Annotated in this window: 53 protein-coding genes (1 of these 53 running past the window's edge); 2 read left to right on the plus strand and 51 right to left on the minus strand. The window is 56.8% G+C overall.

Going from position 1 to position 57671, the window contains the following annotated elements; all coding sequences use genetic code 11:
• Window positions 1-125 precede the first annotated feature (125 nt).
• The 44 genes from flhB to RX972_RS13715 form a co-directional block, all read right to left on the minus strand.
• Window positions 126-1262 (minus strand): flagellar biosynthesis protein FlhB, encoded by a 1137-nt coding sequence (gene flhB, locus RX972_RS13500; protein WP_099267350.1) that lies wholly within the window; start codon window positions 1260-1262, stop codon window positions 126-128.
• A gap of 1 nt (window position 1263) precedes the next feature.
• On the minus strand, window positions 1264-2049 hold the full coding sequence (gene fliR / locus RX972_RS13505) for a flagellar biosynthetic protein FliR (RefSeq protein WP_080237874.1): 786 nt from the start codon (window positions 2047-2049) through the stop codon (window positions 1264-1266).
• A 4-nt stretch (window positions 2050-2053) separates the two neighbouring features.
• On the minus strand, window positions 2054-2323 hold the full coding sequence (locus RX972_RS13510; RefSeq protein WP_027897996.1) for a flagellar biosynthetic protein FliQ: 270 nt from the start codon (window positions 2321-2323) through the stop codon (window positions 2054-2056).
• Between the two features lie 25 nt (window positions 2324-2348).
• Window positions 2349-3095, minus strand: a complete 747-nt coding sequence (gene fliP, locus RX972_RS13515) for a flagellar type III secretion system pore protein FliP (RefSeq protein ID WP_231673511.1) — start codon at window positions 3093-3095, stop codon at window positions 2349-2351.
• A complete protein-coding gene (fliO, locus tag RX972_RS13520) occupies window positions 3095-3541 on the minus strand; it encodes a flagellar biosynthetic protein FliO (RefSeq protein ID WP_099267513.1) in 447 nt (148 codons plus the stop codon). The genes fliP and fliO overlap by 1 nt, the downstream gene beginning before the upstream one ends.
• Before the next feature lie 5 nt (window positions 3542-3546).
• Window positions 3547-4014 (minus strand): flagellar motor switch protein FliN, encoded by a 468-nt coding sequence (gene fliN / locus RX972_RS13525; RefSeq protein WP_027897999.1) that lies wholly within the window; start codon window positions 4012-4014, stop codon window positions 3547-3549.
• Between the two features lie 56 nt (window positions 4015-4070).
• Window positions 4071-5039, minus strand: a complete 969-nt coding sequence (gene fliM, locus RX972_RS13530; protein WP_027898000.1) for a flagellar motor switch protein FliM — start codon at window positions 5037-5039, stop codon at window positions 4071-4073.
• Between the two features lie 9 nt (window positions 5040-5048).
• Entirely contained in the window at window positions 5049-5552 is a 504-nt protein-coding gene (gene fliL, locus RX972_RS13535; protein ID WP_027898001.1) for a flagellar basal body-associated protein FliL, read from the minus strand.
• Between the two features lie 266 nt (window positions 5553-5818).
• The gene (locus tag RX972_RS13540) at window positions 5819-7204 is read right to left on the minus strand and encodes a flagellar hook-length control protein FliK (protein ID WP_316876000.1); all 1386 of its coding nucleotides are present in this window, start codon (window positions 7202-7204) and stop codon (window positions 5819-5821) included.
• A gap of 274 nt (window positions 7205-7478) precedes the next feature.
• On the minus strand, window positions 7479-7793 hold the full coding sequence (locus RX972_RS13545) for an Hpt domain-containing protein (protein ID WP_049826699.1): 315 nt from the start codon (window positions 7791-7793) through the stop codon (window positions 7479-7481).
• Between the two features lie 82 nt (window positions 7794-7875).
• Entirely contained in the window at window positions 7876-9582 is a 1707-nt protein-coding gene (locus RX972_RS13550; protein ID WP_316876002.1) for a fused response regulator/phosphatase, read from the minus strand.
• Between the two features lie 4 nt (window positions 9583-9586).
• Window positions 9587-9889 carry an STAS domain-containing protein gene (locus RX972_RS13555; RefSeq protein ID WP_095094512.1) on the minus strand — a complete coding sequence of 101 codons (303 nt, stop codon included), beginning with the start codon at window positions 9887-9889 and terminating at the stop codon, window positions 9587-9589.
• Window positions 9890-10094: 205 nt separating this feature from the next.
• Window positions 10095-10544 (minus strand): flagellar export protein FliJ, encoded by a 450-nt coding sequence (gene fliJ, locus RX972_RS13560; protein ID WP_027900997.1) that lies wholly within the window; start codon window positions 10542-10544, stop codon window positions 10095-10097.
• Window positions 10545-10550: 6 nt separating this feature from the next.
• The gene (fliI, locus tag RX972_RS13565; RefSeq protein WP_027900998.1) at window positions 10551-11909 is read right to left on the minus strand and encodes a flagellar protein export ATPase FliI; all 1359 of its coding nucleotides are present in this window, start codon (window positions 11907-11909) and stop codon (window positions 10551-10553) included.
• Window positions 11899-12714, minus strand: coding sequence for a flagellar assembly protein FliH (fliH, locus tag RX972_RS13570; RefSeq protein WP_122704534.1), 816 nt, complete (start codon window positions 12712-12714; stop codon window positions 11899-11901). The genes fliI and fliH overlap by 11 nt, the downstream gene beginning before the upstream one ends.
• Window positions 12715-12839: 125 nt before the next feature.
• Entirely contained in the window at window positions 12840-13856 is a 1017-nt protein-coding gene (gene fliG, locus RX972_RS13575) for a flagellar motor switch protein FliG (RefSeq protein WP_027901000.1), read from the minus strand.
• Complete coding sequence (gene fliF / locus RX972_RS13580; RefSeq protein ID WP_122397718.1) at window positions 13849-15639, minus strand: flagellar basal-body MS-ring/collar protein FliF; 1791 nt, start codon at window positions 15637-15639, stop codon at window positions 13849-13851. Before fliF ends, fliG begins: the two co-directional genes overlap by 8 nt.
• Before the next feature lie 14 nt (window positions 15640-15653).
• Window positions 15654-15980 carry a flagellar hook-basal body complex protein FliE gene (fliE, locus tag RX972_RS13585; RefSeq protein WP_027901002.1) on the minus strand — a complete coding sequence of 109 codons (327 nt, stop codon included), beginning with the start codon at window positions 15978-15980 and terminating at the stop codon, window positions 15654-15656.
• Between the two features lie 252 nt (window positions 15981-16232).
• Complete coding sequence (locus RX972_RS13590) at window positions 16233-17657, minus strand: sigma-54 dependent transcriptional regulator (protein ID WP_316876012.1); 1425 nt, start codon at window positions 17655-17657, stop codon at window positions 16233-16235.
• Window positions 17657-18874: a sensor histidine kinase gene (locus RX972_RS13595; protein ID WP_316876014.1), complete on the minus strand. Its 1218-nt coding sequence runs from the start codon at window positions 18872-18874 to the stop codon at window positions 17657-17659. The genes RX972_RS13590 and RX972_RS13595 overlap by 1 nt, the downstream gene beginning before the upstream one ends.
• A gap of 125 nt (window positions 18875-18999) precedes the next feature.
• Window positions 19000-20478 (minus strand): transcriptional regulator FleQ, encoded by a 1479-nt coding sequence (fleQ, locus tag RX972_RS13600; protein ID WP_027901005.1) that lies wholly within the window; start codon window positions 20476-20478, stop codon window positions 19000-19002.
• Window positions 20479-20640: 162 nt separating this feature from the next.
• Window positions 20641-20940 (minus strand): flagellar protein FliT, encoded by a 300-nt coding sequence (fliT, locus tag RX972_RS13605; RefSeq protein ID WP_027901006.1) that lies wholly within the window; start codon window positions 20938-20940, stop codon window positions 20641-20643.
• Between the two features lie 34 nt (window positions 20941-20974).
• Window positions 20975-21358 carry a flagellar export chaperone FliS gene (gene fliS, locus RX972_RS13610; protein ID WP_027901007.1) on the minus strand — a complete coding sequence of 128 codons (384 nt, stop codon included), beginning with the start codon at window positions 21356-21358 and terminating at the stop codon, window positions 20975-20977.
• A 130-nt stretch (window positions 21359-21488) separates the two neighbouring features.
• Complete coding sequence (fliD, locus tag RX972_RS13615; RefSeq protein ID WP_316876019.1) at window positions 21489-22907, minus strand: flagellar filament capping protein FliD; 1419 nt, start codon at window positions 22905-22907, stop codon at window positions 21489-21491.
• 78 nt (window positions 22908-22985) lie between these two features.
• Window positions 22986-23375 carry a flagellar protein FlaG gene (locus RX972_RS13620; RefSeq protein WP_316876084.1) on the minus strand — a complete coding sequence of 130 codons (390 nt, stop codon included), beginning with the start codon at window positions 23373-23375 and terminating at the stop codon, window positions 22986-22988.
• A 74-nt stretch (window positions 23376-23449) separates the two neighbouring features.
• Window positions 23450-24301: a flagellin domain-containing protein gene (locus tag RX972_RS13625; protein WP_095094529.1), complete on the minus strand. Its 852-nt coding sequence runs from the start codon at window positions 24299-24301 to the stop codon at window positions 23450-23452.
• 245 nt (window positions 24302-24546) lie between these two features.
• Window positions 24547-24804 (minus strand): hypothetical protein, encoded by a 258-nt coding sequence (locus RX972_RS13630; protein ID WP_122397713.1) that lies wholly within the window; start codon window positions 24802-24804, stop codon window positions 24547-24549.
• Complete coding sequence (locus RX972_RS13635; RefSeq protein ID WP_316876021.1) at window positions 24801-26093, minus strand: motility associated factor glycosyltransferase family protein; 1293 nt, start codon at window positions 26091-26093, stop codon at window positions 24801-24803. The genes RX972_RS13630 and RX972_RS13635 overlap by 4 nt, the downstream gene beginning before the upstream one ends.
• A gap of 81 nt (window positions 26094-26174) precedes the next feature.
• Window positions 26175-27101 carry a ketoacyl-ACP synthase III gene (locus RX972_RS13640; RefSeq protein ID WP_027901013.1) on the minus strand — a complete coding sequence of 309 codons (927 nt, stop codon included), beginning with the start codon at window positions 27099-27101 and terminating at the stop codon, window positions 26175-26177.
• Window positions 27102-28238: 1137 nt separating this feature from the next.
• The gene (locus RX972_RS13645) at window positions 28239-31172 is read right to left on the minus strand and encodes a TIGR00180 family glycosyltransferase (protein WP_316876024.1); all 2934 of its coding nucleotides are present in this window, start codon (window positions 31170-31172) and stop codon (window positions 28239-28241) included.
• 54 nt (window positions 31173-31226) lie between these two features.
• Window positions 31227-31961 carry a cephalosporin hydroxylase family protein gene (locus RX972_RS13650; protein ID WP_099267366.1) on the minus strand — a complete coding sequence of 245 codons (735 nt, stop codon included), beginning with the start codon at window positions 31959-31961 and terminating at the stop codon, window positions 31227-31229.
• 109 nt (window positions 31962-32070) lie between these two features.
• Entirely contained in the window at window positions 32071-32934 is an 864-nt protein-coding gene (locus RX972_RS13655) for an NAD(P)-dependent oxidoreductase (protein ID WP_316876086.1), read from the minus strand.
• 5 nt (window positions 32935-32939) lie between these two features.
• Complete coding sequence (locus tag RX972_RS13660; protein WP_316876028.1) at window positions 32940-34166, minus strand: class I SAM-dependent methyltransferase; 1227 nt, start codon at window positions 34164-34166, stop codon at window positions 32940-32942.
• The gene (locus RX972_RS13665) at window positions 34163-34723 is read right to left on the minus strand and encodes a dTDP-4-dehydrorhamnose 3,5-epimerase (protein ID WP_316876030.1); all 561 of its coding nucleotides are present in this window, start codon (window positions 34721-34723) and stop codon (window positions 34163-34165) included. The genes RX972_RS13660 and RX972_RS13665 overlap by 4 nt, the downstream gene beginning before the upstream one ends.
• Entirely contained in the window at window positions 34720-35802 is a 1083-nt protein-coding gene (gene rfbG, locus RX972_RS13670; RefSeq protein ID WP_316876032.1) for a CDP-glucose 4,6-dehydratase, read from the minus strand. The genes RX972_RS13665 and rfbG overlap by 4 nt, the downstream gene beginning before the upstream one ends.
• The gene (rfbF, locus tag RX972_RS13675) at window positions 35784-36557 is read right to left on the minus strand and encodes a glucose-1-phosphate cytidylyltransferase (protein ID WP_027898288.1); all 774 of its coding nucleotides are present in this window, start codon (window positions 36555-36557) and stop codon (window positions 35784-35786) included. The genes rfbG and rfbF overlap by 19 nt, the downstream gene beginning before the upstream one ends.
• Window positions 36558-36761: 204 nt before the next feature.
• Window positions 36762-40355 (minus strand): glycosyltransferase, encoded by a 3594-nt coding sequence (locus RX972_RS13680; protein WP_316876035.1) that lies wholly within the window; start codon window positions 40353-40355, stop codon window positions 36762-36764.
• A gap of 104 nt (window positions 40356-40459) precedes the next feature.
• Window positions 40460-42076 carry a flagellar hook-associated protein 3 gene (locus RX972_RS13685; RefSeq protein WP_255878554.1) on the minus strand — a complete coding sequence of 539 codons (1617 nt, stop codon included), beginning with the start codon at window positions 42074-42076 and terminating at the stop codon, window positions 40460-40462.
• Between the two features lie 13 nt (window positions 42077-42089).
• Window positions 42090-44135: a flagellar hook-associated protein FlgK gene (gene flgK, locus RX972_RS13690; protein WP_316876040.1), complete on the minus strand. Its 2046-nt coding sequence runs from the start codon at window positions 44133-44135 to the stop codon at window positions 42090-42092.
• Window positions 44136-44145: 10 nt separating this feature from the next.
• Window positions 44146-45366, minus strand: coding sequence for a flagellar assembly peptidoglycan hydrolase FlgJ (flgJ, locus tag RX972_RS13695; RefSeq protein WP_122396596.1), 1221 nt, complete (start codon window positions 45364-45366; stop codon window positions 44146-44148).
• Window positions 45367-45377: 11 nt separating this feature from the next.
• Window positions 45378-46487 carry a flagellar basal body P-ring protein FlgI gene (locus tag RX972_RS13700; protein WP_122396597.1) on the minus strand — a complete coding sequence of 370 codons (1110 nt, stop codon included), beginning with the start codon at window positions 46485-46487 and terminating at the stop codon, window positions 45378-45380.
• Window positions 46488-46500: 13 nt separating this feature from the next.
• Window positions 46501-47214 (minus strand): flagellar basal body L-ring protein FlgH, encoded by a 714-nt coding sequence (gene flgH / locus RX972_RS13705; RefSeq protein ID WP_027898282.1) that lies wholly within the window; start codon window positions 47212-47214, stop codon window positions 46501-46503.
• Between the two features lie 93 nt (window positions 47215-47307).
• The gene (gene flgG / locus RX972_RS13710) at window positions 47308-48096 is read right to left on the minus strand and encodes a flagellar basal-body rod protein FlgG (protein ID WP_027898281.1); all 789 of its coding nucleotides are present in this window, start codon (window positions 48094-48096) and stop codon (window positions 47308-47310) included.
• 46 nt (window positions 48097-48142) lie between these two features.
• The gene (locus RX972_RS13715) at window positions 48143-48880 is read right to left on the minus strand and encodes a flagellar basal body rod protein FlgF (RefSeq protein ID WP_027898280.1); all 738 of its coding nucleotides are present in this window, start codon (window positions 48878-48880) and stop codon (window positions 48143-48145) included.
• Window positions 48881-49932: 1052 nt separating this feature from the next.
• On the opposite strand from RX972_RS13715, the gene RX972_RS13720 reads away from it, so the two are divergent.
• Window positions 49933-50124, plus strand: coding sequence for a hypothetical protein (locus RX972_RS13720; RefSeq protein ID WP_263267899.1), 192 nt, complete (start codon window positions 49933-49935; stop codon window positions 50122-50124).
• On the opposite strand, the gene RX972_RS13725 is transcribed toward RX972_RS13720, so the two are convergent.
• From RX972_RS13725 to RX972_RS13755, 7 genes are all read right to left on the minus strand, one after another.
• Complete coding sequence (locus tag RX972_RS13725; RefSeq protein WP_316876050.1) at window positions 50125-51879, minus strand: flagellar hook-basal body complex protein; 1755 nt, start codon at window positions 51877-51879, stop codon at window positions 50125-50127.
• Between the two features lie 197 nt (window positions 51880-52076).
• Window positions 52077-53417 carry a flagellar hook protein FlgE gene (gene flgE / locus RX972_RS13730; protein WP_027898661.1) on the minus strand — a complete coding sequence of 447 codons (1341 nt, stop codon included), beginning with the start codon at window positions 53415-53417 and terminating at the stop codon, window positions 52077-52079.
• 28 nt (window positions 53418-53445) lie between these two features.
• Window positions 53446-54126 carry a flagellar hook assembly protein FlgD gene (locus tag RX972_RS13735; RefSeq protein WP_027898660.1) on the minus strand — a complete coding sequence of 227 codons (681 nt, stop codon included), beginning with the start codon at window positions 54124-54126 and terminating at the stop codon, window positions 53446-53448.
• A 14-nt stretch (window positions 54127-54140) separates the two neighbouring features.
• Complete coding sequence (gene flgC / locus RX972_RS13740) at window positions 54141-54581, minus strand: flagellar basal body rod protein FlgC (RefSeq protein ID WP_027898659.1); 441 nt, start codon at window positions 54579-54581, stop codon at window positions 54141-54143.
• 3 nt (window positions 54582-54584) lie between these two features.
• Window positions 54585-54992, minus strand: a complete 408-nt coding sequence (flgB, locus tag RX972_RS13745) for a flagellar basal body rod protein FlgB (RefSeq protein WP_099267377.1) — start codon at window positions 54990-54992, stop codon at window positions 54585-54587.
• Between the two features lie 386 nt (window positions 54993-55378).
• The gene (gene cheR, locus RX972_RS13750; protein ID WP_027902538.1) at window positions 55379-56206 is read right to left on the minus strand and encodes a protein-glutamate O-methyltransferase CheR; all 828 of its coding nucleotides are present in this window, start codon (window positions 56204-56206) and stop codon (window positions 55379-55381) included.
• A gap of 44 nt (window positions 56207-56250) precedes the next feature.
• Entirely contained in the window at window positions 56251-57183 is a 933-nt protein-coding gene (locus RX972_RS13755; RefSeq protein ID WP_027902539.1) for a chemotaxis protein CheV, read from the minus strand.
• Window positions 57184-57262: 79 nt separating this feature from the next.
• Here RX972_RS13755 and flgA point away from each other — a divergent pair, with 79 nt between their 5' ends.
• Window positions 57263-57671 carry the 5' portion of a flagellar basal body P-ring formation chaperone FlgA gene (gene flgA / locus RX972_RS13760; protein WP_316876088.1) on the plus strand. The gene runs 350 nt beyond the window's last position, so 409 of the gene's 759 nt are visible here — the first part of the coding sequence; it begins with the start codon at window positions 57263-57265; its stop codon lies off the right edge, out of view.

A 57671-nucleotide genomic window follows, 5' to 3' on the forward strand; every position in this document is an offset into this window, starting at 1 on the left:
GAGCGTTTTGCTTACTTTTGTCTGGGCCGGCTTCCGGATGTTCAAAAGTGAGGCGCTGTAAAAGCGCAACCAATATCAGCCCTTAACGCGGTAACGGATATGTACCCAAGAATCACTGCCTCAACTCAAGAATCCCGCTGCAAATCCGGCGGAATGGTGATATCACCCAGCGGATCCGGACGCTTGCCCTGCCCTGCATGGTACTGACGAATCTGATACACATACGCCAGAACCTGAGCCACCGCCAGGTACAGACCGGCCGGGATTTCCTGATCAAGATCCGTGCTGTAGTAAATCGAACGCGCAAGACCCGGCGATTCAAGAATCAGAATCTGGTTATGCGCAGCAACCTCCCGAATCTTCAACGCCACAAAATCCACACCCTTGGCCACCAGCATCGGCGCCCCACCCTGATCAGGGTCATATTTAAGAGCCACGGCAAAGTGCGTCGGGTTAGTGATGATCACATCCGCCTGAGGGACCGACTCCATCATGCGGCGCTGCGATGCGTCTCGCTGCAACTGACGAATGCGCTGCTTGACCTCCGGACTGCCTTCGGAGTTCTTATACTCGTCGCGCACTTCCTGCTTGGTCATCAACAGCTTCTTGTGCGCTTCCCATAGCTGGAATGGCACATCCACCGCTGCGATGAAAATCAGCCCACACGCCATCCACAACGTACTCCAGCCCACCACTTGCAGACTGTGAATAATCGCCTGCTCCAAGGGCTCGTGAGCAATCGAAACCAGTGCGGCCTTTTCCATGTTCAGCACCACCAATGCCACGATCAGCACAATGACGAACTTGGCGAAGGACTTGAGTAGCTCAATCAGCGCGGTGGGAGAGAACATGCGCTTGAGGCCCGCAAACGGGTTCATGCGGCTGAACTTGGGAGCCATTGATTTGGCGGCGAACAACCACCCACCCAGGGAGATCGGGCCAATGATCGCGGCAGCGAGCATGACCAGGAAAAAAGGCATCATGACGACCAGCGCGAGTTTGCCGGTCGACAAGAGCATCTTTGCCATGGACCCCTGATCCATGAGCACTTCACGGGTGATGGTGAAATTCGAAGTCATCATGTAGGACATTGCCTGAGCAATGTCCGACCCTTCGACCAGAAGCCCGATAGCGCCTGCCATCATGATTGCCAGGGTATTCAGCTCCTTGGAGCGGGCAATCTGGCCTTCCTTACGGGAATCACTTCGCTTTTTATCCGTGGGTTCTTCTGTTTTGTCCTGACCATTCTCGTTCTCAGCCATGTCAGCGAGCCCTCACCATATCGCGGAAGCCCTGCAGCGCTTCAGTTGCCAGCGGTTGGTACTGATTGAGAATGTCGGCCAGGCTGATCCACAGGATGACAAAGCCCATTACCAGCGTCAGCGGAAAACCAATGGAGAAAATGTTCAGCTGCGGTGCTGCACGGGTCATGACGCCGAAAGCGATGTTGACGACCAGCAAGGCGGTAATCGTCGGCAGCACCAGCTTCAGACCGGCAGCCATGACCCAGCCCAGGCCATTGGCGAGCGCCCAGAAGTTGGATACCAGCAAACCACTCCCTACCGGCATGGTCGTAAAGCTCTCGATCAGGGTTTCTATCACAACCAGGTGGCCGTTCATGCCGAGAAACACCAGCGTGACCAACATGGTAAAGAATTGGCCAATCACTGCCGATGACACGCCGTTGGTAGGGTCAACCATCGAGGCGAAGCCCATGCCCATTTGCGTGGAAATGATCTGACCGGCAATCACGAAAGAATGAAAGAACAGCTGAAGAAACAGCCCTAGACCCGCGCCGATAATGATCTGCTCACCGATCAGTAACAAGGCGGTCAGGTCCAGCGCGTTGACCTCGGGCATGGGCGGCAGGACTGGCGCCACAACCACGGTGATGGCCAGCGCGAGATAAAGACGCACACGACGAGGGACCAGTGTTGTACCGATGATCGGCATGGTCATCAACAGCGCAACAATCCGGAACATCGGCAGCATGAAGCTCGCTACCCAAGTGCCGATCTGCCCGTTGGTCAGGGCTAGAATCGGTTCCACGAGGTCAGCCGATCACAGTCGGGATGCTGGTATACAACGCGAGGATGTATTCCATGAACACCTTGAGCAGCCAGGGACCGGCGACGATCAACGTGATGAGCATCACGATGAGACGCGGCAAAAAGCTCAGCGTCTGTTCGTTGATCTGAGTGGCCGCCTGAAACATGGCGACCAACAGACCACAGAGCAGACTGGGCACTACCAGAATCGCCACCAGCAATGTGGTAAACCACAGCGCCTCGCGGAACAGATCGACAGCTACTTCTGGCGTCATTGCGCAGACTCCTGATCAGGACGGGTCATACACCACCGAAACTGCTGGCCAGCGTGCCGACGATCAACGCCCAGCCATCCACCAGCACAAAAAGCATGATTTTAAACGGCAGGGAAATAATCAACGGCGAGAGCATCATCATACCCATGGCCATCAGCACGCTGGCGACCACCAGGTCGATGACCAGAAACGGAATGAAGATCATGAAGCCGATCTGAAACGCTGTCTTGAGCTCGGAAATGACAAACGCCGGAACCAGAATCGTCAGCGGAGCCTGATCCGGAGAAGCGATGTCAGTGCGCTTGGAAAGCCGCATGAATAACTCAAGGTCGCTGGTGCGGGTTTGCGCCAGCATGAAATCCTTGATCGGTACTTGCGCCTTGGCCACTGCATCCTGAGCCGTCATGGTTTCCGCCAGATAGGGCTGCAAGGCATCCTGATTCACCCGGTCAAACACCGGGGCCATGATGAACATGGTCAGGAACAGCGCCATGCCGGTCAGGATCTGGTTCGACGGAGTCTGCTGCAGACCCAGGGCCTGACGCAGAATCGAGAAAACAATGATGATCCGCGTAAAACTGGTCATCAGCATGACGAACGCCGGGATAAAGCTCAGCGCCGTCATGATCAGCAGGATTTGCAGGCTGACCGAGTATTCCTGCTGACCGTTTGCACCGTTGGCCAAGGTAATTGCCGGGATCGACAACGGATCGGCACCGAACGCCACAGGCGCTGCCAGCACCAGCAAAAGTGTCAACAGAATACGCAGCATTACTTCTTATCCTTCTGAACCTTGTTGCCCATCAAGTCCATCAAACGCTGCGCAAACTCGGAGTTCACCGGCTGGGTCTCCGGCACCCGCACTGGCTCGTTGAGCACATGCAACGGCGTGATTCGTCCCGGCGTGACGCCAAGCAGAATCTGTTCGTTGCCGACCTGAACCAGTACCAGGCGATCACGCGGGCCGATAGCCCGCGAGCCGACCAGCTCGATCACCTGAGCATTGCCCGGTACGCCGCGCTGAACCCGACGCATCAGCCAGGCCAGCAGAAAGATGAGACCGACGACCAGCAGAAGGCCGAACAGCAACTGCACTATCTGCCCGCCCATGCCTGATGACGCCGCGGCAGTCGCCTGAGGCGCCACCGCCTGAACGGCGGGCTCAGCCGCCAAAGCGCTCAGCGGCATGACGAGGAACACGGCTACGGCTTTGATCATCTTCACTAGCGCAGCTTCTTGATACGTTCGCTTGGGCTGATCACGTCAGTCAGGCGGATGCCGAACTTCTCATTGACCACAACCACTTCGCCATGGGCGATCAGCGTACCGTTGACCAGAACATCGAGCGGCTCACCCGCCAGACGATCCAGCTCGATAACCGAACCCTGGTTGAGCTGCAGCAGGTTACGAATACTGATATCGGTACTGCCCACTTCCATGGAGATGGACACTGGAATATCCAGAATCACATCAAGGTTGGGACCATCAAGCGTTACCTGAGCATTGCTCTTGGGCACGCTGCCAAATTCTTCCATTGCCATACGGCTGGACGCCGCCGAATTACCGGCATCTGCAGCAAGCAGCGCATCGATATCGCTCTGCCCGTCATCACCGGTTTCTTCCAGTGCTGCCGCCCACTCATCGGCCAACGCCTGATCTTCAGCAGACGTCATATCGTTTTCATCAGCCATCGGTTGTCCTCGGTGAACATTGATTCAGTGACACAAAAATTTTCGGCGAGAAAAACTCAACGCCGCTCTATCGGTTCGATGACTTGCAGGGCCAGATTGCCTTGATGCGATCCCAGCTTGACCTTGAAGGAAGGCACGCCGTTGGCGCGCATCACCATCTCATCAGGCATATCAACCGGAATAATGTCGCCCGGCTGCATGTGCAGAATGTCGCGCAGCAACAACTGACGACGAACAACCGTCGCGCTCATGGGCACTGCTACATCCAGAACATCCTGCTTGAGTGCATTGATCCAGCGCTCATCCTGGTCATCCAGATCGGACTGAAAGCCCGCATCCAGCATTTCCCGAATAGGCTCGATCATCGAGTAAGGCAAGGTGACATGCAGGTCGCCGCCACCTCCGTCCAGCTCGATATGGAAAGTCGATACGACAACCGCTTCGCTCGGACCCACAATGTTGGCCATCGCCGGGTTCACTTCAGAGTTGATGTACTCGAAGTTCACTTCCATGATCGCCTGCCAGGCTTCTTTCATGTCGATGAAAGCCTGGTCCAGCACCATGCGTACCACGCGCAGCTCGGTCGGCGTAAATTCACGCCCTTCAATTTTGGCGTGACGACCGTCACCGCCAAAGAAGTTATCCACCAGCTTGAACACCAGTTTGGCGTCAAGGATAAACAGCCCGGTGCCACGCAGCGGTTTGAGCTTGACCAGGTTGAGACTGGTCGGCACATACAGCGAGTGAACGTACTCGCCGAACTTCATCACCTGCACGCCGCCTACCGCCACGTCGGCTGAGCGACGCAGCAGGTTGAACATGCTGATGCGGGTATAACGGGCGAATCGCTCGTTGATCATTTCCAGAGTCGGCATCCGACCCCGTACGATCCGATCCTGGCTGGTCAGGTCATAACTTTTGATACTGCCGGGTTCAGCAGCGTTTTCAGTTGCAACCATTCCATCGTCCACGCCGTGCAACAGCGCGTCGATCTCATCCTGGGACAGCAGGTCTTGCACGGCCATGTCGTGTTCCTACTGCAATACGAAGTTAGTGAAAAGCAGTTGCTCGATCACGGTTTTGCCCAGTTCTTTCTGGGCGACTTCCTGAACGCTGGCGGTCGCTTTCTGACGCAGCATTTCCTGACCGATAGGCGACGCCAGGGACTCGAAAGGGATGCCGGCAAACAGCATCACCAGATTGTTGCGGATGACCGGCATGTGCACTTTCAATGCCTCAAGATCAGCCTGATTGCGTGCCAGCATGGTGATGCTGACCTGCATGTAGCGCTGACGACCGTTGGAGTTGAAATTGACCACGAATGCAGGCGTGAGCGCTTCGAAAATGGCCGGGTGTTTGGCATTGGGATCCGCCGCTGCGACAGCCGCCGGGTCTACCTTCGGCTCGGAGCTGTGCATGAAAAACCAGGTCGCGCCGACTGAAAGGCCGACGGCCAGCAATAAAGCCACTACCACAATGATAATGAGCTTGAGTTTGCCTTTTGAGCCGGGTTCTTTAACTTCGTCGCTCTTCGCCATGCCAATAATCCGTCACTATTCGGGGGGTTCGCTAATGCGTGACAGAGGAAGAGCAAGTGTTATGCCAGAGTTGGAAGCGGATGGTCAGGACGGGGGTTTTAGTGAGGCGATGGTTCGAGAGCTTATATAGCACCGCGCGCAGCAAACTCAGAACCTGCAGCAGCGCGAGGCAGCGATAGCGACGTATCAGGACGGTCGCCATCGCTGCCTCGCGGTGCTCTTGAGCTCCTGCAAGGCATTCGTATCCCTGCAAGAATGCCCAATCATCAGGCGTAGAAATCGATCTCGCTGGTACCGACAACCCGCTGAACCGGCTGACTGATCGCAATGCCAGTATCTGCGTCGATACCGTCAACCGAGCCGTCCACGCCACTGACGCCCGAACCACCGTTGCCAGTGCCACGGGCATTGTTAGCCTGCTCTTGCTGCTGGGCCTGGTTCTGCTGGTTGCGGGACTGGTCGGAAACGTTCACGTCCACCTGCCCCATACCCTGCTGGGTAAAAGAATCGCGCAGGCGGGACATCTGGCTTTCCAGCGCTTCACGAACCCCCACATGAGCACTCATGAAGGTCACTTGAGTCTGCTGGTCAGGCGCCATGTTGATACGAATATCAAGGCGACCCAATTCAGCAGGCTCCAGCTGGATGTCAGCCGATTTCAGGTTTTGACTCGACAGATACATGACGCGCTCTACCACGCCTTCACTCCAGCCACTCTGATGCATCGCCAAAGGCTGGTTCATCAGAGGTACCGCAGGCGCTGCAGCACGAGGCTGCTGCGCGGCCTGACTCAGGGCTGCCAGACGATCAGCGAAGTTATCCACCCGCGTATCGCCAGCAGCTGATTTGACATCTTTGAGACCACTATCGAGCAAGCCGTCGAATGATTTATCGCTGCTCTCGGTGCTGGGCTCGTCCGAAACAGATGAACGCTCATCCAGTGCTGCCAGGTTATTGGCGAGCTGGGATGGATCTGTTGCGGCGTTATCCAGCTTGGCGTTCTTGCCTGCCTGATTCGTTGCGTGAACATTTTGCGCTTGCTGAGCCTGCTGCGCCTTGGCTGCTGCATTCTCCAGAGCAAACTGCAGCGCGGGCATGTCTTCGAGCGGATCAGCGCTCGGGTCGAAAGATGCTTCAGCCGGATCAGCGGCCTGCACGGTCGGCAAGGCGGTTGAGGCAGAAGCGACATCAACTTTCGGCTTGTCGATGTCTAGCTGGGTCGTGGCCTGACTGGCAATGGCTTGCAATGCAGGATCAAGCGCGGGATCAAGGGCCGGGTCTGGCGTTACTACCTGGGCCAGTGCCGGATCAACTTCTTCCTCGGCCTTGCTGTCGCTTGCGCTGGCAACGGGTTCGGCAGGCAAGGTATTGCCGCTATCGGCAACCGTCGTCGAATCCGAAGCGGCAGTATCGTCCTTGTCGGACGCTGCCTTGTCTGCAACCTGTTTGTCTTTATCGGTGGCAGATCTGGCCTTGACCGGAACGTCGTTGCCCGCAGCCGATTTAGCCTGAGCCTGCTTGGCATAGACGTCAGAGAAGCTGGAGTTGTCGTCTTTGCTGCTGTCAGCCTGCCTGGCTGAGTTGCTGGCAGAACTGGCCTTCTGCGCCGCCACTGGAGTGGCTTGAAGAAGAGCATTGGGGGCGAGTGGCATGTCGATCTCCGCGAAAAACAGCTGAATACGCAGAACATAGCAAGATACGGGCCAAAGACGATCAAGAGCAGCCCCGGTGTCCATGGTGCAGCTCTCTCGCAGCCAACACTGACCTGTAGGAGCGCGCTTGGTCTGGGCCACATCCGGACGATGGCGTCAGCAAAGCCGATAGATTTATCGAATGACAGACCGAGTCGCGGGCAAGCGCGCTCCTACAGGTAAAAAACATTCCAAATCTGGTAGGCGCATTTGTTTGATAGATGCGCGATTCGACTCAGGGGTGTGCGATAAAAAACTGGCGTTCCGCGTCGAATAACCGACGCACAGTCGAGTATTCGTGATCAAGGGCGGCCAGTAGATCGCCAAGACCGACGCTTTCCTCCCGACGGCTGCGCTCTTCAAGTTCACGGCACAGGTCGGCAAGGCGCAGCGCGCCCATATTGCTGCTGCTGCCTTTGAAGCTATGGGCCACCAGGCTCAGCTCCTGCAGATCAAACGCAGCCACTCCCATAAGCTGACGCAAACGGGAAATACGGTATTCAGAGTCTTTGAGGAACACATCGAGAAGGGTTGGATACTCGTCTTCCATGACTTCCTGCAACGTCGTCAATACGCTGTAATCCAGATGAATGACCGACACCTTGTTCACTCCTTTGATCAAGAACCCGGGGTTATGCCTTTGCCCCCCAGCAGAATTCCACGCGTGCGATCCGTCCGTCCTCAGACCACGAAGCCTCGTCACTCAGCTCTCGCACCAGCGCAAGACCGCGACCGTACAGCTCATTGAGTGTCGGCGGCAACGCAAGAATTGTATCAATGTTGAAACCATTACCGCTGTCCTCCACCTGCACACTCAAACGGCCGCCCCCATCCAGAGGGGTGACCTGAAAATGTATGCGAATGAAGCCACTCTCCAGCGCGGCAAGCCGCTCTGCCCGCTGCTGATAATAGCGGGTAAATCCTGACGCGTTACTTTTCAGCGAAGAATCAAGCCCCAGAACGCCGTGCTCCAGCGCATTGCTATAAAGCTCGGTCATTACGCTGTAAAGCGCACCGCTCTGATGACGAAGACCATGAACCTCCAGCAACAACTGCAACAGATAAGGCAGTGGGTTGAAACGCCTGAGAGTCGACGCCCTGAACTCGAATGTCGAAGACCAATCCAGCGGCGTGGAAGTACCGCTGTCCGAGTAAGTCACGGTTTGCGGACCCAGCTCTGCCTGCTCGACAGCGGTGATTTCCACCATGCTGACGTCATCCCGGGGCTGCCCACCGAAATCATTCAACGCTTGCTGAATCTCCGTGATCAACAGCTGCGGATCGCGATTGGCTTCCAGCACTTCGTGTAGCCGTGCCACACCAAACAACTGCTCGTTGTTGTCCGCAGTGTCGATCACCCCGTCAGAAAGCAGGAAAACCCTGTCGCCCAAGGCGAATGGATGAACCTCGGTCCGGTCATCGAACGAGCCCGAGTCCAGCACGCCAAGCGGCAGATGCCGGGAAACCAGTGCAGTGCGCTCCCCTGTCGCGGCACTCAGCAGATAGCCGTCAGGCAGGCCACCATTCCAGACCTGAAACTGGCGCTGACTAAAGTTGATACAAACCATGGTCGCGCAGCAGAACATGTCCACAGGCAGGATGCGCTTGAGCTTGGCGTTCATCTCGCGAAGGGTTTCGGCCAGACCGAAACCCTTCGCAGTCATGCCGTAAAACACTTCCGCCAGAGGCATCGCACCGACCGCCGCCGGCAAACCGTGCCCGGTGAAGTCGCCCAACAACAGGTGCATGTGGCCAGCGGGTGTGTAGGCAGCGAGCAACAAGTCGCCGTTGAATAGCGCGTAAGGCGATTGCAGGTAGCGAATATTGGCTGCGTCCAGGCAACCGGAATGCGCTACCTGATCAAATACTTCCTTGGCCACTCGTTGCTCGTTGAGCAGGTAGTCATGGTGGCGGGCAATCAGGTCGCGCTGCCTGAGGACGGTCTCCTGCAGCAGCCGCAAGCGGTTCATGGCGTTGATTTTTGCTGTCAGAACCGTCTGGTTGTAGGGCTTCGCAATGAAGTCGTCTCCCCCGGCATCCAGGCAGCGCGCCAATGCAGCACCTTCCGTCAGCGAGGTCAGGAAAATAATCGGAACCAGCGCCTCACCGGCCAGCTCCTTGATTCGCCGGGCAGCCTCGAAGCCGTCCATCACCGGCATCATGGCGTCCATCAATATCAGTTGCGGCCGATCTGTCTCGAACAACGCAATCGCATCGGCGCCATTGTCAGCGCACAACACACGATGCCCTTGTCGAGCCACGATAGTAGACAGCAACAGGCGGTCACTGGCGTTGTCGTCAGCGATCAGGATGCACAAGGATTCGCTGGACGGCTGCAAGGGTTCAACCTATCTGGAAAAGCTTCGAGAAATTGGAGATGGTCAGGATCGTGATGACATCAGGGCAACAATTGATCAGACGAATCCGCGAACGCTCGCCCCCGGCATGATCACGCAGCAACAGGAGCATGCCAAGCGCCGAACTGTCCAGGTAAGTGGTGCCACTCAGGTCAACGACATAACGCAACTCGCTGCCCGACCTTTCATAAGCTTCACGAAAGTCCTGATGGGAAGCGAAGTCAAAGCGCCCAGAGATTGAGATGGTCAGTTGCTGACCGTCGGGGGAAAGCTCAGAAGTGACCGGCATGTAGAATTCCTGAGAGACGTACGTCACGTTATCAAGGTTTAGCACTGGCTAGTGATACCTGCAAATTCCTGTGTGGGAGCCGGGCTTGCCCGCGATGAGACTGGACGCGATATAAAGTGCATTGCGTTCAGCCTCATCGCGGGCAAGCCCGGCTCCCACAGGAAAAATCATTAAAGTTCAATAAGTTGCGATGTAAATCTGTTTGTTAAAACGGCGCATGCCTGGGCAGGCGTTGCGATAACTCATCCAGCAGCTTCTGTTCGCGCTTGTCTTCCAGTTGACGGGCTTCGTCGATATAGCGCTGGACCAATTTACGCAAGCCTTCAACCCGTGCATAAGCCTGCTGCCAACTGACGCGGGCTTTTTCGACGTTGTCCTGATGCCAGGCCAGACTCCTGCGCTGCTGATCGACAGCAGTATCCAGCTGGGTAAGGAAGCGCTGATACCCCAGCAGCCACTGCCCGGAAACGCCATGGGCGCCCTTGTCGATCCATTGTTGCTGGTAGTCCAGACGAAACTGCTCAAGATCATTAAGCTTGCCTTCGGCGATGCGCACCTGCCCCTGGAAATGCCCCAATCGCTGGACGGCCGCGCGCTCGGCGCTTTCGGCCATATCCACCACGGGCGCCAGACGCGCTGCGCGACTTACGGCCATGACTTATCAGCCACCCGCAGCAGGGCTGAAGACGGCAGCCAACTGGGCACTGCTGTTCTCCATGCTCTCGTTTTCATTGAGCCCCTGACGCAGAAAGCGCACCAGGGTTGGCTGCAGATGAATCGCCAGGTCGGTTTCCCGATCCCCACCGGGCACGTAGGCACCGACGCTGATCAGATCGCGGCTCTGTTGATAACGCGACCACAACTGCTTGAAGTGCTGCGCCTGATTCATGTGGTCGGGGGTGACCACCGCGGGCATGACCCGGCTGATGGACGCCTCGATATCGATGGCCGGGTAATGCCCTTCCTCAGCCAGACGACGGGACAACACGATGTGGCCGTCGAGCACGCCTCGCGCCGAGTCCGCGATCGGATCCTGCTGGTCGTCGCCTTCGGACAGCACTGTGTAAAACGCCGTGATCGAGCCGCCGCCCGCTTCGGCGTTACCGGCGCGCTCTACCAGCTTGGGCAACTTGGCGAACACCGAAGGCGGATAGCCCTTGGTTGCAGGAGGCTCACCGATAGCCAGGGCAATTTCCCGTTGCGCCTGAGCGAAACGGGTCAGGGAATCCATGAGCAAAAGGACGTTCTTGCCCTTGTCGCGAAAATATTCGGCGATTCGCGTGCAATACATGGCCGCCCGTAGACGCATCAGCGGCGCATCATCCGCAGGGGATGCGACCACCACCGAGCGCTTGAGCCCCTCTTCCCCCAGGCTGTGCTCGATGAATTCTTTAACCTCACGACCCCGCTCACCGATCAGGCCCACGATAATAATGTCGGCCTCGGTGAAGCGGGTCATCATGCCGAGCAGGACGCTCTTGCCGACGCCCGTACCGGCGAACAGCCCTAGACGCTGGCCGCGGCCGACCGTCAATAATCCGTTTATGCTGCGAATGCCCACATCGAGGGGCTGACTGATCGGGTTGCGCTTGAGCGGATTAATCGTCGGGCCGTCCATCGGCACCCAATCCTCGGCCCTAACGGCGCCTTTGCCGTCCAGCGCGCGACCTGCGCCATCCAGTACGCGGCCCAGCATTGCCATCCCCATGGGCAAACGGCCGGTATCCGCCAAGGGCACGACACGCGCACCGGGCGCGAGACCGGACACGCTGCCGACGGGCATCAGGAAGATTTTGCTGCCGGAAAAGCCCATGACTTCGGCTTCGACTTCTACCGGATGATGACTGTCATCATTGATCACCATGCAGCGACTGCCCATGGCAGCCCGCAGGCCCTCGGCTTCAAGGGTCAGACCGACCATGCGCAGCAAGCGCCCTTCCACCACCGGCTGCACAGGCATTTCGATGGTTTCGGCATACGAACCCAAGCGCTTGCCGAAGCTGGTGCGATCAAGGCGCATCGGATTTCTCGACATCAGAACTGGCAGACGCTGGCGCGACTGGAGGGTTGTTCAGTTCCAGACTCAGGTCTGGAGCTGCCGGATGCAGTGACTGCTCGTGCATCTGGTCATACATTTTGCCAATGGCCAGCGCCAGGCGTGTCTCGATGCTGGCATCGATCCGGCTGTGCTCGGTTTCAATCCGGCAACCGCCAGCCTGCAATGTGTCATCTTCAACGATGCGCCAGGTTTCCTCATGACGCTCGCGCATGGCTTTGACCAGATCAAAATCCTGCGGATTGATGAAGATCCGCACATTATTGGCGCCCATAGGCAACAGCTTCAGCGCATCGCGCAGGACATTGCCAATCTGCCGTGAATCGGTGGTCAGCTCCCGCTGAATAACCTTGCGAGCGATGTGCTCCACCAGATAAATCACCGATTGCTCGATTTGCTTGTCCTGGCTGCCGATCGGATCAAACAGCTGGGTCATGAGCAGGTCGAGGCTGGCAAGCTTTTCCTTGAGGGCAACCTCGGCTTCCTGACGAACCTTCAGTTGCGTGCTGTGAAAGCCTTCCTTCTCGCCCGTGGCGAAGCCTTCGTTGTAGGCCTCCTGACGGATGCTCTCCAACTCTTCGAGCGTTATCGGCTGGACTTCTTCCAGAGGGACTTCTTCGATGGTGTCGACCGATTCCTCGATGACCGGTTCCGGCTCGGGTTCAGGCTCTTTGTACGGGTCGAAACTGGGCAGCGACCACACGTCAAAACCGCCGACGTCCTTGGCGCGGATGAGCTCGCTGACCGGTTCTTTGTTGGAGCTGGACATTGATAGTGCCTTAGAGTCTGTGATGTTTCAGCGCAGGCCGCCTTGCCGGACGACTGTCGTCAGGCAAGGCGGTGGACACCGGAGACTATATCCCCGGTCAGCTTTTCCGACAAAACGTCAACAGACTAGATCATTTCCTCGCCACCTTTGCCGCCAAGAACGATTTCCCCGGCCTCGGCCATGCGGCGAGCAATTGTGAGGATTTCTTTCTGTGCGGTTTCCACGTCGCTGACGCGGACCGGGCCTTTCGCTTCCAGGTCGTCGCGCAGCAGTTCGGCGGCACGCTTGGACATGTTCTTGAAGATTTTTTCCTTGATCGCCTCGTCGGAACCCTTGAGAGCGAGTACCAGCACGTCCGAAGACACCTCGCGCAACAGCGCCTGGATACCGCGGTCGTCCACGTCCGACAGGTTGTTGAAGACAAACATGAGGTCTTCGATCTGCGTCGACAGATCTTCGTCGACTTCGCGGATCGAATCCATGAGCGCGCCTTCGATGGAGCTGTCGAGGAAGTTCATGATATCCGCAGCACGCTTGATACCACCCAGGGTAGTACGCGACGTGTTGGCGTTACCCGAGAACTGCTTCTCGAGAATCTGGTTCAGTTCTTTAAGGGCCGCTGGCTGCACGGTGTTCAGTGACGACACCCGCAGAATAATGTCCAGCCGCACCTTGTGATCGAAATGGCCGAGCACTTCACCTGCCTGATCGGCATCCAGATACGCCACAACGATGGCCTGAATCTGCGGGTGCTCGAAACGAATCACGTCAGCCACAGCGCGCGGCTCCATCCATTTCAGGCTGTCCAGACCGCTGGTGTTGCCACCCAGCAGAATGCGGTCGATCAGACCGTTGGCCTTGTCTTCGCCCAATGCCTGGGTGAGCATTTTACGGATGTAACCGTCAGAGCCGACGCCCAGGCTGGTCTGATCGCCAACGATCTCGACGAACTCGGTCATCACCTCTTCGACCTGTTCGCGATGCACGTTACGCATCTGCGCCATGGCCACGCCGACCCGCTGGACTTCCTTGGGCCCCATGTGGCGCAAGACTTGCGCGGCATCGGTTTCACCCAGGGAAAGCAGCAGTACGGCAGCTTTCTCGACTTTACTCAGTTTGGCTACAGCGGCTCGATCATTCATCAGTGTTAATCCACTCTTTCACGACCTGGGCCACACGACCCGGATCTTCAGCCACCAAACTCTTGATTGCGTTCAGCTGTGCGTCATAACCCTCGGTCGGGCTAGGCAGCAGAATACTTTGCGGGCCACCCAGGCTGACGCGGTCGTTGGACAGCTCATCGGAGCCACCACCGCCCATGCCACCCATACCGCCCATGCCGTCGTCAAAACCGGCGAGTTGCTTGCTCTTGCCGTTGGTGATGTTGTTCAACACCGGACGCAAGACACCGAACACCAGAACCAGGATGAAGATGACACCCATCGCCTGTTTGACGATGTCCCAGAACCACTGCTGCGAGTAAAACGGAATATCCGGGATGACTTCGCCCTGCTCGGCCGAGAATGGCACGTTGACGACGCTGACGCTGTCACCACGGCTGGCATCGAACCCGACGGCGTTCTGCACCAGACGGGTAAAGCGGTTCAAGTCTTCTGCGCTCCACGGTGTGCGTGTCGCTTCACCATTGGCCGGGTTGATCTTGAGCTGGTCATCCACCACCACGGCAACCGACAGACGATTCAAACGGCCCTGCTGTTGCTTGGTGTGACTGATGGAACGGTCCAGCTCAAAGTTCTTGGTCGACTGCACGCGCTTGTCAGCCGGGTATGGCGCCAAGGCTGGCTGACCCGTGGCCGGGTCCATGATTTGTTGGCCGTTTGCATCCAGCAACGGCTGGCCTGGAGCAATGGCGGCAGCAGCACCGGCTGCACCGGCGCCCGGCGTTTGCGGTGCGGTTGCAGGACCTGGCGGCTGGTTGCTCAATGCGCCCGGAACACCTGATGCGCCTGAACTGCTGGAACGCTGCTCGTTGACCGACTGTTCGCTGCGCAACGCAGGCTGATCAGGGTTGAAGCTTTCTGCCGTTGACTCGACAGCACTGAAGTCCACATCGGCGGACACTTCCGCCTTGTAGCGATCAGTGCCCAGCACCGGACGCAGGATGTTCTGCACGCGCTGAGTCAACATGCCTTCCATGCGACGGGCATAGTCAAACTGCTTGCCCGCCATGGTCAGCTCGGAGTTCTCCGCCTGATCAGAAAGAAGATTGCCTTTCTGATCGACGACAGTGACCTGGGACTTGGTCAGCTCTGGAACGCTGGTCGCCACCAGATTGACGATGGCCATGACCTGGCTTGGCTCAAGGCTGCGGCCAGGGTAAAGCTCAACCAAAATCGAAGCACTTGGCTTGCGATCATCACGGACGAACACCGAGCTTTTCGGGATTGCCAAGTGCACACGGGCACCCTTGATGTTATTCAAGGACGAAATGGTCCGCGCCAGCTCACCTTCAAGGCCACGACGATAGCGCGTCGCTTCCATGAACTGGCTGGTCCCCAGGCCTTGATCCTTGTCCAGGATTTCAAAACCGACGTTAGCGTCAGTCTGGGCAATGCCAGCAGATGCCAGCTGAATGCGCGCACGTTGCACGTCATCAGCTTTCACCAGCAGCGCGCCGGAATTAGGCTCGACGGTGTAGGCAATATTGGCCGTGGTCAGCGTGTCCATGACCTGCTTGGCGTCCATGCCGGCCATGCTGCCGTACAACGGACGATAATCAGGTTGCTGTGACCAGAGCACTACGGCAAAGCCGATGGCCACACTGGCAGCCAGGCCGACCATAAGGCCAACCTGACGCAACATGGTCATCTCGGAGAGGTTTTCCAGGAAGGCCAGACCGAACAACGGTTTGCCTGCAGGAGCGCCTGTCTTGGCCGGAACGCTATCGGCGAGTGTTTCTGCCATGACTCAATACGTCCTTAAACCGGCATCTGCATGATGTCTTGGTAAGCCTGAACCAGCTTGTTTCGCACCTGGGTCAAGGCTTGAAAAGACACACTGGCCTTTTGGGACGAGATCATCACGTCAGTGAGGTCCACGCCGCTCTTGCCGATCTCGAAGGCGCTGGACAGCTGGCTGGAAGCCTGCTGAACGTCGTTGACCTTGTTGACGGCCTGGCCAAGCATGTCGGCAAAGCTGCTGGAGCCGATTTGCGGCGTAGCTGCAGCCTTGGGCGCAGCCATGGCATCCATCTGCATGGAGCGCATGTCCAACATCAAGCGATTAAATTCAACACCTTGGCTCATGGACGTTTCTCTCATAAGGGCCGCAAATTTTTGACACCGAGTCAGCGGTCAATAATGTCAAAGCAACAAGAGTGCCAGCTACATAGCAGCATATGGCCATCATAGTGCATCCAATCTATCGGCGAATTCCGCCAAACCCTGCTCTGGATAAGCATTTGGCTGATCCAGAGAGGTTAAAAATTTTAAATTTCAGGTCGATCTGCGACAAATAAGCGCAGGCAGAAAACTGTATCGGCTCTAAACGACAAACCATCAGGTCGCGAACAGATAACCTTCCACGTCCATCCCCGCGTCGCGCATCTGTGCCAGCTTGTAGCGCAACGTACGAGGACTTATACCGAGGCGCTCTGCCGCTTCTTTGCGGCGACCACGCTCAGCGCGCAGCGTATCGATGATCATCTGAAATTCGCGCCGCCGCAGGTCATCCCCCAGCGCGCCAGCCGAATCGCTGCCCGCCAGGTCCATCGGTGCAGAAACACCCACTGGCGCGGCTGGTGCCAATGAACCGCCAGCGGTTCCACTCAACGATGGCGCTGGCGCGTAAGACACAGGGCCGGTCAAGCAGAAGTCTTCAGCCTGAATCACACCGCCCTGCTGCAAAATCAACGCCCGTTGCACAGCGTTATCAAGCTCCCGGACATTCCCCGGCCAGGCATAACTCACCAGACAGGCTTGCGCCTGCGCCGACAGCCTGACGGCGGCGTGCTTCATTTTATTGGCATGCTTGGCAAGAAGACGCTCGGCGAGCGGCAGAATATCGGCAGTCCTTTGACGCAGCGGTTGCCAGGCCAACGGAAAAACCGAAAGCCGGTAGTACAAGTCTTCCCGGAAGCGACCTGCCGCTACTTCACCGGCCAGATCGCGGTTGGTGGTCGCAACCACCCGAATATCCAGGGTGATCGTCTTCTTGCCGCCGACCCGCTCAACTTCACGCTCCTGAAGAACCCGAAGCAGCTTGGCCTGCAAACCCAAGGGCATTTCCGAGATTTCATCCAGCAAGATCGTGCCGCCGTCGGCCTGCTCGAATTTGCCAGCCTGGGCGGCGATAGCGCCGGTGAAAGAGCCCTTCTCGTGACCAAATAACGTGGCTTCCAGCATGTTGTCGGGAATGGCTGCGCAGTTAATGGCAATGAACGGCTTTTCCGCGCGGGGCGAATGCTGATGGATAAAACGCGCCAGCACTTCCTTACCCGTCCCGGACTCCCCTGAAATCAACACGGTCGAATCGCTTTTCGCCACGCGACTGGCCAGGTTGAGCAACTGCGCGCTGGCAGGTTCGACGGCGATAGGACCCTCGTTGCCTGCCGGCCCCAGACGCCCCAAGGCATGTCGCTCTACCAGACCCAACAAAGCCTTGGGTTCGAATGGCTTGACCAGATAGTCGGCCGCGCCATGACGCATGGCATCCACCGCGCGATCCACTGCGCCATGAGCTGTCATCAACAGCACCGGCAACTGCGGGTGACGCTCACGCAGCAAACCAAGCAACTGGTGCCCGTCCATGCCCGGCATGTTGACGTCACTGATGACCAGCCCGAACGACTCATCAGCCGCCGCCAGCAAGGCGTCTTCCGCGCAGGCGACGGCGTGATAATCATGCCCCGCCAGTTCAAGAGTATCGCCCAGCGCTTCCCGCAATGAACGGTCGTCCTCGACCAGCAACACCTTGATCGCCATCAGCAGATTTCCTTTGCAGCGGAAACCGGAACCAGTGGCAACGAAACGATCGCACAGGTGCCGCGCCCGACACGGGATCGGTACTGCACGCTGCCCTGGTGCGCACGGGTAACCGCTGTCACCACCGCAAGCCCAAGACCGGTTCCCGTGGTCTTGGTGGTAAAGAATGGCTCGCCGATTCGGGCAAGTGCAGCGGCATCGATGCCACTGCCGTTATCACTGACACAAACCCGCAAAACATCACCACGGGCATAAGCGTGGATTTTCAGACGCGTACGCCCGGCACTGGCCTGCACGGCATTCTCAACCAGATTGAGCAAAGCACCGACCAGCGTGTCGCGATTGCACAGCAGCTGCCCAGGGACATCGTCACACTGCCACCGCACGGACAGATCGTCGGTTTGGGTATGCGCCGCAGCCTGCAGTGCCGCGAACAGCTGGTGCGGTGTAATGCGATCCGTCAACGGCAATTCGCCACGGGCAAAGACCAGCATGTCGCGGACCTGATGCTCCAGCTCATGCAAACGCTCCTTGAGGCGTCCGGCGAAACGCTGCTGGGTTTCCACCGGCAACTGCTGCTCTGTCAAATGACTGGCATAGATCAGCGCAGCAGAGAGCGGCGTACGAATCTGGTGGGCCAGCGAGGCGACCATTCGCCCCAGAGATGACAGGCGCTCATGGCGCGCCAGCTGCCCTTGCAGGCGACGGGTTTCAGTCAGGTCGTTAAGCAAGACCAGTTGCCCAGGCTCGGCATCCAGTGAACGCGTGGAGATGGACAGACGACGTCCATCCTTGAGAGAGATTTCATGGCCGTCGTCTTCGCGAGGCGCAAAGCAACGGCTGATGACGTGTCGCCAGAGCTCACCCACCAGAGGTTGCCCGAGCAGATCCACCGCAGCCGGGTTTGCTTCGCGCACAACGCCCATGGCGTCGATCACGATCACGCCGCCGGGCAACAGATCCAGAAGGTTCTGCAAGCGGAATGCAAGCCGTTCTTTTTCTGCCAGCTCCTGCATACGCTGAGCACTGACCACCGCCAGTTCGCCCTTGAGCTCAGTAACCCGTGCTTCCAGCAAGCTGTAGGAGTCCGTCAGTTGCGACGACATCTGATTGAACAGCTGAAAGGCATGCTCAAGCCCCTGACGACTTTCCAGTTCGAGGGACAGCGGAACTTGAAGTGCAGAATCAGACGACAGCTGCTGAACGGCCTGGGACATAGGTAATCTCTCGCGTGGCGAACCGTCAGTAAAAACGGTATGTTCCAGGAGACTTAGCAATCCTCGTGCCGAAAAAAAAGCCCCTGATAATTCAGGGGCTTGGCTTTATTTCAATGCAGCAAGCGTCAATCATCTGCCTGTTCATCACCGTCACGTCGCGTCATGCCGTACTTGCGCATCTTCTCGACGAGCGTTGTACGACGAATCCGCAGACGCTCGGCGGCTCGAGCCACAATACCGTTGGCATCGTCCAGCGCCTGCTGAATCAGCCCCTGCTCAAGACCACCCAGGTAATCCTTCAGATCCAGACCTTCCGGAGGCAGAACCGCGCTGTTGGCGAAGTTTGGCGTATGACCATTGATCGCAACGCGCTCTTCGAGATCGCTGCGGATACCTTCAACCATCTGCTCGTCTTCATCATCGACGTAGCGGAATTTCTTCGGCAACTCCGCGACGCCAATCACGCCGTACGGATGCATGATCGCCATGCGCTCAACCAGATTGGCGAGCTCTCGCACATTGCCCGGCCAGGCATGGCGACACAGCGACATGATGGCTGCCGAGTTGAAACGAATAGAGCCACGCTTCTCGTGCTCCATGCGCGAGATCAGTTCGTTCATCAACAGCGGAATATCTTCAACCCGCTCACGTAACGGCGCCATTTCGATCGGGAACACGTTCAGACGGTAGTAAAGGTCCTCACGGAAACTGCCGATCTCGATCATGGTTTCGAGGTTTTTGTGCGTCGCGGCAATAATGCGAACGTCGACACTTTGCGTCTTGTTGCTGCCCACCCGCTCAAACGTGCGCTCCTGAAGAACCCGCAACAGTTTGACCTGCATGGGCAGCGGCATGTCGCCGATTTCGTCAAGGAACAACGTACCGCCGTTGGCCAACTCGAAACGACCGGCACGGCTGGTAATGGCGCCAGTGAAAGCGCCCTTCTCGTGGCCGAACAGTTCGCTTTCCAGCAACTCGGCAGGGATCGCCCCGCAGTTGACCGGCACAAATGGCGCTTCACGACGCTTGGAATGGTAATGCAGGTTGCGGGCGACCACTTCCTTGCCCGTACCGGATTCGCCAAGGATCAGTACGGTCGCGTCAGTGTCGGCGACCTGCTGCATCATCTGGCGTACGTGCTGAATGGCGCGACTGGTGCCCACCAGACTACGGAACAGGTTGGGTTCGCGATGACGACCGCGCTCACGCGCCTGATCGTACATCTCCCGGTAAACCTGGGCCCGGTGCAGCGAATCGAGCAACTTGCTGTAGCTCGGCGGCATCTCGAGACTCGAGAGCACGCGGCGACGCAAATCTTCGGGAAGTTCAGCAGGAGAAGAATTTTCTCCCAAAAGCAAAACGGGAAGGAACTCATCCCATGCTGCGACTGTCTTAAGCAGTCCTTGAAGACTGCCCGGGGCATTGACACTGCCGACAAGCACGCAAAGCACTTCGCGAGTGGACGTCAGAGAGCCGACAACCTGCTGCCAGTCCTGGCTTGAGCAGGACAGATTTTCTTCGCCAAGAAAATTCAGAATAACCGCCAAATCACGGCGGCGCTGGCTGTCGTCATCGATCAGGAGAATCTTGATTTCACGCCACATGCAATAGCAACTTCCCTAGTCAACTCAATGCCCATACATGGGGCAGCTTGGTATCCCGGCCACTGCTTATACCGAGAACCAGAAAATAGTAAACATCGCTAGTTAAGTCAAAATACCGTAAACAGTCAAATTTATGGCGTAAAGCTTTTTTTGACCAACCGGTCACGAATCAAATAGATGGTAAACCTTTGCTGCATTTTTGGCTTGGTTGATTTGCGTCATTTCATCGACGATAGCCTGACGCTCACCGGTAGCAGTGTCGATGAGTTGCCGATAGACCGTCAATAACTCTTCAAGATTGCTGCGCAACTCAGGACCATCAGGCGCATCTTCGCGGATAACGTCTTCGACACAGGCACGACAGGCCAGGTCCAGCTTGACGATCGTTTCCCAGTCACGCTCGGCCAACGCGCCAACCAGCGCTTCGCGAGTTTCTTCGATACGCTTGAGTGCAGCACTCATGTCAATATCCTCAGTACAATCTTGTTATTTGATCTTAGTGGCCCGCGATTGCGTCCCAGCCTTCTTTGACCGTGCCCAGCAAACCGCCAACTTCGTCGAGAATTTTCGGGTCGCTTTTTATATTAGCTTCAGCCAGGCGTTTCATCATATAGACGTACAGGTTATCAACGCGAGTCAGCGTGTCGGCAGAATTTTCCATATCCAGGCCTTCACGCAAACCGCCGACGATCTCGATGGCCTTGCCGATCAACACACCTTTGGAGGCGATATCCTTGCGCCCGATAGCGCCCTTGGCCTGAGCAATACGATCCAGCCCGGCCTCCATCAGCATTTGCACCAGACGGTGAGGGGTAGCCTCCGAAGCCTGTGCATGGGAGTTCACTTTCTGATACTGCCGAAGGGCTAACATCGGGTTCATGATGTACCTCGTCAAAGATTTAAAACTTCGTATGAACAGCTTATCGACGTATCGGCGACAAACTTTAGGCCAGAAGCCAAAAACCCGGCATGCGTATGGACGCAGCCGGGCCTTTGTGAACCAACCAGCCTCAGGAAGCAGAGGTACGGGCGTTCAGTGCATCGAAGAACGATGTGATACTGGACAACGTTGATTTCATTTGCCCAACAGCCAGGTCCATGGCGTTGTATTTGGCAGTCAACGTCGCGGTCAGGGTCTCAACCCGTAGATCCAGCGCGGCCTTCTGAGCGAGCAGGTCAGCCTTGGTCTTGTTCAACTGAGTGGTACGGACGTCCATGACGCCGCCCGTCGAAGTGTACGGATCCAGCGCCTTGCTCATCCGCTTCAACAAGCCGTCGCTGCCATCCTCCTTGGTACCCGCGAACAGCTGCTGCACATCGCCGCCAAGCCCCTTGGCCATGGCCGCAGTGTACTTGCCAGTATCAAACGCCAGCTTGCCGCCCACTTGATCGGTTTGAATACCCAACTGCGAAAGGGTCGACAGCTTGCCACCCGAAGACGTGTCGTTCAGCACCGAACGCATGGTAGCCAACAAATCACGTGCAAGTGAATCGCCGCCCAAAGCCGCAACGCCTGTCAAATCACCATTGGAGTCAGTCGTAGCTTTGGTCAGCGTGTTGATGGTACTGACCACGGTGTTATAGGCATCAACGAAGGCCTGTAAAGAGGTCTTCAAACCGTCGGAGTTGGCACCCACAGTTACTACTGTCGGCGTCTTGGTTTCAGCAACCGCCGTGAAGCTCAAGCCCGAGACAGCGGTGTCGTAAGTGTTGGTGGAGCTTTTGATCGACAGACCACCAACCTTGATCTCGCCATCAATTGGCGCGTCGCCGATTCGACCAGCACTGGTCGCATCGGAAGCATCCAGCGCACCCGAACCGATGGTCAGGCCGCTAACGCTGCTACTCGTAGTGATATCCGAACCGGCACCGGTTTTTGTCGAACCGAACACCAGGCGCGAGCCTGTAGCGTCAGTGATGATGTTGGCACTGACCCCACTGGTGGAGGTTTTGGAGTTAATCAGGTCTCGAACCGATTGCAGTGTCGAGCCTTCTGGAATGTTGAACTGCGTATCAACGCTATTTTGAGTGATGGTCAGGGAACCACTCGGAATAGCACTGGCAGCCGCCGTGTCAAAGGATGCCGAAGCCACGCTTGAACTGGTGGCCAGTTTCACGACCTCGACTGCGTAAGTACCCGCAACCGCAGTGTTTTTAGCAGTTACAGTCAATACGGTAGGCGCCGACGACGTTGCAGAAAAGCCGTTGAAAGCGGGCGTGTCTGTCTTGCCGAGATTAGTCAGCGCAGTCTGGAAGGCATCAAGCGCAGAGTTCAGCGTGCTGATCCCTGACAACTTGGTGGTGTTCAGCGTGGTCTGCTTGGCTATCTGGTTTGTTTTGGCGGACTTGTCCGAGTCAACCAAAGATTTAACAAGGTCGCCGATTGCCAGACCCGAGCCCAAGCCAGAGGATGTAATTGTACCTGCCATGAATTTCTCCTTCAGATTTCAGCGGTCTTTTGCCTTTGCAACAAAACAAAAGAACCCATCACATCGCTCACACCAGTATCAAACCCTGGCGTCGAACAATAAGCTGTGTGCGTTATGCAGGCTGTCGGCGATTTTCAGTGCCTCCGCTGACGGCAACTGTCGCACGACTTCCCCGGTGTCGCCCGCAATCACTTTTACAACGATTTCGCCCGACGACTCGTCGATCGAAAACTCGAGATTGCGCTTTACCGATTGCACAAACTTTTCAATTTCCTGCACTGCCGACTCAAGCCTCTGAGACCTTTCAGCTTCCGAAACCTTGAGTGCCTCTTTACTTTCGGAGGACTCCGAAACTACGGCAGGTGTCAGCACAACCGCAGCCTGAGGGACCTCAGCCGGTTTTTCAGCAACAACAGGCGTCGGTTTAACGGCCTGGTAAGACAAGCTCAATTTAACGCTCATGTCCATATCCATCACCTCCTCAAAGTAAAAAAGCGGAGGAGTACGAACCGCATACTCCCCCGCCAAGTCTTACACCGATATTACTGAAGCAGTTTCAGTACAGCGGATGGCAGCTGGTTGGCCTGAGCCAGAACAGCTTGCGAAGCTTGCTGCAGAGTTTGTTGCTTGGTCAGGTTAGCAGTCTCTTCTGCGAAGTCGGTATCCTGAACGCGACCCAGTGCAGCGGTGGCGTTTTCGTTTACGTTCTGCAGGTTGGAGATGGTGCTGGTCAGACGGTTTTGCGAAGCACCGAGGTTCGAACGGGTTTCGTTGATTTTCGACAGTGCATCGTCGATCGAGCTGATCGCTTTGTCGATATTGGTCGCAGCGGTAGCCGAGTCAGCGCCGGTCAGAGCCAGAGTGCCACTGTCTACAGACAGAGCGACTGCGCCGAAGCCAGTGCTCAGAACCAGGTCGATGTGGTTAGCGTCGCCAGTGTTGGAACCAACTTGCAGAGTCATGGTGCCAGCAGTACCGTCGAGCAGGTTTTTGCCGTTCAGGTTGGTGCTGGTAGCGATACGAGTCAATTCGTCAGACAACTGAGCGAATTCAGCGTTGGTCGCTTTCTGCTCGGAAGTACCGTTGGTACCGTTACGTGCCTGGATAGACAGTTCACGCATACGCTGCAGAAGGTTGGTGGATTCTTGCAGAGCGCCTTCAGCGGTCTGAGCCATCGAGATGCCGTCGTTGGCGTTCTTGATTGCTACGGTCTGGCCGCGAACCTGGCTGGTGATACGGGTTGCGATCTGCAGGCCGGCTGCGTCGTCTTTGGCGCTGTTGATTTTCAGGCCAGAAGACAAGCGAGTCATGGAAGTGGACAGAGCGTCGGAGGCGCGACCCAGGTTCTTCTGAACAGCAAGGGAAGCAACGTTAGTGTTTACGCTTAAAGCCATGATGAAATCCTCATTGGTTGGGTGCTGCGGCTTCCGGCCCTGGCGACAGCCGGGTTGGCACAGAGAACCTTCGTAATAGTTATCGTCGTCTACCCTGTTTGCTTTAGGTGTATTTGAAAAAAAATTCCAGTGCTTGAGAGATTTTTTTCAAAAACAACGACTTAACGAAAAAACACATTAACCAAGAGGTCTTGCAACTTTCGACAAAACCAGAACGCCGTCAAAAAACCGCCTTGATCTGGCCTTTAGCCTCTAAGCAAATCTGCCAGTTCGTACTGCATATAGTCGGCCAGTCCAAGCCAATCCTGAGCCTGTTGACACGCCAGCATGATCGTCAGCAACTGCACCCATTGCTGCTGCACGTCGGGTGAGCGCTTATCGAGATGGCCGCCAGCACTTTCGAAGACATCAATCATATCCAGCCCCGCCTCGACGCTACGCCCCAAACGAAACAGACCGGCGCATGCGGTGCAGTGCGCGATACATTGCTCGACCGTCGTCATTGCACGAACTCCTTATTAAAAGCTGTGCCGGCGATCATCGCCCCTGCCCGGCTGCTATTAAGGAACTGCACGTGAGGGTGCAGGTAGATATAGCGCTCCAGCTCGCCGAGATAGCGGCGGAAATTCAGTTGCGTCCTGACTCGCTGGCCATAACCGTCAAGCACCCATTGCCGGGCATGATCGATAGAAGGACCAAGCGTTCCGTCGGCCCACCCGGCATGGGTCTTGTTCATCGGATAAGCGAAATCGGTACCGAACAGTGTCACCCGCGACGCCCCCATCTGCACGGCCAGATCCACCGCAGGATGAATCACGCTGCCGCCGCCGAACAACTCGCCACGGCTAACGTGCTTGCGCAACTCATCATGTATCGAGCCTGGCGAATAACTGGCGTATCGCGGCCCTTCCCAGGCCTGGATCACCAGAGGGTCGCTCAAGGGCTTATAGACCAGCACGATTTCTGCCGAGTCAGCCGGTGGCAGGTGTGCAGTCGTGATCTTCTGATCAATGCTCACCACAAAGTCCGGCCTTATGCCGTGGGCAAGCAGCGGTTTGTAGGCGGTGTCGACACAGATAAACAGTGGACGTTGCTCGCCCGCACGAATGCTCAGCAGCCTTTCAAAGTGCTGCTCAAGACTCGGCCCGGTGCCTATCACATACATTTCCCGGCTCACGTGCTGGCCGAACAGCTCGGTCACGTCCCGGTCGGAGCTGACCAGCTCAAGGTTCGCCAGCAAACGCTCAACGATGTGCGGCGCTTGCGGATCGAACTCACGATTATTGAAATGCAGATGGACTTCACTGACCAGTCGGTCCCGAATCCGCGCATTGACCTCATCCGCCAGCTCCAGCTCGGCAGGCAAGGCGAAGAACGGCAACTGAATCTCGCGGTTATCAGCGGCATAACCCAGCTCGACCCGAGGATCGCTGAGCCAGGACGTCTGATCAGCAAGCCTGAGCACCAGCGAGAACAAAGCCCCGTTGAGGATATGCACCTGCAAGCGCCGCAAGTCGGGACGCTCCAGCAATACCTGCTGCAGGTCGCCAAGCCCGGTGCCATATAAATGCAGCAGTGATGCGCCAGCCGGAAGGCTGGCGGCCTGCAACCGCGCCTCGGCGTTTCGGTCGTGGCGACTGGTCAGCTGTATACCCGAGACACTCAGGGTCGCTTCAAGTCCATTAACCAGTTCGACCTGAAGCGCCTCGTAATCTTCATCCAGCAACCTGGCAAACACCTGCGGCCAGCGATCCTGAAGCACCGCGGCATTTAACTGGAAGCTGTCATCCATAAGACCTCACCCAAACTCCGGACAAAAAAATAGCGCTCAAGAGTAACCGTCCTGAGCGCTATTTTTTACTGCAATATTCGATCAGGGCCGATAAATGATCGCCGAGCCCCAGGACAAGCCAACGCCAAAACCGCTGAGCGCAACGCGTTTCCAGCTGGCATCCAGCACATGCTTCTCAAGCAGCAATGGGATGCTGGAAGAAATGGTATTACCCGTTTCCAGCATGTCTTTGATGAATTTTTCCGGCTCGCCTTCAAAGCGTCGCGCCACGGCATCGACAATCGCCGCACTGCCCTGGTGAATGCAGAACGCGTCAATATCGCTTTGATCCAGATCCGACTCCTGCAACAACTCATGCAGGTGTGCAGGTACCTTGAGCAGTGCGAAGTTGAAAACCTGGCGGCCATTCATGAAGAAGACGCCATTGCTGACTTTCAAGTGAGCAGCGCCGGAGCCGTCGGTACCGAACTTGGCCTTGCCCAGTTGCCAAGGCGCGTCCTCGCCCATCCAGGTTGCAGTGGCGGCATCGCCAAACAGCATCGTGGTGTTGCGATCTTCCGGATCGACGATCTTCGAATAAGGATCGGCAGTGACCAGCAGACCGTTTTTCAGGCCTGCTGCTTCCATGAAACCTTTAAGTGCATAAATGCCGTAAACATAACCGGAGCAGCCAAGGGAGATGTCGAACGCGGCCACATTCGTTGGCAGGCCCAGTTTGTCCTGAACGATAGCGGCAGTGTGTGGCAAGCCTTCCTCGTCACCGTTCTGCGTGACAACAATCAGCGCATCGATGGACTCGCGTTTGAGGTCCGGATTATTGGCGAACAGGGCGTTGACTGCCTCGACGCACAGATCGGAGGTTTCCTGTGCATCATCCTTGCGCGGTAGAAAAGCGGAGCCGATCTTGCCAAGGATGAATTCGTCATCCTTGCCGAATTTCGCACCCTGGGCGTAGTTGTCGACGCCAGCCAGAGGTACGTAACTCGCTATGCTTTTTATGCCAATCATCATGGCTTCCCAATATAAATAGCTGAATATCACCGTTTGCCCGATGACTCGGCATCGAAAACAAATGGCTTTTGACCCATGAAAAAAGAGCAGCGAAGGAGTTTGACCGGTCCCGGATTACCGTGAAATCAGCCTGACGCCATCATCGCCCGCGAGCACGATACAGTGAAGATGCGCGTTATGACTCATAGGTCACTAAGTTTTATACCCTTTTAGCGCATGGCATGACACTGTTGAGGGCTGTCATCGTGCAGGGATTCACTAAAAAACTTCAAGATGTCATGGAGATATGAGTGGGGTTTCTTCATATCTGTCGTGTAGCTACTCTTGTGTACATATCCGTTACCGTGTTCATGGCTGATATTGGTTGCGCTTTTACAGCGCCTCACTTTTGAAAGGAGCCCAAAAGTAAGCAAAAGGCTCTTGCCCCACCACTTGGCACCTCGCTGTCGCTCGGTGTACCCGCCCGCAGATCCTGAACCGTGGGGCGCCGCAACGGGCCATCCATGGCCCAATGCGGCTAACCCGGCGTCCTTGCCGGGTTGCCCACGGTTCAGGATCGGCGGGCGGCCATCGTGGTTAACGGGGCGCCTCAGATCAAAATCAAAAGCGCGGCGGCCTGACAGCCGACCTGTTGTGTGGATTGCCGGGCATCTGTAGGAGCTGCCGAAGGCTGCGAGGCGGTGTGTCAGACAAGACCTTTGTTGGCTTTGCTGACATCTCGCGAACAAGTTCGCTCCTGCCGCTCCGCGGTGAAACCGCTGCTTTTGATCTGCTTTTGATTTTAGGCGCCCCGTTAAACCACGCCGGCCGGAATTCGATATTGCTGTGTGGGGCAAACCGGCAGGGATGCCGGTTTAGCCGCCTCAGGCCATGGATGGCCGGTGGCGGCGGCCCCACGCAGCAATGTCGGATTACGGGTATGCCGAGCGACAGCGAGGCACCCAGTGGTGGGGCAAGAGCGTTTTGCTTACTTTTGTCTGGGCCGGCTTCCGGATGTTCAAAAGTGAGGCGCTGTAAAAGCGCAACCAATAGAAGCCATGACTACGGTAACGGATATGTACACCGAAGTGCGAGCAAACCAAGAAACATAAACGCCCCCGCAAACATCGCAAGGGCGTCAGGACTCACGCAGAACTAGACGAACAACTGCGACCAGTTCACACCGCTCGGCTCACCCAGCTTGAAACCCTTCCCCGTCAACGACAGGTTCTTGTTGTAAGCCTGATCATGCTCGAATTGCCCAGCCCACTTACCCTTCAAAGTCGCAAGAGCCTGCGGCGCGTCCGGCAGAACACCCGAATGACAGATATGCGCCTGCGGCGTCCATACCGTCATGAAACCGAGCTGACCAATGTTCAGACAAAGATCGACATCACTGAAGGCCTGCGCGAAATCACCTTCGTCAAAACCACCCACCTCATCAAACAGTTCCTTGCGCACCATCAGACACGCAGCCGAAACGGCCGAGTAGTTTTGCGTCACCTGCAGACGACGCATATAACCCGACTCCTCCGAATCCAGACCAATAAATGGCGAGCCCACACCGCCATTCAAGCCCAGGATCAAACCAGCCTGAGTGATCTTGCCCTCGGCATCCGTCAGCCTTGCACCCACCACCCCGACTTCGGGACGCTGGGCCTGGTTGAGCAGATTGCCTATCCAGTTCGGACCGACCACCTCACTGTCGGCCGCCAGCCACAACAGGTATTCACCCCGGGCCTGAGCGGCAATGACATTGCACGACGCGGAGGGACTTAGCCCCGCCTCGACCTCAAGCACCCGCACCCGGCCGCCAGGCTGCTCCAGCTGACCCAGCCATTCCAGCATTTGCGGTGCCATGCCCTGATGACTGGCCAGCAGCACTTCAAAACGCAGGTAGCGGGTGCGTTGCAGGATGCTGATCAGGCAGCGCTGGAGAGGCTCAAGCTCGACCTCGCCGTGCAGAATGACGCTCACCAGTGGACGCTCGGTATGGCGATAGTCGATGTGATGGATACCATTGGCCTCGCACGTGACCTGCGCCTTATAGCCACGCGCACTCAAATGGCGGGTCAATGCCAGTCGCTCTTGAGTATTTTCAGTAGTCGACGGCGTATCACAAATCATCAACGGCTCATCGAGATGAGCCAGCCAGCCCAGACCGCCTTGCTGGATAATTCTCAACAGCAGGTCGAATTCCAGCGCGTCGGTGAATTCAGCAGAGTAACCACCGGCCTCGATCAGCACATCACGACGGACCAGCCAGTGGCGAGCCATCAATGACGGAATGCTTTGCAGCAGATCCAGGTTGAAGCCTGGTCGGAAAATATCCCGCAACGCCCCGTTTGCCTGACGATGAATTTCGTCGGCGCAGACGGCGCGGCACTCCGGAGCGGCCAGCAACTCAAGGCCGGCCAGCAAAAGGCCGGCCGCTGTGAACTGGTCACCGGCTTCGGCCAGCATCAGCCAGTCCGTGGATAGCTGGCGAGCAATCTGGTTGAGTTTCTCGACATAGTTGGTCTGGGTGACTTTGACGAAGTGCAGCGTGCTGCCGAACGTCGTCGCACTTGGCGGTTCATCGGTCGTGAACACCACCACCTTGAAGCCCTTGTAGAGACCTTCGACCAGGCTGTCGAGTGTGGTCTGCAACTTATGGATGTCGTTGTCGAGATTGAGTACCAACAGACCAAATTGCGGCGGCGTGCCTTTAGTCCCGAGATAGCGGCCTATTGTGCCCTGCTCCTCAGTACTTGCGGTGCGTAATGCCAACCAGTTCAGCAATCGACCTGATTGCATGCCGGCGAGCATCTGCTGGCTGTCATATTCATGAAGCGAATCAAGACGCTCGGCCCATGCGTGCATCTTGCGCGCATCATCATGCTCCTCGTTGAGTTCAAGCTGGTGAGCCAGTTCTTTGACCACCCGACGGTTGAAGGCATTGAGTTGCATCGCATCCCACAGGCGGGAGACTCGCGTCTCGGCCGTGTCGGTGGCACGAACGGCCAACAGCTCTTCCTGCTGAGCCCATGCACCTTCAAGCATCGTAAGCTGAATGCGCGCGGCAGGCATCGCATGCAGGAAAAACTCGATTTCGGTCAACTGGTCAAAAAATGCCTGGTTGTAAAAAGGCATTTCCACATACTGCATGGGACCAAAACGGCGTTCCGGCCCAACCTCGGGGACGTTCCAGGTCGATTCGAAAATTGGTTCGTTAGTCAGCGAGCGGCGAGCAATCAAACATTCACCCATCGCGTTAAAGCCATCTACCACCACCTGACGGCGCTGCTCCACGCTGAGATCCTTCATACCCACTGGCAGCGATGCGCAGAAATCAATAAACGCTTCACGTTCCCTGACCGATTGCTCATCGGTGAATAGCAGGGAGTGGGAGACTTCTGTGTTGTGCTCGGAGGTACCGATATTGACCTCCCGAACGACATACGGGGCATGCAGTACTCGAGCCTTGGCCGAGGCGACAAGAAAATACGTGTGGCCAATTTCCTGCCACTGCATCGAGGTATTTTCCGGCAGTGTGGCGTACCACTCCTGCAGTAGCGAAGTGCGGGTAACGGCATAGAAAGGCGGCACAAACTGCCCCATGAACTCGACCACACGTTCCTGGGCCAGATCAGAGCCGTAATCTTCCTGGATCTTCTTGTCGCGACGGAGGTATTTGACCTGCTTGCCAAGGGACGCGTACATCAGGCAATAGCCGTGGCACATGCCGTAATCAGGGTTGTCGTGCAGGAAATCCACTGAAGCCTGCAACGTGTCGTGCAGGATGAAATCGTCATCCGAGACAAATACCATGTAAGGCGTGGAAACCAGCGGAACCCCATACACCAGCTTGGTCTGCAAGCCCCAATAACCAAACTGCGGCAGGTACTGATAGTCGATGTCGGCAACCGTTTGCGTCGGCAGGTCCGTTGCTTTCTCGGCAGATGAGTCCAGGACCAGAATCCTGCAAGGCAGCGTCTGATAGTAGCGCAACGCCCGACGCAGAAAAGCCGGACGATTGTGACTGATGATCACCAGCGTAAGCTGTTCACTCAAAGGCGGGCGATGGCTGGTAAGGTGCTGGCCTTGCATAAATAGTCCCCGTGCAACAGGCGATAAAGGATTCAATGACTTTGCGTTCAATGACTAGCGGACCCGACGCAGATAACCGTCCATCGCCACAGTGATCAGCAATTTGTTGTGAATCGACTCATCGATCACAAAATCGGCGTTTTCCTTGAGGTAGGCCCATACGGCGGTCTTCGGGTTATCGCCTTTGCCCCATGGGCGATCCGGGAACGCGTCCTCGGGCATGTCTTCCACCACCGTATCCATCACCACGCAATAGCTGTCCACGGAAACCAGCGGGGAATAAAGACGCAACTCTTCAAGCACGTGCTCGTGAGTGTGATTGGAGTCCAGCACCACGATGACTTTCTTGCCCGCCGCGATAGCACGCACTTGCTCGGCAGTCGCCGGATCAATGCTGGAGGCCTCGATCATCTGGATACGCTTGCTCATCGGGTGGCTTTCAATGGCCTCGCGGTTGTGCGGGCGAATATCACGGTCGATACCCAGCACTTCGCCATGCCCCTGCAGCTCAAGCAGGGAAGCGTAATAGATGATAGAACCGCCATGAGCGATGCCGCATTCGATGACCAGATCCGGCTTGATGCGCCAGATCAGTTCCTGCATCGCCATCATGTCTTGAGGCAACTGAATGATCGGGCGCCCCATCCAGGAAAAGTGATAGGTGTATTTGTGCCGGGCCGACTCGTTGTAGAACTCTTGGGCAAGGGCCTTGAGCTTCTGGTCCTGGCCCTGGTCGTTGACTTGCTCGTCGCATTCACGCTGGAATACTTGCAGTGCTGTATCCGTCATTTTTCTGTTCTCGATAAAGATAAGTTGAACCAATAGCCAAAGGCCTTGCGAGAAAAATCTTGCCAATGTGCCGACGCGAACCGGCGCGCATGGTGGCGCTCAACAGCAGTTATTCAGCGCCCTGCCGCCCTTCACTCAAGAGTCCCAGCAGCCGCTTGTTGTCACCCCAGAACGCCATGGGTTCATGGGGGGAATAACCGTAATGCCCCAGATTCAAATGCAACGAGCCCCCTCTCACCCGCAACCGCTGCTCGACCAGCGCCCGAACCGAGATCGGCTGACCGCTGGCGCAATTGACGACGCCCGAGAAATCCCGGCAGTGCAGCACGCCGACAAGATTGTCGGCAGCCACTTCAATCGCGAGATAGTCCCGCAACTGGTCACCCGCCGACATGTTGAAGGAGCTGTCACCGGCATCGATCGACCGGTCAAGGCTGGCCAGCAGACTGTTGCTGTTTTGCCCCTCACCATGCAGATAGAACAGGCGAACCCATTGCAGCGTGAAAGCCTGCTGCCGCTGCAAACTTTCCAGAAACAGACGCAAGGTGTTTTTAGCAAGGCCGTAGGGATTGGTCGGCTGAGCCACGGCGTTTTCATCCAGGGCACCACTTTGCATGCCGTACTCGAAGCAGGTGCCCGTCACCATCACCTGACCGACACCGGCCTCAACGACAGCTTTGATAAAGCGGTAGTCCGCGAACAGGTTCTGCTCGAAATGAAACAAACCCTGGTAGTTAGGCAGGCCTGGCCAGGCCAGATGCACGAGGGCATCGATACCCTTGGTAAGCGCCGCCACATTGAGATCATCAGCGTGAATATCCGCGCTGACGAACTCGACGTCTTTTATCCACGGCATGCTTTGTGCGACCTGAGCATTGCGGGCAACGGCGCGGACACGGCAGCCTTTGTTCAGCAAAGCGCTGACAACATGGCGGCCGACAAACCCGGTCGCCCCCGTGACCAGTACATGCAAGCCCGTCACAGGACTTTCAACTCTGGAATAGCCACGACAAAACGCCCTCCCCAACTGTTCACACCCGCGAACTGCCCGGTGATCTCATCGATCAGATTCCAGGGCAGCACTAATACGTAATCAGGCTTTTCCAGCGCGATACGCTCAGGCTCGACCACCGGAATGCGACTGCCCGGCAGGAACTTGCCTTGCTTGTGTGGGCTGGCGTCAGCGACCCACGCCAACAGATCGGGCTTGATGCCCGCGTAGTTGAGCAGGGTGTTGCCCTTGGCCGCCGCGCCGTAGCCGACCACGCGCTTGCCATCGGCCTTGGCCTGCAGCAGGAAGCGCAGCAACTCATGCTTGATACGCTCGGCAGCCGGAGCGAGGCTGGTATAGAACTGCGCGGTTTGCACCCCAGTGTTCAACTCGGCCTCAAGTACACGCTGCACAGCGGGCATCTGATCATGCTGTCCACCGTCGGCGCGTTGCACGAAGACCCGAAGTGAGCCGCCATGAGTGGGCAGTTCACTGACGTCGAACACGCTCAGGCCATTACGCTCGCACAGGGTCTGCACCGCAGTGAGCGAGAGGTAGGAATAGTGCTCGTGATACAGCGTATCGAATTGCGCACCTGCCATTAACGTCAGCAGATGAGGAAACTCGAAAGTTGCCACGCCGCCGAGTTTGAGCAAGGTGGCGAAACCGCTCAGGAAATCATTGATGTCCGGTACATGGGCCAACACGTTGTTGGCGGCCATCAAGTCAGCAGCCCAGCCCTGCTCCAACAACTGCGAAGCGCTCTCACGGCCAAAAAACAGCTCGCGAATCTCCAGGCCTTTGGCCCGCGCTGCCTGCGCTGTGCTGTGGGTCGGCTCGACCCCCAGACAGGCAATCCCGCGTCGGGCTACATACTGCAACAGGTAACCATCGTTGGCCGCGACTTCCACGACCCGGCTCTGCTCATTCAAGCCAAAACGCTCGACCATGGTCGCCACGTAGTGCTCGGCATGCTCCAGCCAGGTACTGGAAAAAGAACTGAAGTAAGCGTAATCGGCATCAAACAGGCTGTCGGCCCGCGTGTAGTCCTCGGTCTGCACCAGCCAGCAGGACTGGCAGACCTGAACTTTCAGCGGCACCCACTGCTCGGCGCTGTCCAGTTGCTCTGCCCGCAGGTAGGCGTTGGAAGGCGGCGATGTCCCCAGATCAATCAGCGGCAGGCTCAAAGCTGCACCGCACCCACGGCAATTCATAAACGCACTCCGGCGAATTGGGCATCCAGCAAGGGATGCGAAAGATCTCTTTCCGACAGATTCTTGACGGGGAGCGGCCAGGTAATACTCAGGCGTGGGTCGTGCACGCTGAGCCCACCTTCGTGACCTGGCGTGTAATCGGCGCTGTGCAAATAAAGCAATTCGGCGTCGTCGGTCATGGCCTGAAAGCCATGGGCGAAACCGGCCGGCAGCAGCAGGCTGCGACCGTCACCCGCTCGCAGGTATTCGGCATGCCAGTGCAGGAAGGTCGCCGAATCGGGACGCAGATCCACCGCAACATCCCAGACTTCACCCCGCAGACAGCTGATCAACTTGGCTTCCGGCAGGCTGGCATTCTGAAAATGCAGGCCGCGCACAGTCCCGCGCTCACGCGTACAGGAATGATTGATCTGACGGATATGAAACGGCTGGCCAAACTGGCTGAGGCCGCCTTCGCAAAACAGTCTGGAGAAATGCCCGCGCTCATCGGCATGGTATTTATGTTGAACGCTGAACAACCCTTCCAGCGGCAACGCATGCAACATGAACTCGCTCAATGCGACCCCCGATACAGATTCAATTGAGTGAGGGTCACCTCACGCATGTTTTTGCCAGCCTTCCAAGCCAGGTGCCAGTCCAGCGTCTGCTCCAGACATTGCTGCAACGACCAGCGAGGTTTCCAGCCCAGGATCTGCCGGGCACGGCTGCTGTCCAGGCGCAAGAGACCGGCTTCATGCAAATCACTGGGCTCTATACGCAAGCCGGGGGCTTGAGGCCAGCGACGGGCAAGCAGTTCGACCACTTCGCCCACGCTGCACATGTCTGCTTCACCAGGACCAAAGTTCCAGGCACCGGCAAACTCCGGGCCTTGCTGATACAACCCGGCCGCCAGTAAAAGATAGCCAGCCAAAGGCTCCAGCGCGTGCTGCCAGGGGCGAACCGCCTGCGGGTAACGCAGGGTTACCGGCTCACTGGCAGACCAGGCCTTGAGTACATCGGGAATCAGGCGCTCCGGTGCAAAATCGCCACCGCCCAGCACGTTACCTGCACGGGCAGTGGCCAGCGCCAGGCCGTGCTCGGCGTAACGTTCTGCCGGAAAAAACGAAGCCGCGTAAGACTGGGCCAGCAACTCGCAACAGGCCTTGCTGCTGCTATAAGGATCATGCCCGCCCAGCGGCTCGTTCTCGCGGTACGGCCAGAGCCATTCCTGATTGGCGTAGACCTTGTCGGTGGTGACCAGCACGCAAGCGCGGACGCCGCCAACCTGGCGAATGGCTTCGAGCACGTTGAGCGTGCCCATGACGTTGCTTGAGTAGGTTCCCAGAGGATCGCGATACGCTTCACGCACCAGCGGTTGCGCAGCGAGATGCAGAACGATTTCCGGCTGGGTCTCGGCAATGATTTCCAGCAGAGCACCCAGATCACGTAGATCACCGCGCTGGTCATTGATGCCCTCGGCAACCCCGGCCAGCTCGAACAGGCTTGGATCGGTGCCAGGCTCAAGGGCAAAGCCCGTGACGTTGGCGCCCATGCTTTTCAGCCACAAAGCCAGCCAACTGCCTTTGAACCCCGTGTGACCGGTCAACAGAACGCGCTTGCCGCTCCAGAACTGCGAACTCAGCCCCACTGCTTCCATGGGGCCTCCCCGCTCTGCCACAGTTGCTCCAGGTGATTCTTGTCACGCAGGGTGTCCATGGGGTGCCAGAAACCGTCGTGCTGGAAAGCCTTCAATTCACCCCGCGCGGCGAGCCCAATAAGGGGTTCGGCTTCCCAGGTGGTATCGTCCCCGGGGATCAGCGGCAACACTTTGGGTGACAACACAAAGAAGCCACCGTTGATCCAGCCGCCATCACCACGAGGCTTTTCAGAGAAACCGAGCACCAGGTCGCCGTCGCGCTCCAGAGCGCCATAACGTCCTGGCGGCTGCACAGCAGTTACTGTCGCGAGCTTCTTGTGAGAGAGATGAAAGTCGACCAAGGCGCTGATATTGAGATCGGAAACACCGTCGCCGTAGGTGAAGCAAAAGGCTTCTTCGTTTTCCAGATAGCGGCCAGCACGGCGCAGGCGCCCACCAGTCATGGTCTCCTCACCGGTATCGATCAGGGTCACGCGCCAGGGCTCGCTGTAGTTCTGGTGGACGTCCATGCGGTTGTTGCACATGTCGAAGGTGACGTCAGAGGTATGCAGGAAATAGTTGGCGAAGAAATCCTTGATCGCGTAGCCCTTGTAGCCCAGGCAAATCACGAAGTCGTTGATGCCGTGAGCGGAGTACTGCTTCATGATGTGCCAGAGAATTGGCTTGCCGCCGATTTCGATCATCGGCTTGGGCTTGAGATGTGACTCTTCGCTGATCCTTGTCCCCAGCCCACCGGCCAGAATTACTGCCTTCATCTCATCCCCTCTTCCACTTCACAGTGCCCCGTCGAGCTTTCGGGGGACTTTGCAAACCATCTGGACAAACCGTCAACGCTACCGGGATAGCGCTCATCGGCTGGCGCAAATACACGTTTTATGACGATATAAGGGGAAATATGCAGGAAGCGCGCCAGCCTGGATTGCCCAGGCCAGAGTCAACAAAGGGTCATGCGAAGTGTGTCAGTCGGCAAGCCAGCCATTGACCCAATGCTCAAGGTTATCGCCACGGAGCACGAAGTCCCGGAGCACCATCTCACGCAACTGATCACCCATACGATAGCTGGCCTCAGGGTCAGCGAGATGCATACGAATAGCCTCCAGCCATTCCTGGGTGCTGTTGCTCTTGACCCGGGTGCAGGGCAGATAACCACGATAAGCCGCAGTGTCGGTACACACCACCGGGTAGCCACAGGCTCCGTACTCCAGCAGGCGCAGGTTGCTCTTGCAGTCGTTGAAGATGTGGAACTCCAGCGGTGCAAGGGCGAGATCAAGGTTCAGGCTGGCCAGTTTGGCCGGGTAGGCACTCAGGCTGATGACGCCATGAAACTCATGGATATAAGGACGCAACTCGTCCGGACACATGCCAAAGAACACCCACTCCACTTCGTCAGCCAACTCGCGAACAACCTCGGCAATGATCTCCAGGTCGCCGCTATGACTGGTACCGCCGCCCCAACCCACCCGAGGCTTTCTGGAAGTCCTGCGCTGGCTGCGCAGATTGTTCCACATGTACGCCTCCAGCATGTTAGGCACCACCCGAATATCGGTGTGCATGCTCGATAGCGCGTCGGCCAACGACTCGGTGGTGACCACCACGCGATCACAAAGACCTATGGCGCGACGAACCATACGCTCCATTTCGTCCTGCTCCGGCTTGTTGCGGGCATGCAGGTTTTTCTTCGTGGACTCTATGACATAGTCATCGAGCTCATAGATGCGCCGCGCCCTGGAGAAGGTTTTCATCGGCACGATTTCGTTGATCGGGCCTTCACTGTAGCGACACTGCAGGATGATCACGTCCGGATCCAGCCGCTCGAATTCAATAGTCGACGGCGTGGAATAGTAAACCTGCCCAGTCGCCCTACCCGCTGCCTGAAGCTCGGCAAGAGGCTGAACCACCCGGTAATGCCCAACGGCGCTTGCATTGATAGGCAAGGCCGCGACTACCGGCAGCGTCTTGCGCACGAACGGACGCCAACCGGTAGTCAAGCCAGGGTCGAGACCAAAACTGCCGCCACCCAAGGTATTAAGCGACAGGTTTACGTTATAAGCCGGGTCCCGGGCAATGATAGGCAACCAACGCTTGTAGTAAGTCGTCGTCTCTACCGCTTTGCGCTGTTCCAGCCCGGCATCGACAGTTGCTGGTCGGTTGCCCAACGCCAGTTGAGCGTAAGGCGTCCAGACCACCAGATAACCTTTCTGGCGAATTCGCAAACAGAGGTCCACGTCGCCAAGGGTGCTGGTAAAGCTCAGCTCATCCAGCCCGCCTACCTCATCAAATACCTGCTTGCGCACCAGCAGACAGTCAGCCCCGACCGCACTGAGATCATGGGCAACCTGCAAACGATGCATGTAACCCGCCGCATGACCGGCGCCCCCATTAAATGCTGAATTTGCCGGACCATGGAGCCCAAGGATCAACCCGGCGTGCACGACACCGCCGGAGGGATTGAACAGCTTCGCCCCTACGATCGCCACTTCAGGACGCTGTCCGTGATTGAGCAACTCATCGAGCCAGTCAGATTCGGTCACCACCGAAAAACAGTTGAGCATCAACAGGTAATCGCCCCGGGCATGCTCGGCAGCAAAATTGTACAGAGCAGCAGTATTGCCCTGCTCCGGGTAACTCAACACCCGCAACTTGCCGCCGCCCAATTGCGCCATGGCCTCCAGCCAGGCCAGGGTGCCTGGTTGCTCGCTGCCGTTGTCCACCAGCAACAGCTCGTATTCGGTGTAGGCCGTTTTTTCCAGCAGGCTCTCTGCGCAGCGCTGCAAAGCCGCTATCTGATCCTTGCAGGTGATGATGATAGAAACCAGCGGGCGTTGTGCGTGTCGGTAATCTATCCGGTTAAGCAGTGGCATGCTGCCCTGACGCAGATCATGCTCAACCCCCAGACGCTGAAGATGCGCGCGCAGCAAGGCCGGGTTCTGCTCGACCACTTCTGGCTGGGCCAGCCAGCCGGAAAGGCCCAGCGGCGCTTCCACCAGGATATCGCTGATGTGCTCCACCACATGGGTCCCATGGGTTTCTACCAGACGCCAGAGAACATCGTGAGGGGCCAGCTCGCCAAAAAACGCATCGAAACCACCGACGGCAAGAAACTGCTCGCGGTTAAAGGCCAGCGTTCGACCCACGTAAGGATAACTGCGCAGCAGATCCAGGTTGAAATCGGGCTTGAAGATCGGGTCTACAGACTCAGTGTCACGCAGCCCGCCTTCATCACTGTACAGACACAAGACATCGGCAAAAGCGACAATCCGCTCGGCCATCACCAGCAAGGCTGGCGCCATAACCCGGTCACCCGCCTGCAACAGATAAAACCAGTCAGCGCCCTGTAACTGCCCCAATACTTCATTGAGCTGTTGTTGCCAGTTGTCCTGGAGCGGCATGCGCAGCGTATTACCCTCCAGAAGTGTCTCGGTGCAGCTGCGGGATAGCACCAGTACCAGGTGCGGGGGATAATCTTGTGCTTCGAGGCTTTGCAGGGTCACCGCCAGCTCGCCGCCAATAACCTGATCATCAATGATCACCGGAACGATTTTGGGCAGCCAGGACCAGCTATCCAAAGTCTCCGGCAAAAGGTTGCGCTGAATCTCGGAGAGGGAGCGGCACGCCAGCCATTGCTCGTACAACTCGGAAAAGCTCTGCGCCTTGACACCAACCCGCCATGGAAGCGTGGTCTGCCGAGTCCCCATCGAACGGCTGATGCAAATCTCTTCCCAGACCCGTGGGGCCTCGTGGGCCCGGCTCAGTGGCAGGTAACGAACCCAGCCATGGGCCGGCGCTGACTCACCACTACGCCCTTTGAGCATCTGCTTCAACCACTCGCGCTCTACCCGCACGGCATCTTTCATAGACGGCTGTGCGCTCAAGCGATCGGGGTACAACCGCTCCACGCTGAGGATATCGTTGAGCAGCACGAGGTTGCCGCGACGTAACAGGCAAACATACAAAGCGAAATCCAGACTCGCGACAAAGCAATGATCCGGCTGGGTCAGGGCTGGCAGCAGCTCCTGAATATCGGCGTGACGGAACAAAGTACTGCTGAAACCACCCAGAAAGTTGACCGGGAACGACTCGATTATCGCCAGCAGATCATCGCCCTTGAGGATCGAACTCTGCGGACAGATCACGTCATTTTCCAGACGTTGCGGAAGCTGTATGTTGTCCGCATCCCAAAGCATTCGCTGTGCACAAACCAGGCTCGCATCGGCTTGCTCTATCAGTGCATTGGCCTGTGCCTCGATACAACTGGGAAAAACAAGATCATCATCACAAAAAAACTTGATGAACTCGCCCTGAGCCTCATTGAGGCAGACCTGCAGATTACCCGTCAGACCCAGATGTTCAACATTACGTACATAGCGCAGACTGACGCTCGCAGCATCGCTAAACGAATCAAAAATCGCCTTGATTTCGCCGCCACGACTGTCATCACAGACAATCACTTCAAGATTGGAATACGTCTGGTGCAGGGCACTGACCAGTGCAGCGTTGAAAAAGCGCGGGTTGTAGGCGGGGATGACGATACTGACGAGAGGAGCTGGATTCACTGGACGTACTCACGAGCGGCGGGCCTGCCTTACGGATCAAGCCCCTTAACCGCTGAAAAAAGACGGTTTGCTCGGCGATGCGCCGCATTTCTGCGGCGTTGCACTTACAACTGACTGAACAGGTTCAACTGCGCCAGCTTGGTAAATACCAACTGTGAAGCCGTCAACATGGTCTGCTGCATGGTCAAACGCCCGATGGCATCAACCGGATCGGAGTCGGTAATTTTGCCCTGCTCCAGCTTGTTGTTGCCTTTGAGCAGATCGTTGGTCACACCCTGATCATCGGCACTGGCCTGACGGGCACCACCAGCGGAAATGGCAGTGGAAACCCTCTCGGTACCGCTGGCGATGTTACCCAGAGCAGAATCCAGAGCAGCCTGCAATTTCTGACCAGCCACTGGATTGCCATCGGCTGGCGTGCTCAGCGCAGTGATCACCGACGACAGGGTATTGAGTACGTTCTGGGTCTTCTGAGTGCCGCCCTTGACCACAAACTGGTCATTGATATCTGGCGTGCCGTTGATTGTGAAGTTGATCCCGGAAGCACTGATGGTCGTGTTCGGTGGCGTCAGCGTCATCGTCCCGCTGGAAACCGGCGTGCTGCTGCTGGTGATCGGCGATGCATACAACGCATAGTCGGTAGCCGAGGTGAACTTGAGGACCGCGCCACCGGCAGGGAACGTATTGTTGTACGCCGCCATTTCCAAAGGAGTGCTGCCCACTGCCGCACCGGTGATCACTGCACCGGACGTATTACCGTTGCTGCGCGTGGTGCTGATTTTGTCTGTCGTGGCAGCCAGAGTGAAAGTACGCTCAGGAGGCCCGGCGATAGCTGCATCGGCAAGCGCCGGATCCGCCCGTTCGGCATCCGTAAGGTTCACATTGAGCGACAACTGTACGCCACGAAAATTGATCGTCTGGGACCCAGCATTTGCCGAAGAGAAATTCCCCCCGCTGCTCGCATCAATAGTGACATCAGTGTTGGTCGCAAGACTCGTGATCTTGTACTGCGTACTGCTCAGAAAGGTCAACTCGTAAGGCTGTCCTGCCAGGTACTCCGCCGAGTAGGCAGCGCTGGAGGCGACACTCCCCCCGGACAGGCTGATCTTGCCGTCATTGGTTGCCGGTGAGGTCAGAGTCGACGAGGTACGCGTGCTGTTGACTGCCGTTTCGAAAGCATCCCAGCCGGTGGTATTGCTGGCCACACTCAAGCCGTCGCCAATGGCGAGGTTGATGGAGGTCTGGTCGCCGTTGTAAGAGTACGTGCCGTCCGAATTCAGGGAGTACGGTGCTATCGAGGTCTTCGAGCCGGAAAACAGGTACTCGCCGTTCGCGTCCTGGCTGTTCATGAGCCCCAGAATCTGGGTCTGAACCGCTTTCAGTTCGTCAGCGGCGGATTTACGGTCGTTGTCTGTGTAAGTACCGTTACCTGCGGCAATAATCAGTTCCGACGCCCTTTGCAGCGAATTCTGAATACTCTTCAAGGCCGTCTCGGACTTGGTCACATTGGTGCCAATGGTACTGATGTTGGCACCGTACTGAGTCAGCATCGAGTTTTGCTGGGACAACTCCAGCACTCGCGCAGCACCCACCGGATCATCGGAAGCGGTGTTGAGCTTGATCCCGCTGGCGACCTCTTCGCCCGTCTGGTTCACCTTGGCATAGGTACGCTGGTAATTGGCGGTACTGGTTTCGTAAAACTGAGCAGTTGAAATACGCATGGATTACGCCCCCTTAAAGACTGTTGATCAGCGTGCTGAAAATGGACTGCGCCGCTTTGATGATCTGCGAAGACGCGGTGTAGTACTGTTGATACTTGATCAGGTTGGCGGCTTCCTCATCGAGGGAAACGCCGGATATCGCATCGCGTGAGTTTTTTGACTGGGTCAACAGTGCGGCAGTCGCTGTGGTATCGCTAAGCCCCTGAGCAGCCGCCGAACCGACGTTTGAAACCAGCGTTCCGTAAGCGCCAGACATGCTCTGCCCGACGGTACCGTTGACACCAACGGTCTGCTTGGTCTGCAGTTCCAGCAAACTGGTCGCATTGCGGTTGTCGGCAGAACCCGCGCCGGTCAGGCCAATGTTGTAGGCATCATTGTTGTTGGGCGCCCCCGCGATGGTCATCTCGACCGAAAAGGACTGAGCAGCGCTGGCAGAATCGGTGTAACCCACATTAAACGTCAGCGTGTTGCTTTGCCCTGGCACGATATTGCCGGTGATGGCGGTACCGGTCTTGTCCAGCACCGCATCGCCCTGAGCGTCCAGCAACTGATAGCTCTGAACACCCCCTGATGCCGTGCCGAACAGCAGTTTCATCGGCGTGGAGGTGGTGATTGCGTTACGCAGGTCCGCTGTTGCGGCCGTGTCGTAGATGTCCGATTTAGTCGTGAGTGTCGGCTGGGTAAACGTACCGGTACCGGAGTTGGCAGCGGCGGTCGCCGTCAGCGGTGCAGCAGCAGCAAGACTGCGCGGATCGGAAATCACGGTTGACAACTGTGCCGCCGCATTACGGGTCGGCGTCAATTTGAAGCTGTCACCGAACCCCATAGCGTTGCCATTGAGGCTGACCGAGAAGCCATCGAACTGCTTGGGCGGATTGTCATCCAGACTGCCGCTGCCGACAGAAGTACCGTCCGGCAAAGACCGAACAATAAATTTCTTGTTGTCACCGGCGTCGTTAAAAACAACCTCGTAATCACTGGTGGTCAACTTACTGGTATCGGTGATCGTGACATCAAGATTGCCTGAACCGGCAGTGTTGGTTGCACGACCGATGCTGCGCTGGCTGATCTGACTCGGATCATTGATGCTGCTGAACAGGTTGGAGCCAAAGTTACCGTTAGCGTCGATACCCTGATTCAACTGGCTGTTGACCTGATCGGAAAGCACCAGCGCAACCCGGCCGAGCTCGTTGGTCGCCGGGGTCAATACCTCGCTGCGGTAGCGCAGCAGACCACCGATGCTGCCGCCAGTGATCACCGACGTCACGTCAACATTCGCGGTGCCGTAAGTCAGCTTGAGGCCATATTGCAGCGGATCGGTAGCGCTCGGTGCAGCAGTCATTGTGTACGCAGTGCTGCCAGTGACCAGGGACTGCCCGGTACCGATGTAGACATCGAAGCTGCCGTTGGTCTCGACCACCTTGGCACCGACCAGCTCATTGAGCTGACGCACCGCCTCGTTACGCGAATCCATCATGGTGTTAGGTGTTGCGCCGGTCGCACTCGCCGACGTGATTTGCTTATTGAGCGAGGCGATAGTCGACGACAGCTTGTTGACCTGATCAGCCGTGGAAGACAACTGGCTGTTAACCGATGCGTTCTGCGAACTGAGCTGTGAGCTGATCGAGTTGAAACGACCGGTGAGCGCGCTGGCCTGGGTCAAAAACAGTTGCCGGGAGTTCGAGTCGGTAGCGAGCTTCGAAACACCCTGCAACTGGGTGAAAAACTGCGACAGTGACGTCGAAATACCCGTCGCGCTGTCCGATAACAACTTATCGGTCTGGGACGCTTGCCCTGAGTAAGCCACCGCATCGGCACTCAGCGCGGTACTGGTTTGCAATTGGGCGTCCATGTAGCTGTTGTAGATCCGACGAACGTCGGACAGCGTCGTCCCGGTGCCGATATAGCCAGCACCCAGATTCTGCTGCAACGAAGCAGTGGTCATGACCTGCTGACGCGAATAACCCGCGGTATCCACGTTAGCCGTGTTGTTACCGATGGTGTTCATCGCCGCACTACTCGCGGACAGACCCGACAACCCAATTGAAAGCAGCGACATGATTAAAACCTTATAAAGTCGTGGAAGAGCCCGTAGCGGCGGCGTAGTTCTGGTAACTCTTCATCTGTTTCGCAATCTGCGAAATCTTGCTGGCATAGTCCGGATCCGTAGCGTATCCAGCCTTCTGCAATTCTTTTACAAACTGTTCCGGGTTATCGGCAGAATTCACGACTTCTTTATAGCGATTGTTGTTCTGCAACAGGCTGACCAGGTCGTGGAAGCTGTCTGCATAGGAGTCATAGGAACGGAAATCCGCCGTCTCCTTGACCATCTTGCCGTCACGGAACTCGCTGGTAATTGCCCGCGCCTGCTTGCCATCCCAGCTACCCGTCGCCTTGATACCGAACAGGTTGTGACTGCTGCTGCCATCCTGCTGACGCATGATCGACTTGCCCCAACCGGTTTCCAGTGCGGCTTGCGCCACCAGGATCGCCGGATCGACGCCGATGCGCGCAGCAGCATCCTTGGCCAGCGGCAACATGGTTGCCATGAACTCATCGGAATTGCCGAACGCACGTTTGGCCGGAGCCAAAGGCGGCTGAGCAATACTGCGCACGTACTGCGGGGTCGCTGGCGCCAGATTCGGGTCCATCGTCCAGTCGCCGTTTCCACTGCCTGTGCCTTTACTGGCCACGTTGTTGCGAGCAATAGGCGACAGCTCAGTAGCACCCGACGGCACGATGCCCGCCAGCAGACGATCAGTAAGTTTGCTGGGCAATGCCAGGCGGCGGGAATTGAGCGCTGCCACATCGTTGCGCCCTTCTGCCACTGCTGCGGTCCTGTCACTTGCGGCCGAACGCGTCGCCCACAGCGGCCGTTGCTGAACGCTGGCAGCCAGACCGTTGGCGGCAGTCGAAGCATCGCCTTTTGCCGCATCAGCGGTAGCAGCCGTGTGCATGTTGCGAGTCTTGGAAAGCTGGCGCATCAGCACGTCTTGCAGGCCGATACCATTGCCCCGCCCGGACAACGTCACGGACAGCTGCTGGTCATACATGTCCTGATACTGCCGGGTTGCGGCGGTATTCATCGGATTGTCCTTGGCCAGCACTTCGTTGGCAGAGCGCATTGCCTTGAGCATCTGACTGACGAACAGCGACTCGAACTCCTGCGCAACCTTTTTCAGGTTGGCATCGCTGTTCACATCACCGGTTTTCAGCGAGCTCAGACGATTAAGGTCGGTGTACGCACCTGAATCGATACCTGAAGAAACCGGGCTCTTGGGCATGTCCATTTACAGTGTCCTCAGATCACGATCAGGTCGGCCTGCAACGCGCCGGCCTGTTTCAATGCTTCAAGGATTGCCATCAAGTCGCCGGGCGCAGCGCCCACCTGGTTAACGGCACGAACAATCTCATCCAGCGTGGTGCCAGGGCCGAACTTGAACATCGGGTGCAGCTCTTGCTGAGCATTGACCTTGGAGCGTGGCACCACAGCCGTCTGGCCATTGGAGAGCGGCCCTGGCTGACTGACAATCGGGTCTTCGGTGATGGTCACCGTCAGGCTGCCGTGAGTCACGGCAGCAGGCGAAACCTTGACGTTCTGACCGATCACGATGGTGCCGGTACGCGAGTTGATGATGACTTTAGCCGCGGTCTGGCCCGGATCGATTTCGAGGTTTTCCAGCACTGACAGATAGTCAACGCGCTGACCCGGATCAAGCGGCGCGGTCACACGAACAGAGCCGCCATCGAGCGCCTGGGCAACGCCAGGGCCGAGCAGGTCATTGATCTTGTCCACTACGCGCTTTGCGGTAGTGAAGTCCGAACGGTTGAGGTTCAGCGTCAGCGTATTGCCCTGATTGAAGCCGCTCGGCACTGCTCGCTCAACCGATGCACCACCCGGAATACGACCGGACGACGGCACGTTGACGGTGATCTTCGAACCGTCCCGGCCTTCAGCATCAAAGCCACCGACGACCAGGTTGCCCTGAGCGATGGCATAGACGTTGCCGTCGACACCTTTCATCGGCGTCATCAACAGCGCACCACCGCGCAGGCTTTTCGAGTTACCGATCGACGACACGGTGATGTCAACGGTCTGGCCTGGTTTGGCGAACGCGGGCAAGTCTGCGTACACCGCCACTGCCGCGACGTTTTTCAACTGCACGGTACCGGAACCGGTTGGCACCTTGATACCGAACTGGGCCAGCATGTTGTTGAAGGTCTGCAAGGTAAACGGGGTCTGAGTGGTCTGGTCACCCGTACCGTTGAGACCCACGACCAAGCCGTAACCGATCAACTGGTTGGCCCGTACGCCGGAAATACTGGCGATGTCCTTCAAACGCTCGGCATGAGCGCCGAACGCGGTAGACAACAGCAGTGCTGCCGCGAGCAATTGCTTGAGATTGATCATGTTTATCCCGCTATCAGAAAGGGAACAACGGGCTGAGGAAGAACCGGTCAAACCAGCCTGGCTGGCTCGAATCGGCAAATGCACCAGTACCTGAATACGTAATGCGCGCGTCGGCCACACGAGTGGACGAAACGGTGTTGTCAGTCGCGATGTCGTCAGCACGAACCAGACCGGCGATGCGCACCAGTTCATCACCGGTGTTCAGCGTCATCCACTTCTCGCCGCGAACCGCCAGAATGCCGTTGGGCATGACGTCGGCAACGGTCACCGTGACCGAACCGGTCAAGCTGTTGCTCTGGGCAGCCTTGCCGTCACCGGCAGTGGTACGTGCGCCGTTGTAGCCAGCGCCGAGACTCAAATCGTTACTGCCAATCGGGTTGTTGGTGGTCAGCCCCGAACCGAACAGCGAGGTCAAACCGATGTTCGCCGTGCTGTTCTTGGAGATGCCCGAGCTTGCAGCCTTGCTCGCAGCCATCCGCTCCGACAAGGTAATGGTGATGATGTCGCCTACCCGGAAGGCCTTGCGATCGCCATACATGTTCTGCTCGAAACCCGCCTGATAAATCGAGCCGTTGTTCGCTGCAGCAGGCAGCGGCGTACGCGGCATCACCGGCGCGTAATAAGGGTCATTAGGCTTGGCATTAGGCGCAACGCAGCCTGCCAGCAGAGCGATTCCACAGAATGGCACCACCAACACAGAAAACCGCAGAACAGATAGCCGTTTCATGACACTTAAAACCTCGCGGTGTAACTGGCGCCGGGCAGGCGCCGTATCGAATTGAGCGGGTACAGCAACAGGTCAAACAGGTCGATCAAAGCGTTACAGGTTCTGCGTCAGGTTCTGCAGCATCTGGTCAGCCGTCGAAATCACTTTCGAGTTCATCTCGTAAGCACGCTGAGTGGTGATCATGTTGACCAACTCTTCAACGGTGCTGACGTTGGAAGCTTCGAGGGTGTTCTGCAAAGTCGTACCCAGGCCGTTCAGGCCAGGTGTACCTACTTGCGGTGCACCACTGGATGCAGTTTCCAGGAACAGGTTGCCACCTTGCGCTTGCAGACCAGCCGGGTTGATGAAGTCAGCCGTCTGGATGTTGCCGATAATCTGTGGCGTTGCGGTCGCACCGGCCAAGGTGATCGAAACAGTACCGTCCTGACCCACGGTGAAGGTCTGGGCGTTCTGCGGTACGACGATGGCGGGTTCCAGCGCATAACCATTGGCGGTCACGATCTGGCCGTTGCCGTCCAGGTGAAACGTACCGTCACGGGTGTAGGCGATGGTGCCGTCAGGCTGCATGATCTGCAGGAAGCCACGACCGTTCACTGCGATATCCAGTGGGTTTTCGGTGGTTTCCAGGCTACCGGCGGTGAAGTTTTTCTGCGTACCGACGATGCGCACACCGGTACCCAGTTGCAGACCGGACGGCAGTTCGCTGTCCTGGGTCGACTGAGCACCCGGCTGACGCTTGATCTGATAGAGCAGGTCCTGGAACTCGGCGCGATCACTTTTAAAACCCGTGGTCGAGACGTTTGCCAGGTTGTTGGAAATGGTCGTCAGGTTCATGTCCTGAGCGGCGAGACCGGTTTTCGCGACATATAGTGCAGGAAGCATTCTTTCTCTCCTCGTGCGTCGGTTTATCGACGCAAGCTGTCAATGGTTAGCCCTGCAAGATGCGCGTGGCGGATTCGTCGTTCTGCTCAGCGGTTTTCATCATCTTGACGTGCAATTCAAATTGGCGGGACAAGGCCAGAACGGAAGTCATTTCTTCCACGGCATTGACGTTGCTCGCCTGCAAAAAGCCCGACTCGACCTGAACGTTGGCGTCGGCTGGGGCCGCTGCACCGCTCTTCAGGTGGATCAGGCCATCCGGGCCTTTTTCCATGGTTTTCATATCAGGTCTGACCAGCTTGATGCGATCAACCTGAGCCATGACTTGAGCGCTCTCGCCCAGGGAACGAACGCTGATGGTCCCATCAGCGCCGATTTCAATCTGTTGTTGCGGCGGCACGGCGATAGGACCGCCGTTGCCCATGACCGGCAAACCATTGCCAGCCCGAAGCACGCCGACGGCATCAATATTCATGCCTGCACTGCGGGTATAAGCCTCGCCACCGTCAGGTGTCTGAACGGCAATCCAGCCATCGCCCTTGACCGCGATGTCGAGATCACGACCGGTCTGGATCATTGCGCCGCCACTGAAGTCAGTACCGGGACGTTCGCTCATTGCGTAGGCACGCGAAGGCTGAACCTCGCCAAACACTGGCATCGAGCGCGCCTGTTCGAGGTCGCGCATGAAGCCATTGGTCGAGACGTTAGCCAGGTTGTTGGCATGAGCCTTTTGCGCAACGGCGTTTTCAGATGCACCGCTCATCGCGACGTAAAGCAACTTGTCCACAGTCTTCCTCCTCTGACAGACGTTTGCCGTCTGTAGCTGTTCTAACAGGGAGATAGCAATATCCGGACCAACTTGTCGGCGTTGATACAAAGCACTGATTGTTCAGCAAAAACAGGCGTGCTCGTCGTGGAGACTGAAGTGAGGGATGGAAATGCGGCGGCGGATTGCCACATTTGCTGCGAGGGGTCGGATGGGCCGCCAAAAAAACTACGCTGTCTTTCCCGTGTAGTGATTTTTGTGTACATATCCGTTGTTGGAGTGACGGCTGATATTGGTTGCGCTTTTACAGCGCCTCACTTTTGAGAGCGCAAAAGTAAGCAAAACGCTCTTGCCCCACCACTCGGCACCTCGCTGTCGCTCGGTGTACCCGCCCGCAGATCCTGAACCGTGGGCCGCCGCAATGGGCCATCCATGGCCCGGTGCGGCTAACCCGGCATCCTTGCCGGGTTGCCCACGCTTCAGAATCTGCGTTCGGCCAGCGTGGTTTAACGGGGCGCTTAAGATCAAAATCAAAAGCAGATCAAAAGCAGAGCAAAAGCACAGCGAAACAGCGGGGGGCGGTCCCGGGTAGGAGCGAACTTGTTCGCGAGACGTCAGCACAGCCAACGAATACATCTTCTGACACACCGCTTCGCAGCCTTCGGCAGCTCCTACAGAACATCGGTAAGTTCACCCATCAGGTCGGCTGTCAGGCCGCCGCGCTCTTGATTTTGGGCGCCCCGTTAAACCACGACGGCCGGAATGCGATATTGCTGCGTGGGGTGAACCGGCAGGGATGCCGGTTTAGCCGCCTCAGGCCATGGATGGCCGGTGGCGGCGACCCCACGCAGCAATGTCGGATTCCGGGTATGCCGAGCGACAGCGAGGCACCTAGTGGTGGGGCAAGAGCGTTTTGGTTACTTTTGCGCTCCATCAAAAGTGACGCGCTGTAAAAGCGCAACCAATATAAGCCGTTACCCAAATAATGGATATTACACAAGAATCACAGCATGACGCCGATGCAGTGATAGTCTTACACCCAGCACTTATCCCGAGAGCACCAGCCAACCGACATGAAAGCTCATGCAGGCTTTACCTTGATCCTTGCCGCATCCATTGCATTGGCAAGCATCACCGTACAAGCGAAAAACGCCCGCTATTACCGGTGGCAAGGTGCCGACCGCATCGTCTGCGCGCAAACCAGCCCCGGCGAGGGCTGGAAGCGACTGAATGGCTCCTTTATCAAGTCCGACTGCTCAATCTGATCAGGTCGACTGAATCAACGTCTGCATCAACGTCACCTCGGTTGAAATCGCTTTAGAGTTCGCCTGATAGGCCGTCTGCGCCTGAATCAACTCAATCAACTCATCTGCCAGCGTCACGTTGGAACCCTCCAGCGACTGACCAATGATGACTCCCAGCGTCCCGACACCCGGTTCATCAAAATTGGCAGGCCCCGAGGCACGTGTCTCACCCCAGCGCGTGTCACTCTGCGGCTGTAACCCCTGAAGATTAGCGAAACTGGCAAGCATCACCTGACCGACATCACGGGTCAGACCGTTGGTAAAACCCGCCCGCAGCACGCCATCGCGGCCCATCGTCAAACCGCTTAATTTCCCCGAAGGATGTCCATCCACCTGCTGTGCCGAGCGATTCGAAGCACCGTTGTGCTGGCGCAACCCCGTCAAATCGATGGCAATACCGCCATCGCTGCCCGCCGCACCATTGGATACCCAGCGCTCACGACTGGTCCCGCGATCTTGAACAATGGCCGGCACCCAGCCCTCGAGCTGCAGGCTATCTGCGCCGTTGCCGGTCATTCCCGGCATACCGACCAGCGACTTCAATGAGCCGTCCCGATTGAAAACAACGTTGGCGGTCATAGGCTCCGTGGACTCGGGCGATTGAGGATTCCGGTCATTGATCAGCACGTGCATCCGCCAACTATTGGTCCCGTCCTTGACGAAGTATTTCTTCAGCTCGTGCTGATTGCCCTGACCGTCAAAGATCGCGTTGGCAAATACCCTGCTGTAAGTCTTCAGATTGGTGGGATCGAAGACCGGCACAGGCCGGACCATCACAGCATCGCTGTCGTCGAGGGCACTTGCCGCGCCATCGTTCAGGGACAAAGACACCGCCCCGCCATTTGCAGCACCATTGAAAACCCAATTACCGTTCACTTCTTTGGCGGGACGCCAGCCATGCAGCGAAAACTCGGTGTCCGAGACCTTCCGGATATGCTGTGTATTGCCAGAGTATTGCAGCGTTCCGTTTGCCGCTTTCTCCAGCGTGACATGCTGCGGAGCCGTGCTGCCAGGATCGACAGGATTACGGCCATCCACCAATACATACATCGACCATTGATTCTCATCGGTCTTGACGAAGTACTGCTTGAGCTCGTGGTCTACAGGCGGGGCTGGCGCGACGCCTGCGTCCTGAATGGTCCGGCTGGTCATCCGCGTGTAAGTCGCAGGGTTGGCCGGATCAAAGGCAGGCAACTGCGCAAGGGACGGCAGCGACGTATCCAGATTGACTGTTTCGGCAATTTTCGAGGTTGCCTTGGGCTCAATATTGGAAGCATTAATTTTCAGATCACTGCGTACTCCCGTCATGATCTCGCCTCTCTCGTTGGCCGCGTATCCCTGCAAACGCGCGCCTTCGCTGTCGACGATGAAATTGTCGGCATTCTTGAGGAATGCTCCGGCACGCGTATAAGCCAGCGAACCGCGCTCACTGACCACAAAGAAACCATTGCCCTGGATCCGCATATCGAGAGGACGGCCCGAAGTGGTCATGGTGTCACCCTGGTTGAAGTTCTGCCGCACCTCCGATAAACGCACACCATCACCATCACCGGCAGCGTTCTGCCCACTTCCCAGGTGTGAAGACGAATACAACGCGGAAAATTGCGCACGCGAGGATTTGAAGCCAACCGTTCCGGCGTTGGCAATATTATTGCCCGCCACTTCAAGCCGTTTGTTAGCGGCCTTTATTCCACCAATAGCAATATTAAACGACATTAAAACTCCCTTTTTACCGTCAACGGCTTTTATTGAGGAGTTTTAATTCTCACATCATCGCGAGTAGGAAATTTCCATAGTCGTTGAGTGACCGATCTGGAAATTAATATTCAATGTAGGACGCCGTTTATTATTTAACGCCATAAAAAAGCCCCTTCGAAAAGGGGCTCTTCAAGCAGCGTATACAGCGACGTTTATCACGTCATCTGGATAGTGGTCTGCATGATAGTGCTTTGCGTGGAGATCGTCTTCGCGTTCGCCTGATAGTTACTTTGCGCCTTGATCAGGTTAACCAGCTCCAACGTCAGGTCCACGTTGGAATCTTCCAGCGCCTGACCGGAAATATCGCCCAGCGTACCCGACTGAGGAGCACCGGTAACCGGAACGCCTGAGGCGAAGGTTTCACGCCAGTTGGTACCACCGGCTGGAGACAGACCCTGCACGTTGGCGAAGTTGGTCAGCGAAACCTGACCAATCACCTTGGATTGACCGTTGGTATAACTGGCAAACAGGTTACCGGTAGCGTCAACGCTCATGGAACTGATCTGACCGGTCGCATAACCATCCTGAGACTTGGTGATAGCGCCCGACACAGAAGCCGTTTGTGTAGTCGACAGCATGTCCAGCTGGATGCCGCCTACAGCAGCAGCCGCACCGTTATCAACCCAGTTTGGAACCGTTGCAGTGCCGGCGTTGTAAGCCGGGTTCCAATTGGATATCTGGAACGTGCCGTCGGTATTAACCACGACGTTCGCACTTGAAGTCGGCAACGGATCAGTGATCAATGCCCCGGCAGAGTCAAAGCTCAACACTGTCTGATCCGGAGTGGTAGCGGTCGCCAGATCAGCGTTGGTAGGGTCGCTGATGCTACGGCCATCAATCAACGAGTACATCGTCCAGGTGTTAGTACCTGACTTGGCGAAGTACTGATCCAGGGTGTGCTGATTACCCTGTGAGTCATAGATCGCAGTGCTGATAGGGAAATTGTAAGAAGCCGTATTGCTCGGATCGAACGGAGTGACAGCAGGCACCGTCGCGGTAGAGTTCATGTTCGATGCGAGCGAAATCTTCGCTGTCGGATTTGGCGCCTGGTTCGAAGAGTCTACCCGCAGGTTTTGGGAGACGCCCGTTACCACGTTACCGTTGGCATCAACGTTATAGCCCTGCAGGTTCATGCCGGAACTGTTGACGACGTAACCTTCCTTATCGGTATGAAAAGCACCGGCGCGAGTGTACAGCTTCTCGCCGTTGTTGCTGATCATGAAGAAACCATTACCGTTGATCGCCAGGTCGAGGCTGTTGGCGGTACCGGTGGTCAAGGTGCCCTGAGTAAACTGCTGGGACACTGCAGCGGTTCTTACGCCACTGCCAACGTTGGTGTTGCCGGAAGTACCGCGAATGGATTGCGCGTACTGATCAGCAAACTCCACACGGGAAGATTTGAACCCGTTGGTTGCAACGTTGGCAATGTTGTTGCCTGCTACGTCCAGACTTTTATTTGCTGCGTAGAGCCCACTAAGACCGGTATTGAATGACATGTAACACTCCTTCGCCGTCGAGTCGGCTCTAAATTCCGATAGTTTGTACTTTGGACAGCGCGATACTTTGACCGCCCGCCAGGTTAAGCATCATTTCCCCACCATTGACCCCGGTGGTCACACTGTTGACCGTGGCCGGCAAGTAAGTGGCGAGGCCTGTTGCAGTACCGTCCAGAGAACCTGAAGCCACAAAGCTGTAATTGCCGGAAGCGACTTTTTCACCCGCTTCATTAGTGCCGTCCCAACTGAAACTTGAAGTACCCGCAGATTGGCTACCCATGTCCACTGTTTTGACCAGATTCATCTGCGCGTCATAAATCTTGACGTTGGTCGTCGAGCTGGATGCAGGCACAACTACAGACCCCGTCATGCCTTTCGCGGTATCAACCGTGGTTGCACCTGCATTGACAACCACTGAACGGCCTACCAGAGAAGATGCCTGCAGAGCTTGAGAAGACTGATAGAGGCCAGCAATGCCATCTACCGTGGTCGTCAGGTTCTGCATGCTTTCCAGGCTGCTGAACTGCGCCAACTGGGCAACGAACTCGCCGTTGTCCTGCGGCTCAAGCGGGTTCTGGTTCTTCATCTGTGTAACCAGCAACTGCAAAAACGCATCCTTGCCCAACGCGTCGTTGGAACTGGTCTTGGTTGCAGTAGGGTTTTGCAGCGAACTTATGAATTTCGCAGATACATCGTTTTCAACGGCCATTTACACGCCCCTTATCACTGACCGAGGGTCAGGACTTTTTGCATCATGGATTTGGCGGTGTTCATGATTTCCGCGTTGGTCTGGAACGAACGACTGGCAGAAATCATGTCGGCCATTTCTTCAACGACGTTCACGTTCGGGTAGTACACGTACCCATTGCCATCGGCAGACGGATGATTCGGCTCGTAGCGCGCTTCGAGGTTGGAAGCATCTTCAATGATGCCGTTGACCTGTACGCCCTGACCGGCCTCACCCTGATCCTGGAACAGCGAACCGCCGCCCTGCTGGCTTTGCTGGAAAACGGTCGCGAACACCGGGTGACGGGCGCGATAAGTCTGGTCCATGCTCGAAGACACAGTCTCGGCGTTGGCGATGTTACTGGCGGTGGTGTTCAACCGAGTGGTCTGAGCACTCATGCCGCTACCGGCAATGTTGAAGACGTTGGCTAGAGACATGAATTATTCTCCGCGAAGGGCTGCAACCAGCCCTTTGAATTTACTGTTGAGCAAGGTGAAGCTGGCCTGGAAACCGACGGAGTTTTCCGCGTAGTTGGCGCCTTCCACTTGAGCATCGACGGTGTTCTGATCCAGCGACGGTGCCGACGGTGTGCGGTACATCAGTGTGCCGTCGGTGTTGCCCATGCCTTCAGCTTCGATATGACGGTTATTAGTCATATTCATCGCAAACTTGCCGTTGCTGACTTTGTCGCTTTCGGCGGCCAGTACAGAAGAGAAGTCCAGATCACGCGCCTTGTAGTTCGGTGTATCGGCGTTGGTGATGTTGTTAGCCAGGACTTCGGCACGCTGAGCGCGGAAGCTGAGTGCCTTTTCGTGAATGCCTAGCGCTTTATCGAAGCTAATGCTCATTTCGGGAAACCTTTACCGGTTGACCAGATTTTCTTGATAGAGACATAGCAATCAGCGTGCCAGTTTAGGAAAAGCCCTGTTTCAAAGGGCTGCAGGGCTGAGCGGCAGGAGGGATGACAGAAAAGCGGCAAGTCATTTCCGCTGAGAGCGGCATAAGCGGCAAGGTAAGTGCCGTAAAGTTGCCAGGGTGGAGTCAAAGGTGCTGAGTTCCATGGTGTTTTTATCGCGGGCAAGCCTCGCTCCCACATGAGATTGCGTTCTGCCTGTGGGAGCGAGGCTTGCCCGCGATAAGAACACCACCGACTCAACAGACCTGACATCAATCAATCGCCACTACCAAAACAAAAAAGAGACCCGAAGGTCTCTTTCCTGAACAGCACTAAAGCTTACTTCGCCTGGTAAATAATCCCCGGGCTGCATTGCACCATCTGGTAATGATCCGGCAGACCATTCAGCGCCTCGGACGCACCGAGGAACAGATAGCCGCCCGGCTTGAGCGTGCCGTGAATACGCAGCAGGATGTCTTTCTTCACCTCGGCCGAGAAGTAGATCAGCACGTTGCGGCAAAAGACGATGTCGAACTTGCCCAGGCTCGCATAGCTGTCCAGCAGGTTAAAGGCACGAAACTCGACCCGGCTCTTGATCGGAGCCTTGACCACCCAGCGCCCCGGCGACTTGACGTCGAAGTAACGCTGCAGGCGATCCGGAGACAAACCCCGACCGATTGCCAGGCTGTCGTACTCACCCGACTTGCAGTTGGTGAGCATCAACCCCGACAAGTCAGTGGCAACAATCTGCGCACCGTTCTTCAACTGCCCGGAATTGCTGCGCTCAAACTCGTCGATGGTCATCGACAGCGAGTACGGTTCCTGACCCGAAGAGCAGGCTGCCGACCAGATGCGCAGGCGCTGACCAGGAGCAGCCTTGATCGCTTCGGGCAACACCTTGTTCTTCATCACCTCGAACGGATAGGTGTCGCGAAACCACAGGGTCTCGTTAGTCGTCATCGCATCCACTACCTGCTCGCGCAAACCGCTGCGTGGCTGTGACTGAATACGCTGAATCAGCTCCCCAAGGGTTTTGATGCCTTGCTGTTCCATCAACTTGTTGAGGCGACTGGAAACCAGGTACTGCTTGTTCTCACCCAAAAGGATGCCACAGGCTTTTTCCAAAAATACCCGGAACTGCTCGAAATCCAAATTACCCGTAGCCAAAATGCCGCCTCTCAAATCATGTAAAACCACCAGGAACGACGTTCCTAGCTGATGTCTGCTGCCTTGATTCTGTCCACAACGCGTGCTGCGAGGTCATCAGGCCGGAATTTGGCAAGGAAGTCATCCGCGCCAACTTTCTTCACCATAGCCTGATTGAACACACCTGACAGAGAAGTATGCAAAACGATGTGCAATTTTTGCATCCGAGGGTCATTACGAATCTCGGAGGTAAGCGTGTAGCCGTCCATTTCCGGCATCTCGATGTCGGAAATCATCATCAGGAATTCTTCTTCAGGCTTCTTGCCTTCAGCGACCATCTGCTTGAGGTAATCCAGTGCCTGACGACCGTCGTTAAGCGCTACCACTTCAACGCCAACAGTCTGTAGACAGCGGCTGACCTGTTTGCGCGCCACTGAAGAGTCATCGACCGTCAGCACTCGCAGAGAAATGGCTTTGTGATGGGTTTCCTCGTCGATCACACCGACAGACACGGCTTCCGACATCGGTGCCACTTCCGCAAGAATCTTCTCGACGTCGATGATTTCCACCAACTGGTTATCGACCCGCGTCACTGCCGTCAGGTAGTGATCGCGACCCGTTCCCTTGGGTGGCGGATGGATCTCTTCCCAGTTCATGTTCACGATGCGCTCGACCGAGTCCACCAGAAAACCCTGAACCTTGGTGTTGTACTCAGTGATGATCACGAACGCGTTATCAATCGACATCTGCCCTGGCAAACCGGTTGCCATGGCGAGATCGAGAATCGGGATCGTCCCGCCACGAATGTTGGCAACGCCGCGCACAATCCGACTGGATTTGGGCATCACAGTGAGCTTGGGGCATTGCAGCACCTCCTTCACCTTGAAGACGTTGATCCCATAAAGCTGTTTGCCATTGAGACGGAACAACAAGAGCTCAAGGCGATTCTGCCCAACCAGCTGTGTTCGCTGGTTCACTGAATCCATTACACCGGCCATGCTGCGACTCCCCTATCAAAGTAACCATCGCCACAGCACCTGGTCAGGTAAGCGGCACGGGCCTTGCTTTTCATACGTCATGAATGCAAAAACGACAATTTCCCGACACGCCATCTTCAAGAACCGCATCTTGCTCTGTTCGCTGGCTTTGCTGTGCCTTTCTGCCTTGGTGAGTACCAGCCGGGCAGACAGTTTCACATTGCCTGAACAACTTATCGGCGTCACTCAGGGGTTTCTTGAATTCACAGTTGAAGACTATTTGGCGACTGCCCAGATCGAAGGGCGCTACGAAATTGAAGTGCGTCAATTGGACCCGCGTCTGCGCATGCCTTTTTGCGACAAGGAATTGACAGCAAGCCTTGAAAGTCCGCGTCCCGTTGGCCGCGTGACTACCCGGGTGCGCTGCGAGGGCTCGTCACCGTGGACGGTGTTTGTGCCCGCCCAGGTGCGGTTGTTCCGGAATGTGGTGACCGCCGTTCGCCCGCTAA

This window comes from Pseudomonas syringae group sp. J309-1 (genome assembly GCF_032582135.1).
Lineage (GTDB): Bacteria > Pseudomonadota > Gammaproteobacteria > Pseudomonadales > Pseudomonadaceae > Aquipseudomonas > Aquipseudomonas quasicaspiana.

Excerpts from the sequence above, each read along its gene's own strand:
- RX972_RS13660 (WP_316876028.1), bottom strand. The coding sequence starts at position 34,166 with ATGAATTGCCGTGGGTGCGGTGCAGCTTTGAGCCTGCCGCTGATTGAT.
- fliN (WP_027897999.1), bottom strand. The coding sequence starts at position 4,014 with ATGGCTGATGAAAACGATATGACGTCTGCTGAAGATCAGGCGTTGGCC.
- fliM (WP_027898000.1), bottom strand. The coding sequence starts at position 5,039 with ATGGCCGTGCAAGACCTGCTGTCCCAGGATGAGATCGACGCGCTGTTG.
- RX972_RS13640 (WP_027901013.1), bottom strand. The coding sequence starts at position 27,101 with ATGATTGGCATAAAAAGCATAGCGAGTTACGTACCTCTGGCTGGCGTC.
- RX972_RS13645 (WP_316876024.1), bottom strand. The coding sequence starts at position 31,172 with ATGCAAGGCCAGCACCTTACCAGCCATCGCCCGCCTTTGAGTGAACAG.
- RX972_RS13685 (WP_255878554.1), bottom strand. The coding sequence starts at position 42,076 with ATGCGTATTTCAACTGCTCAGTTTTACGAAACCAGTACCGCCAATTAC.
- fliT (WP_027901006.1), bottom strand. The coding sequence starts at position 20,940 with ATGAGTGCTGCACTCAAGCGTATCGAAGAAACTCGCGAAGCGCTGGTT.
- RX972_RS13700 (WP_122396597.1), bottom strand. The coding sequence starts at position 46,487 with ATGATCAATCTCAAGCAATTGCTCGCGGCAGCACTGCTGTTGTCTACC.
- RX972_RS13590 (WP_316876012.1), bottom strand. The coding sequence starts at position 17,657 with ATGGCGATCAAGGTGTTGCTGGTCGAGGACGACCGTTCATTGCGGGAA.
- fliD (WP_316876019.1), bottom strand. The coding sequence starts at position 22,907 with ATGGCAGGTACAATTACATCCTCTGGCTTGGGCTCGGGTCTGGCAATC.
- RX972_RS13630 (WP_122397713.1), bottom strand. The coding sequence starts at position 24,804 with ATGACGACGGTCGAGCAATGTATCGCGCACTGCACCGCATGCGCCGGT.
- rfbG (WP_316876032.1), bottom strand. The coding sequence starts at position 35,802 with ATGGAAGCAGTGGGGCTGAGTTCGCAGTTCTGGAGCGGCAAGCGCGTT.
- RX972_RS13625 (WP_095094529.1), bottom strand. The coding sequence starts at position 24,301 with ATGGCTTTAAGCGTAAACACTAACGTTGCTTCCCTTGCTGTTCAGAAG.
- RX972_RS13545 (WP_049826699.1), bottom strand. The coding sequence starts at position 7,793 with ATGGAAGACGAGTATCCAACCCTTCTCGATGTGTTCCTCAAAGACTCT.
- flgK (WP_316876040.1), bottom strand. The coding sequence starts at position 44,135 with ATGTCGCTGCTTTCAATTGGGTTGTCGGGTCTGTCCGCGAGTAGTGCG.
- flgH (WP_027898282.1), bottom strand. The coding sequence starts at position 47,214 with ATGAAACGGCTATCTGTTCTGCGGTTTTCTGTGTTGGTGGTGCCATTC.
- flgJ (WP_122396596.1), bottom strand. The coding sequence starts at position 45,366 with ATGGACATGCCCAAGAGCCCGGTTTCTTCAGGTATCGATTCAGGTGCG.
- fleQ (WP_027901005.1), bottom strand. The coding sequence starts at position 20,478 with ATGTGGCGTGAAATCAAGATTCTCCTGATCGATGACGACAGCCAGCGC.
- fliH (WP_122704534.1), bottom strand. The coding sequence starts at position 12,714 with ATGTCCAGCTCCAACAAAGAACCGGTCAGCGAGCTCATCCGCGCCAAG.
- fliJ (WP_027900997.1), bottom strand. The coding sequence starts at position 10,544 with ATGGCCGTAAGTCGCGCAGCGCGTCTGGCGCCCGTGGTGGATATGGCC.
- fliE (WP_027901002.1), bottom strand. The coding sequence starts at position 15,980 with ATGAGCCAAGGTGTTGAATTTAATCGCTTGATGTTGGACATGCGCTCC.
- fliI (WP_027900998.1), bottom strand. The coding sequence starts at position 11,909 with ATGCGCCTTGATCGCACCAGCTTCGGCAAGCGCTTGGGTTCGTATGCC.
- flgG (WP_027898281.1), bottom strand. The coding sequence starts at position 48,096 with ATGCTTCCTGCACTATATGTCGCGAAAACCGGTCTCGCCGCTCAGGAC.
- RX972_RS13650 (WP_099267366.1), bottom strand. The coding sequence starts at position 31,961 with ATGACGGATACAGCACTGCAAGTATTCCAGCGTGAATGCGACGAGCAA.
- fliS (WP_027901007.1), bottom strand. The coding sequence starts at position 21,358 with ATGAACCCGATGTTAGCCCTTCGGCAGTATCAGAAAGTGAACTCCCAT.
- RX972_RS13735 (WP_027898660.1), bottom strand. The coding sequence starts at position 54,126 with ATGGCCGTTGAAAACGATGTATCTGCGAAATTCATAAGTTCGCTGCAA.
- RX972_RS13720 (WP_263267899.1), top strand. The coding sequence starts at position 49,933 with ATGAAAGCTCATGCAGGCTTTACCTTGATCCTTGCCGCATCCATTGCA.
- fliL (WP_027898001.1), bottom strand. The coding sequence starts at position 5,552 with ATGGCGAAGAGCGACGAAGTTAAAGAACCCGGCTCAAAAGGCAAACTC.
- fliO (WP_099267513.1), bottom strand. The coding sequence starts at position 3,541 with ATGATCAAAGCCGTAGCCGTGTTCCTCGTCATGCCGCTGAGCGCTTTG.
- flhB (WP_099267350.1), bottom strand. The coding sequence starts at position 1,262 with ATGGCTGAGAACGAGAATGGTCAGGACAAAACAGAAGAACCCACGGAT.
- rfbF (WP_027898288.1), bottom strand. The coding sequence starts at position 36,557 with ATGAAGGCAGTAATTCTGGCCGGTGGGCTGGGGACAAGGATCAGCGAA.
- RX972_RS13595 (WP_316876014.1), bottom strand. The coding sequence starts at position 18,874 with ATGTCCCAGGCCGTTCAGCAGCTGTCGTCTGATTCTGCACTTCAAGTT.
- RX972_RS13725 (WP_316876050.1), bottom strand. The coding sequence starts at position 51,879 with ATGTCGTTTAATATTGCTATTGGTGGAATAAAGGCCGCTAACAAACGG.
- flgC (WP_027898659.1), bottom strand. The coding sequence starts at position 54,581 with ATGTCTCTAGCCAACGTCTTCAACATTGCCGGTAGCGGCATGAGTGCT.
- RX972_RS13555 (WP_095094512.1), bottom strand. The coding sequence starts at position 9,889 with ATGCCGGTCACTTCTGAGCTTTCCCCCGACGGTCAGCAACTGACCATC.
- RX972_RS13635 (WP_316876021.1), bottom strand. The coding sequence starts at position 26,093 with ATGGATGACAGCTTCCAGTTAAATGCCGCGGTGCTTCAGGATCGCTGG.
- RX972_RS13620 (WP_316876084.1), bottom strand. The coding sequence starts at position 23,375 with ATGGACATGAGCGTTAAATTGAGCTTGTCTTACCAGGCCGTTAAACCG.
- RX972_RS13540 (WP_316876000.1), bottom strand. The coding sequence starts at position 7,204 with ATGCCACTCGCCCCCAATGCTCTTCTTCAAGCCACTCCAGTGGCGGCG.
- fliF (WP_122397718.1), bottom strand. The coding sequence starts at position 15,639 with ATGGCAGAAACACTCGCCGATAGCGTTCCGGCCAAGACAGGCGCTCCT.
- flgE (WP_027898661.1), bottom strand. The coding sequence starts at position 53,417 with ATGTCATTCAATACCGGTCTTAGTGGGCTCTACGCAGCAAATAAAAGT.
- fliG (WP_027901000.1), bottom strand. The coding sequence starts at position 13,856 with ATGAATGATCGAGCCGCTGTAGCCAAACTGAGTAAAGTCGAGAAAGCT.
- fliP (WP_231673511.1), bottom strand. The coding sequence starts at position 3,095 with ATGCTGCGTATTCTGTTGACACTTTTGCTGGTGCTGGCAGCGCCTGTG.
- RX972_RS13510 (WP_027897996.1), bottom strand. The coding sequence starts at position 2,323 with ATGACGCCAGAAGTAGCTGTCGATCTGTTCCGCGAGGCGCTGTGGTTT.
- RX972_RS13755 (WP_027902539.1), bottom strand. The coding sequence starts at position 57,183 with ATGGCCGGTGTAATGGATTCAGTGAACCAGCGAACACAGCTGGTTGGG.
- flgB (WP_099267377.1), bottom strand. The coding sequence starts at position 54,992 with ATGAGCATTAGCTTCGATAAAGCGCTAGGCATTCACGAAAAGGCACTC.